Raw genomic sequence first — 57671 nt, forward strand, 5'->3', positions numbered from 1 at the left:
CGAGGCCTTGGCCGCGACCTTGGCGCGGATCGAAGAGGTCAATCCAAAGATCAACGCGATCTATCACACCGACCGCGAAGGGGCGCTAGTGCAGGCTAAGGCATCTGAACTCCGTTGGCGTGACGGCGCACCCTTGGGTTGGCTCGATGGGGTGCCAACCACGATCAAGGATGCGCTGGAAGCCAACGGAATGCCGACTTATCGTGGGTCGGCCGCCGGTAGCGGTGTGGTCCACTCCTCCGATCATCCCACTGTCGCCAGAATGCGCGACACCGGTGCAGTGATCGTGGGTAAGAACACAATGTGCGACTACGGCATCCTGGCATCCGGCGTCAGCTCGTACCACGGTGTCACCCGCAACCCGTGGAACCTGAGCAAATCTCCCGGTGCGTCGTCTTCGGGCGCGGCGGCCAGTGTCTGTGCGGGAATCGAACCGGTGTCGGTCGGCACCGACATCGTGGGCTCTATCCGCTTGCCAGCGTCCTACTGTGGACTGGCGGGGCACAAGCCGTCTTATGGCCGTGTGCCGTACTACTTTCAGGGCAGTCCAGTGCTTGTTGCCGGTCCTCTGGCCCGTTCGGTTACAGACGTTGCTTTGCACATGAATGTGCTGACCGGGACTGATATGCGTGACTTTTCTGCTTTGCCGCGTGATGGCGTCGACTACGTGGCGGAACTCGACCGGTATGATCCCGCATGCAAGCGCGCCCTCGTCATTACCGAGCTGGGTATCGGTGAGCCTGTGGCCGTGGATGTTGCCAATGCAACCGTCCGCGCGAGCGAGGCGATGCGCGGGCAGGGCGTTCAGGTCGATCGCCTGGACACGCCACCGTTTGAGCGCGGCGAATGGGAACCGGCTGAACTGTTTTACATGGTCCGCACCCTCAGCGAGCTGAGCCGACACCCAGGCGCCGAACAGCGCAAGACGCCAGTGATCTACGATTGGACCCGCCGGGCGCTGGATTTGACAGCGCTGGACCATCACGCGAATTTTGTCGCCACTCAGTTCTTGCGCGAGCGGACGCTGAAACTGATCGAAGGGTATGATTTTCTGATCCTGCCTTCGGCCCCCGACACGGCCTTTGATGCCGAGCTACCCGGCTCAGACCCGACCCGTATTTTTGAGAGCTGGGCCAACACCTTCCTGTTCAATCTGACTGAACAACCGGGATCGAACGTGCCCATGGGGCTGGATCGCTATGGTCTGCCCATCGGCGTGCAGATCATCGGTCAACGTTATGACGATGTGGGTGTCCTGGGCCTGAGCCACGTCCTGGAACAGGCCGTCGGACGCCTGAAACCACCAGAACTCTGAAGCCTATCGAAACCTGAACATCCCCCTGCCGGGTGTGATGAGCATCTTTCGACACGCTATGCGCGCCCGTCAGCGCGAACGCCCGCAAGGGCGCGCAGATGGCAGACTTGCAAACCGCGTTGCGGGATGCCGCGACAGGGTTGGGTCGGTGCGCCAACTGGCTGCGGTTGACCGTACGGGCGACGTCTTGTTAGGGGCCAGTGATTGCCTTGAGGTGGTCGCGCTGTCTTTCTCGGCTTGGATGGCCACGCGCAACGCAAGGGCCGCTCAAGAAAGGGCAGGGGCGCAGTCTTTTCCTGGTTGGGTGCGTTAAATGCCGTAAGAAACTTTCCGCGAGTTGGTGAATGGCGATCCGGTGCTGGAAACCTCTACGGAACCCATGCTTTGGGCCAGAGGTCGCTCTGCGACAGGAACTTGCAACCTTTGAGAAGCAGGTGCACCAGCTCGTACAATGCCGTGGCCGGATGTTGCAATGGTTGCGTTGGCGCGCCGTATTGCTGTCATCTTCCATTGAAATTGGGTTGATGGAGCCATATTCCAGCAGGATCAGCACTGAAAATAACTTGATCCTGCCTCCACTCTACGCTTCGTCTGCCTGGTCGCAGGTTTTGGGCCCCGCAGGGACGTGGTTCTGATGATGCCCCTCACATGATTTGCTTTGCGAACCACTGCCGGGCGGCGGAGGTCAGTTCAGTTGCTGACTTCTGTCAAGCACGCCTATGCGAAGGGCACAACGGACTTACATCGAACCAGCATCATGTTGGCAACCGCAGCGCTGACCATGAACCGAAGCATGGACGCGAAAGACTTCAGCCCAAGGCGGAGACGGTAAGCAGGGTGGCAAGAAAAAAGGTCAAAGTCACCGCCTCGGTGGATCAGTCATTCTGCACAAAACCGCTTGACCGGAGCGGCCCCTTTCGAAGTCCAGAGCCTGAAGCGCAGGCCTGTGGCAAGCCCAGGTCGCAGTCGCGGGTTGTGTCATTCAAAATGAAGATTAGGTACCACCTGCGAGCGAAGAAGGAAGCGCTATGGCCGAATGGGTCGACCTAAGTTTTGATCTCAACCCCGAGATGTGGATTTATTCAGCTGTCAATTATTCCGATCCGCCGTTTGGCGCGATGAAATGGACCGACTCTGAAACCAGCCGCTACGAGGTTTGGGCGCTGTCGATGGGCACGCAAATGGGCACCCATATGGATGCCCCGTGCCATTTCGTACCGGGTGCGGCCACCATGGATGCTTTTGACCCACAACTTTGCGTTGGCCGGTTTCGCAGAGTGGATGTAGCACGGCCCAAGACGGATATGACGCCTGAAGATTGGGTGGGGGTCACCCATTTGCTATTGGACGCACGGACAGATCACCTGACAACGGTCGAGGTGATCGAGGCGCTGCTGGCGCTGCCGGTGCCGATCTGGGTGATGGCAGGTGGTGTTCGGGTCGATCACCCGGATGACTTGTGGTTCCATCAGCGCATCGCTGAGGCGGGCAAGTTTCTGGTCGAAGATCTAAATTCAGATGATGCAGGTGTATTGCCGGATGAAGGCGAGATCGTTGCGACGCCCCTGAAACTCACGGGACTGAGCGGTTCGCCTACTCGGGTTCTGATCCGCGGAAACTCGTAACCGAGGCCAGGCAAATGCACGACACCAGCCGAAGGGTCATCTGGTGTTACTCGGAAGAAAATGTCGAGTTTGCCGCCTGCTCAAGTATTGCGCTTCTGCGCTTCGGGTTTCGACGAGTGCAAGCCAAATTTGCAACGCGCGGCGTCGCCGGGGATCAGCATGTTGTCGCCATCGCGTTGATTGCCCTCTCACCGTGAGCGGCCACCAACTGTTTGCGAAAACTCCGTCAGATTTCCCAGTTGGGTTTGCCAAACATTCGGCTGAACTTGGGCTGGTTTTTTTGGGGGGATAGTTGAACTGACCTGAAAACCAGGCTTCGACACCCTGGTTGCTGACGATTTTCAGGAATTTCTGATCGACCCTAAGCGTGGCTTGCATCTGAAATCGGTTGGCGTCTTCCAATGAGATATTCATGTTGATGGCCGCCACTGTCAAACACACTGCTCCAACAACAAAGACCCCGCCTAAGCGGGGCTCTTGCGTGGTTCTTTGCCTACGCCAGTTACTTAGGGGCGTAGTTCATTCTCATCGAGGGGGCATTGTCGCCGGAGTATTCGAACGCAGCCTCTTCATACGTCGGAACACCGGTTGCGCCCGCGTTGTTGGAATAGCCCCAGCCTTCTTCGGGAACGGGGCCTTTCATTTCCATCTGCCCATTGTCGTTGGCATCGTGGTGCAGCATGATCGCATAGGTGCCAGCTTCGAGGCCGGGAAGAGTGCCGGTCACTGTGCCTTCGGCGGCCGGGATTTTCACATAGCTCACCATCTTGGCGAACATGTTATTTTCGAACGCGCGTTGGTCGTTGAACGCCAAAACGTGGATCGCACCACCGGATGCATTGACGCCGTCGATGGTCACCTCCATGTCGGCCAGGGCGGCTGTTGTCGGCAAGGCCAATGCGAACAGCGCGCCGCTCAGGATAGGTGTCAGTTTCATAGTCTTTTCCTCACTTGCTATGTTGAACGGGTCTGGGATCAGAACCCGTATGGGTTCACACCAACCAACTGAGAGATGTCGAAGTAGATGCCGAACAACCTCCACGCGAGGTCCTGAACCACGTAGTAGGCTCCTAGAAAGAACCACATCACGGTGACGGTCCAGAACAGGGGCGGGTTCTCGCGAACAGTCACGATTTCCCCGATAAAGGCCTCACCCGCGATGAACGAAGTGTAGGCCCACCACAGGAACAGCGATCCCCAGACCCAGAAATGGCCAAAAAGCGTCGCCAGAATGAGCGCGACAACGGTCAGCCAAGTGACCGGGTGGTTGGTTAGGTATTTCATTGAATTCCCTTACTTCTTCAGCATCGGCGCGATGGCCTTCTTGAATTTTTCGCCAAAGGGCGCGCGCAGCGGCTTGAACGGGCCGTCCATATTGATCTGCTTGTAGACGGCCTTTTCATGACTGAAGAGTTTGAAGCCGTGATGCCCGTGGTAGGCGCCCATGCCCGAGGGGCCGACGCCGCCAAAGGGCAGGCTCTGCTGCGTGGAATGCATGATTGTGTCGTTGATGCAGGCACCGCCCGAGGTGGTGTTGCCCAGAACCTTGTCCTGCTCGCCCGCGTCTTTTGAAAAGACATACAAGGCCAGCGGACGGGGGCGGGCGTTCACAAAGGTTATGGCTTGTTCGACCGTGTCATAGGGGATGACCGGCAGGATCGGGCCAAATATCTCGTCGGTCATCACGTCCAGTTCGGGCGACGGATCAACGATGATCGTGGGCGGCATGACCTTTTCATTCGACCCATCAAAGCTCTCGTTTGCCGGGTTCACCTCGATCACTTCGGCACCTTTGTCGCGCGCCTGTTGCACCAGCGCCTTGAGGCGGGCGTGCTGGCTGTCAGACACGATATGCGTGTAGTCCGTGTTACCCTGCAGGGTCGGGTAAGCGGCGGCCATCTTGTTTTTGACTTGATCCACAAAGTCACCGACCTTGGCGCGGGGTACCAGGGCGTAGTCGGGCGCCAGGCAGACCTGGCCTGCGTTGAACAGTTTGCCAGCCGTGATGCGCGAGGTGGCGACATCCATGTCGGCATTGTCGGTCACGATGGCGGGCGACTTGCCGCCCAGTTCCAATGTCACCGGCACCAAGTTGTCTGCCGCTGCATGCAGGATGTGCTTACCGATCGAGGTCGCGCCAGTGAATAGCATATGATCAAACGGCAACTTGGTGAAATTGACACCGGTCTCCACGCCACCAGTGACGACCACTGCTTCAGTAGGTGGGAACTTTTCTTCGATCAATTGTTTCATCAAGGTTGACGTGGCTGGGGTGAACTCGGACGGTTTCAGCATGACCGAGTTGCCTGCGGCGAACGCCTCGCCCATTGGGCCGATCGCTAGATAAATGGGGAAGTTCCACGGGGAAACGATCCCAATGACACCCAACGGTTGGTACTGGATCCGGGCCTTGCCACCGAACAATCTCAGCGGGAAATCAACCTTTGCCTTGGTCGGTTTCATCCACTGCGCCAGGTGCGACTTGGCGTGTTTGAGCTCGCTCAGCGTGCCACCGATATCGGCAATTAGCGTTTCGGCTTTGCTACGGTTGCCAAAGTCGGCAGACACGGCGTTACACAGGGCGTTCTGATTGTCGGCAATCAGATCGATCAGACGGGTGATACGATCGATCCGTTCGTCCAGCGAGGGGGCTCCGGTATTCAGGAAATTTGAACGCTGCGCTTCGAGCAGACTCAGCATGTCTGCATCCAGAATTGGGTCATGCTTGGACATTTAGGTCTCCCTTTGGGATCTTTTGACGATGTTCAGACAGAGTCGGCACCGCAAATGGAACTCGTTAGTTGTTCGCGCTGGCTTTTGTGTTCAACATCTCCTCAAATTGTTTTTTGTCAATATTGTAAAACAAAAGAAAGGCGATGGACGCTGCGTAGATTACAACGGTGAGCAGCGCATAGTTCAGGCCAAGGCTGCTGATGATCGCTGGTGTGAGGTTGCTCTGATCGGGTGCAGACGGAAAGCCCACGAAGGCCAGGAACATCCCCGAAACGGCCAGACCACCGGCAGTGCCTGCTTTGAGGATGAAGGTGATCGATGCTGTAATGATCCCCTCGTTCTGGAAACCAGATTTATTCAGACCAACTTCGACCACATCTGCTGTCATCGACGAGAGCACCGACGAAGCCCAAACAATCAGTCCCACCTGAAGGATGCCGTGCACAAACAAGACATAGATCAGGGCATCCGTGCCGTTGGCCGGAAACACATCCAACCAACGCAGCAGATAGGGGCCAGCGCCAACGATGGTCGACAGGATTGACAGGTTGATCGCAGTCGCCTTTTTGTTATCGCGTTTCGACACAAGTTTGATCGAGAAACCTGCGAGCAGCGCGCCAACTAGGTTGGCCACCAAAATCAGCGAGATCTGATCGTTGCTGAGTTCCCAGTAAAAACTCATCAAATACGTCCACAAGGCCGCCCCGACGCCCGCCCCGATGGCATAGGTTGCTGAAGACAGGAATACGGCCCGCAACGCAGGCAACCCGGCGGCCGAAGCGAACTGACGGAAAAAACCGCCCGCGCTTTTGGTGGGCTCATGGGCAATTTCAGTCATCTGCCCTTTGTAGGAAAGCAGGCCTAAGGCGGAAATCAGGATGGCACCTGCGATGAGAAATGCGCTGACAAGTCCGGCCTCTTGATAACCTGCCTGATTGAGGATGCCATACGGCATAAAATCAGTCGGCACGAGCCAGATGGTATACATGGCAATCACGATGATCTGCCCGGCAATCCACGTTACCGATACCTTGTGCCCAGACAGCAACGTGCGCGCGTTATAGTCACTGGTCAGTTCGGGAAGCATGGCGTTGTGGGGAACGTCATACAGCGTCATCGACAAGCGAAGGCCAATGGTAGTCAGCAGCAGGAACCAGAACAGTTGATCATCGGTGGTTAGGGATGCAGGCGGGTTCCAGATCAGCCAGAACAGAAATGCGGTCGGCACAATTGACAGAAAAATAAACGGATGCCGCTTGCCCAGTCGTGATTTCCAGTTGTCGGACAGGTAGCCCACCACCGGATCCGAAATGGCGTCAAACACCAATGCAATAGAAAGAGCAAAACCCACAACTTCGGCCGGAAGACCGATCACAAGGTTATAGTAAATGAGCAGAAAGAAGCTGAGCCCGTTTGAAAATACGCCGTTGGCGACACCGCCCAACCCGTAGAACAGTTGCATCTTGCCGGACACATTGGCGGTTTGGGTTATCATTTTCTTTCCTCTTTGGTCCTGCTCGCAGGAATTTTCTCACAGTTGATCTTATTTATTTAGTGATCGTTCAGTAATTTCAGTTTACACATAGGTTGAATTGTTTGTCAAAGATGATTATTTGTCATTAATGATGATTAATTACTGAAGACCCGCGCCAGATGAAAAGAGAGGAGATTCTCGTGACTTTAGATTGCTCTATGCCAGAACGCGCCACCCAGATTCTGCCGCCTGAGGCCTATACCTCGCAGGAGTGGTTCGACCGCGAGATGAAGGAATTGTTCGCCAAAACCTGGGGATTCGCTGGTTTGGTCAAGGATGTCGCCAACCCCGGCGACTATATGACCGCGCAGGTAGGGACTTTTACTCTCTTCGTAATTCGGGGCTCGGACGGCGAACTGCGCGCGTTCCACAACATTTGCCGCCACCGCGGGACCGAGCTGGTTGATCGCGGCTGTGGCAACAAAGGCAAGACCATCGTTTGCCCCTATCACCGCTGGACCTTTGGTCTGGAGGGTGCGTTGCGCGGGGTACCGGATCAAAAGGCGCTTTTCCCGGACTTCAACAAAGAGAAGAACGGCCTGCACCGCGCGTCAGTGGGTGAATTCAAAGGCCTGGTTTTTGTCAGCCCTGAACCTGATCTGAGCTTTGACGGTTATCTGAGCACCATCCCCGAAGTGGCCTGGCCGCATGACCTGAACAGCCCCGAATTGGTTCAGGCCCAAGAGAAGATCATCTATGAGATGGAGTGCAACTGGAAGGTTTTCTTCGAGAACGCCATCGACGGCTATCACCTGCTGTATCTGCACGAACACACGTTGGGTGGCCCTCACCCGGAAAAGAACGTCTGGGAGCCGCACGGCGACCATCAGGTTTGGTATTCGACCGAGAATGAGAACATCAAAAGCCGCATCCCGCAGTTTGTTGCCGAACAGTTGCAAAAGATGCGGCTCAAACCGCTCGTACATGCGGGAGAGCATGGTTATGGCGGTGTCTATGCGATGTTCCCGACGACGCTGGTGGTGACGTCGCCGTATTCGTTCTCGATCTCGATCATGCATCCAACCGGCCCGAATACGACACGCTTGGAAGTCTTGAGCTGGATGCCCAAAGGCCGCTTGAAGGCGATGGGTGGGCTTAAGCACATCCCCGGTTATGACAAGACGTCCGGCACTATAAAATCTTCGCATTGGAAGGTTCATCCGCTGGAAACCGGTGATTTCCAGACCGAGGACGTCTATGTCGCCGAGAAGATGCAACGGTCTCTGAAATCACCCAGATATGCCGTGGCACAACTGGCCAGTGGGCCGGGGGCGGAATCGCCGTTGACCTATTTCCAGCAGTGTGTGCGCACCTACGTTCCTGAAGAATAAGGCGCGCTTGTCGCGACGAGCAAAGACAGGCTGGATCATGGTTGGTCCGGCCTGTTTCCATTCGGGTCAATATAATCACGCCCCGTGTTGCGCTCTAGTATCGGGGTTCAAGTGATGCGATGCTCGGAAATAACCACCGCGCCATCGCGAGATTTCACTGAGTGGCGTGTTCGGTTTTGCGGTGTGTACAGATCTCGATGATCTCACGCTTTTGAATCTTTCCGGTCGGTCCTTTTGGCAAGCTATCCCAGATCTCGATGTTTTTGGGTATCTTGAAGTTGGCGATCTTGCCACGGCAGAATTCACGCAGCTCTTCGCTGCTTGCAGTGTGGCCGTCGATCAGGGTCACTGTCGCGTGGATACGGTCGCCCCATTTGGGGTCGGGCAGACCAAAGACGCTGACCTCGTTCACGGCCTCATGTTCGGCCAGGCAGTTTTCGATCTCGACCGGGAAGATGTTGTACCCGCCCGACTTGATGCGGAATTTGGCCCGATCCATCAGATAGACATAGCCTAGGGTATCCTGCGAAGCGATGTCGCCGGTATAGAGCCACCCGTCGCGCACAGTCTCGGTGTATTTCACGTCCTGGTTCCAGTAGCCGGGGATCACATAAGGCGTGCGGATCAACAGCTCTCCGGCCTCGCCCTGCGGCAGGTCGTTGCCCTCGTCATCGATGATCCGGGTTTCAACAAAATAGAGTGGGCGGCCTGCGCTGGCGAGGCAATCGTGATCTGCGTTTAAAGCCAGATCATGGTCGGTCGCCGTCAGCATCATCGACATGCCCATCAGTTCCGTTGTGCCGTACATTTGCAGGAACGAACAGCCAAAGGCCTGCACCGCCTCGCGCACGGTGGCAGGCGGGATCGGGGCCGATCCATAGCCAAGCTGGCGCATTGACGAGACATCATACCTCTCAATCAGACCTGAGCTTAGCAGACTGTTGAGCATGGTTGGCACAAGTACGCAGATCGAGCATTTCTCGCGTTCGATCAGGTGTAAGGCGCGTTCAGCATCCCATTCGCCGATAATGGCGCAGGTGTTGCCATGAAAGACATTACGCAGCAGGTGCAGGATCGGCACGCCCGAAGCGGGCATCGCGTGCAGCCAGACATCATCGGGTGTGGCCCCTTCGGACAGGGCAATGGCGGCCATGGATTCGATCATCTGGCGATGCGGATAAATCGCGCCTTTGGGCAGGCCGGTCGATCCGGTGGTGTAGCAGATCATCAAGCGCTCGTGCTGGGACAGGCTAAATGGTTCCTCAGCCGCGCCTTCGGTGATCAACGTCTCATAGTCGTCGGGCAGATCGTGGCCGTCACCGATCCCGATCAGACACGGCTGTCGGGCCGAATGGGCCAGGGCTTCTTTGGCGCCCTGTACGAGGTCCGCCTGGACAAAGATTTGATCCACACCTGCGTCGTCGATCAGCGCACCCAGTTCAGGCGGGGCAAGGCGATAGTTCAACCCGACCCGAACCGCCCCTGCCTTGGCGCAGGCCACGATTGTTTCGACGACTTCGATGCTGTCCTTCAAGATCACGCCGATCCGGTCACCGGGGCGAACACCCCAACGACGCAAAACGCGACCAAGCGCATCTGAGCGCCGATCCAATTCTCGCCAAGTGCAACGGCGGTCGACCTCAACATAAGCCTCGCGGTTGCCAAAGTTGCGGGCGTTCCGGTTTATCAATTCGCCTAGCGTTAGCATGTTTGTCCGTGCAATTCCGATATCTCGCATTTAGAATTTAGTGAACGTTCGATACATAAATTGAGCGACGCACTGTATTTGTCAATTTCTTTTTTTGAGACTGCCCGCGCCTTTGCTTAGCGTCATGCAATGCAACGCTTTTCGCCGACCGGAATGTCGCTATGATCTGATAAAAGGGGCAAATCCGCCCCGGAGACTACGCTCGTGATCGAACTTCGAGACCTGGAATTGCTGAGCGCTCTGGCGCGGCATCGACATTTTGCTAAGGCGGCGGAGGACTGTGGGATTTCGCAGCCCGCATTTTCCATGCGCATTCGCAATCTGGAAGACCGATTGGGCGTCTCCATCGTCAAGCGTGCCAACCGGTTTCAGGGCCTGACCGAAGAGGGCGAGATGATTGTTCGTCGCGCCCGCCGCATTCTGTTGGACACCAAGGCGCTGGAACAAGAGGTGCTGGCAGTCAAGGGCGAGATCACTGGCACGCTTGTGCTTGGTGTAATCCCTACGGCCTTGGCGTTCACCGGGCGGCTGATTAGGCGACTGCATCAGGCACATCCAAAGATCGTGCCACGTATCGATTCCATGTCGTCAGCCACGATTCAGACGCGGTTGGACGAGGGCACGATTGATGCCGGCGTCACCTATGGCGATAGCATCGGCACTGACCTGCGTTCCGTGCAGCCATTGTACGAGGAAACTTATGTCCTGCTCATACCCGAGCACATGACCAGCGAAACAGGACCCATCCCCTGGGCGCGCGTGGCCGAGTTTCCCTTGTCGATGCTTGAGCCACAGATGCAGAACCGGCGCATTCTGGATCGCATCTTTGCCGAACTTGGCCTGCATCCTCAAGTGGTTGCGGAAAGTAGCGGGTTTACCGCTTCGATGGTGATGGCGCGCGAAGGGCTGGCGGCCACGGTGGTGCCGCGTGTTCTGGTGCGGGCGCTGGGCACTCTCAAAGGCACGCGGGTCTTGCCGTTGATTGAGCCAGACGTCAGCAAACCCATCTGCTTGGCGACGCTGACGCGCGACCCTGAATTGCCAACGGTTGCCGCACTAAGGCGGGTTGTGACGTCTTTGCGGTGATAAGGTGTCGTTATCGTGCGATTGCCTTTTGCGATTTGACGATATGCTTTTCTGATGAGAGACGGAGCGTCTATCGGAGGGCATCATGGCACCATTAGATACCAAGCCATCAAACGCAACCAAGGGCGTTTGGAAGTCAGGTAAGGGCAAAGGGCGGCACACGCCCAAAGGCCGTCAGTTCACGGACGAGGCGCAGGCCGAGATTGCGCGCCTGTTGGGCGATCGACCGCGCCGCCGGGATTTGTTGATTGAATTTCTGCATCTAATTCAGGATGCCCATGGCCACATCAGCGCCGACCACATCGCCGCCTTGGCGGTTGAGATGCGTCTGGGGCAGGCCGAGATCTATGAGACTGCGACCTTCTACGCCCACTTCGATGTTGTGAAGGAAGAGGACACACCGCCGCCTGCGCTGACCATCCGCGTCTGCGACTCGCTGTCATGTGAAATGGCCGGTGCTGCACAGCTGCAAAAGGCGCTCGAAGATGGCCTTGATCCTAATCAGGTACGTGTCCTCCGCGCGCCCTGCATGGGTCGTTGTGACACTGCTCCGGTGCTGGAAATCGGTCACAACCACATCGACCATGCCACACCTGAAAAGGTGCAGGCGGCGATTGCGGCAGATGACACCCATGCCCATGTTCCCGATTACGAAACCTACGACGCTTATGCGGCTGAAGGCGGCTATGCCAAGTTGAAAGAGCTGCGCGAAAGCGGTGACTGGGAGCAAGTGCAGGAAACCGTACTGACCTCGGGCCTGCGTGGTCTGGGTGGTGCAGGCTTCCCGTCGGGCAAGAAATGGGGCTTCGTTCGCATGAACGAGGGGACGCGTTATCTGGCCGTGAACGGTGATGAGGGCGAGCCAGGCACGTTCAAGGACCGTTACTATCTGGAACGCACGCCGCATATCTTCCTTGAGGGGATGCTGATCGCCGCATGGGCGGTCGAAGCGGAAACCTGCTTTATCTACATGCGCGATGAGTACCCAGCAGTGCTGAACATCCTCGCGACTGAAATCGCCGCGCTGGAAGCGGCTGGGATCGTTGAACCGGGTTACATCGACCTGCGGCGCGGTGCCGGTGCGTATATCTGCGGCGAAGAATCCGCGATGATCGAATCCATCGAGGGTAAAAAGGGCCTGCCGCGCCACCGTCCGCCGTTTGTGGCACAGGTCGGCGTGTTCAACCGTCCCACGCTGGTTCATAACGTCGAGACGCTTTATTGGGTTTCCAAGATCTGCCGCGAGGGGCCGCAGATCCTGAATTCTGTTGAAAAGAATGGCCGCAAGGGTCTGCGCAGCTACTCAGTCTCGGGCCGCGTTGCGAACCCGGGTGTGTTCCTGCTGCCCGCAGGGTCGACCATTCTTGACGTGATTGATGCGGCGGGGGGTATGGCCGATGGCCATGCATTCAAGGCGTATCAACCGGGCGGGCCGTCGTCGGGCCTTCTCCCCTCTAGCTTCGATGATGTCCCGCTCGACTTTGACACGCTGCAACCGCTTGGCACCTTTATCGGCTCGGCCGCGGTTGTGGTTCTGTCCGATCAGGACACTGCCCGCGATGCGGCCCTAAACATGCTTCGGTTCTTCGAGGATGAAAGCTGTGGTCAGTGCACGCCCTGTCGGGCGGGCTGCGAAAAGGCGGTGAAGTTGATGCAGGCCGACAAGTGGGATCAGGACCTGCTCGAGGAACTGTGCCAGGTCATGGGCGATGCCTCGATCTGTGGTCTGGGGCAGGCGGCGCCGAACCCGATCCGTCTGGTCATGAAACACTTTGCTGAAGAAATCTGAGGGAGACTAGAGCCATGCTTGATGCAAGCCCAACCCAGACTGTCACCTTCAACCTGAACGGCGAAGATGTCACCGTGCCCGAGGGCTGGACCATCTGGGAAGCCGCCAAGGGGCAGGGGTTCACCATTCCGCACCTGTGCCACAAACCGCAGCCGGGCTATCGCCCCGACGGCAACTGCCGCGCCTGTATGGTCGAGGTCGAAGGCGAGCGCACGCTTGTCGCCTCGTGCATCCGCCCCGTGTCTGAGGGGATGGTGGTCAAGAGCGACAGTGATCGTGCCGAGAAATCGCGAGCCCTGGTCATGGAGCTGCTAGTTGCCGACCAGCCCGAAGAAGCACACGACACATCCAGCCACTTCTGGGACATGGCCAAGCTGAACGATGTCAGCGATAGCCGCTTCCCCGCCAAAGAGCCGGAGAAAATCCCGTTGCTGGATGACAGCCACGTCGCGATGCGCGTCAATCTGGATGCCTGCATCAACTGCAACCTCTGCGTCCGTGCTTGCCGCGAAGTGCAGGTGAACGATGTGATCGGCATGGCCGGTCGTGGTCACACCGCCGAGATCGTGTTTGATCAGAACGATCCCATGGGCGCATCAAGCTGTGTGGCCTGTGGCGAATGCGTTCAGGCCTGCCCAACCGGCGCACTGATGCCTGCAACTGTACTGGATGACAAACAGCAGGGTGACAGCAAGGATTTTGATAGCGAAACCGAAAGCGTCTGCCCGTTCTGCGGCGTGGGCTGCAAGGTCTCGCTCAAGGTCAAGGACGGCAAGATCAAATATGTCGAGGGTATCAACGGCCCTGCAAACGAAGGACGTCTGTGCGTCAAAGGCCGCTTTGGGTTTGACTACATCCACCACCCCCACCGCCTGACCAAGCCGCTGATCCGGCGCGACGATGCACCGGCCAAGGGGCTGAACGTCGATCCGGGCGATCTGTCGACCCATTTCCGCGAAGCCTCGTGGGAAGAGGCGATGGACCTGGCCGCGACCAAGCTCAAAGCGCTGCGCGAAGAAGATCCGCGTTCGGTTGCGGGCTTTGGTTCGGCCAAATGCACCAATGAAGAGGCTTACCTTTTCCAGAAGTTCATCCGTCAGGGCTTCCGCCACAACAACGTCGACCACTGCACCCGTCTGTGCCATGCGTCCTCCGTTGCGGCGCTGATCGAAAACGTGGGTTCGGGCGCTGTGACCGCGACCTTCAACGAGATCGAAAATGCGGATGTGGCGATCATCATTGGGTCGAACCCGATCGAAAACCATCCCGTCGCGGCGACCTATTTCAAGCAGTTCGCCAAACGCGGCGGCAAGCTGATCGTGATGGATCCGCGCGGAGTCGGCATGCGCAAGTTTGCGGATGAGATGCTGCAATTCCGCCCCGGCGCGGATGTCTCGATGCTCAACGCGATCATGAACGTGATTGTCGAAGAAGAGTTGTATGACAGCCAGTACATCCATCGCTGGACCGAAAACTGGGAAGCCGAAAAAGAGCATCTGCGCGCCTTTGCACCCGAGGCGATGGCGCCGATCTGCGGCATCGAACCAGATCAGCTGCGCCGCGTCGCCCGCATCTTTGCAGGGGCCGAGGCTGGGCTGATCTTCTGGGGTATGGGCATCAGTCAGCACATCCACGGCACCGACAATTCGCGTTGCCTGATTTCGCTGGCCCTGATGACCGGCAACGTTGGTAAACCGGGCGCTGGTCTGCACCCGCTGCGCGGTCAGAACAACGTGCAGGGGGCATCAGACGCAGGTCTGATCCCGATGTTCTTGCCGGATTATCAGTCGGTGATGGACGATAGCATTCGTGCCAAGTTCAACAGTGTCTGGAATGATGATCGTGATTTTTCAAACGAGAAAGGTCTGACAGTCACCGAGATCATCGACCAGGCCTATGCGGGTAACATCAAGGGTATGTACATCCAGGGCGAAAACCCGGCGATGTCCGACCCCGACGCGGGCCACGCGCGCGAAGCACTGGCGAAGCTGGAGCTGATGATCGTTCAGGATATTTTCCTGACCGAGACGGCGAACTATGCCGACATCATCCTTCCCGCCTCGGCGCTGTATGAAAAGAACGGCACAGTGTCGAACACCAACCGTCAGGTGCAGCGTGTGCGTCCTGCCGTGACCCCACCGGGTGAGGCGCGAGAGGATTGGGCGATCACCGTCGAGCTCGGCCAGCGTATCGGGTTGAACTGGGATTACACGGATGTGTCGCAGGTGTTCAACGAGATGAAGCAGACGATGGGTTCGCTCGACAACATTACCTGGGAGCGTCTGGAGACCGAGACGATCACGTATCCCTCGCTTAGCGAGACCGACCCGGGTCAGGCGATTGTGTTTGGTGACGGTTTCCCGCGTCCCGAAGGCCGGGCCAAATTCACGCCCGCCAGCGTCATCCCGCCGGATGAAGCGCCGGACGAAGAATACCCGATGATCGCCACAACGGGGCGTCAGCTGGAGCATTGGCACACCGGGTCAATGACGCGCCGGTCGCTGGTTCTGGATGCGGTGGAGCCCGAGGCCAACTGTTCGATGAACCCACGCACCCTGAAGCTGATGGGCGTTGAGCCGGGTGAGATGGTGCGCCTGACCACCCGTCGCGGCTCCATCGACATCATGGTGCGGGCCGACCGGGCGATCGCCGAGGACATGGTGTTCATCCCGTTCGCCTATGTCGAGGCGGCAGCGAACATCCTGACCAACCCGGCCATCGACCCCTATGGCAAGATCCCCGAGTTCAAGTTCTCGGCGATCCGTGTCGAAAAGATCGAAGACGCCATCGCGGCGGAATAAGTGACGGTGCAGGCGGTCCAACAGGGCCGCCTGCACCCCTAGACATATGCGGTTTCGTTGATTTGACAGCCTGATCGTGTCTATAGTCCTCTGGTATCGTTAGGAAACTGGAGGCTTCTCATGAACAGTTCCATTTCTGATGAGGCCCTGGCTCGGCTGCCCTTTTGGGTGACGCCACCAGGTGAGACAGACGGTTTCCTGATCGTCGTCGGTTGTGTGCTTGTGGCAGTCCTGCTGGGCTTTGGCGCGCTTTACTTCACGATACAGGCGATCCCGGACCGGATGGCGACCGGCACACACAAGGTGCAGATGCAGTTGGTTGGCGTGCTCGGGTTGATCTCGCTCTTCACGCTGAACAATGCTTTCTGGATCGCAGCCATTCTGATCGCGGCGGTGCCTTTGCACGAGATATTCCCGTCCCACCTCTCTGGAACAACGGCGGGGAACGACGATGCTTGAGCTTGTCTTCTCGGCCTTGATCACGATTGTGCCCGACTACCTCTATCGCCACTACAAACAGGGCAAGCGATGGGGACGTGAGATCACGTTGTTTAACGTTTGGTATGAACTGCGATGGGGTTTGACAGCTTGCGCTCTTCTGGCTGTAACTCTGATCACGGTGATATTCTATTTTCACCCGTCAACCCGCAATGTCTCGGCCGCATTCCGTACGGTGACCGTTCTGTCCGACCGCGCAGGCCGCGTGGCCGAAGTGTATGTGCAAAACAACGATGAATTGAAAGCAGGTGACCCGATCTTTCGCCTTGATACCACGCGGCAAGAGGCGGCAGTCGAAACTGCGCGACGCCGGATTGCCGAGATTGACGCGGCCCTTGATGTGATGGCGACCGATATCGCCGCGACCGAGGCTCGTTTGGCTGTTGCAAATGCCGATTTGAACCAAGCTAGCGATGATCTAAACCGCAGACAATCCCTGGCCGAGCGGAACAATGCAACGGTCAGCGAGCAAGAGTTGGAGCGCTTGCAAATTGCTGTGTCACGCGCCGAAAGCCAAAAGGCAGCCGCATTGGCTGCCTTGGATGGCGCAAAGCTCCGCCAGACCATCCTGTTACCGGCGCAACGCGAAAGTGCGCGGGCCGTGCTGCAAGAGGCCGAGAACGAGATCGCCAAATCAACGGTCTTTGCCGAGGTGGACGGAACGGTAAAGCAATTCCTGCTCAAACCGGGCGACATCGTGAACCCGATCCTGCGCCCGGCTGGCATCCTGGTTCCCAATGTCACGGGGCAAGGACGGTTTGTGGCGGCCTTTGGTCAGATTTCAGCGAGCGTGGTGAAACCGGGAATGCTGGTGGAAATGACCTGTGCCTCAAAACCTCTGACCATTATTCCGATGGTTGTTGATGGCGTGCAAAATGCCATTGCTGCTGGGCAATTCCGACCCGGGGACGCGTTGCTGGATCAACAGGACAGGGCAAGACCCGGCACGGTTACGGTTTTTCTGGCGCCGATCTTTCCCCAACACCTTGAAGACATCCCGCTAGGCAGCGCCTGCGTTGGCGTCGCCTATACCAGCCGCGCAAAAGAGATCGAAGTCGGAGAAATCACGGGTTTCCCGGCCTTCGTCGCCCGGATTGTTGATGGTATGGGTATCGCCAACGCAATTGTACTGCGTGCTCAGGCGATCCTGCTGCCAGTGAAAGCCTTGGTGTTTTCTTGACGCTGACTGCGATGATCTGGTTGACTGATTGCCAAGTGAAGTGGCCTAGCGATAGCGTAGCTCGTCAATAATTCGCCGCATGACACCCATGAATATTTCGCGTTCTTGTAGGGTGATGTCCTGCAACGCCCTTGAATTAACGTCAAATGCAACATCGAAAGCTTGATCTTTGATTGCGGTTGCCTTGTCCGTTAGCCAGATCAGTTGAACGCGGGCGTCCGCTTGACTTTTGGTGCGCTTGATCAGCCCGTCCCGTTCCATCCGATTAAGCGTGTTTGCAAGGGTTGCCTGCTCGACATCTATGTTTTCCAGCAGTTTCTTTTGCGAAACGCCATCCTTCTGCCAGAGCTCCAGCAGGATCGGGAATTGTCCCACAACAATCCCAAGTGGAGCGATCCCGAGCTGTAGTTCCCGGGCAAACAGGCGGGCCATGTGATTGATCAGATAACCTGCCGAGTCTTCTTTTATGAAATCCATGTTGAAAATTATCACTTGAATAGCAAGCTATTCAATATTAAATAGCTTGCTATGTAAATTTGAAAGGAATATGCCATGCCCCGTTTTGAAGAGTTGAATACAGTTGTGACCCTCACAAAGCAGATGGACACTGATGAAGGTCCGATTGTCTTGATCAATCTGTTTACCGTCGACGCATTAGATGAAGACGCTTTGCTCAAGGCATGGGCGCACGATGCGGATTTCATGAAGGCTCAACCAGGATACATCTCAACCCAGTTGCATCGCGGGATTGCAGGCAGTTCGACGTTTATGAACTACGCCGTGTGGCAGGACGTTAAGAGCTTCCGGGACACCTTTTGTCATCCCGAATTCCAACGGCGCATTGCCGACTACCCGTCAAGTGCTGTGGCGCGACCGCATCTGATGCGCAAGCTTGCCGTTGAAAATCAATGCGTTGCCTAAAGTTCAGCTGGGAGTAGTCGCATGTTGAAAGCAATCCACCCAATCGCGGGCGTCATAGCGTTCCTGACAATCCTGACATTCTGGACCTCTACCGTGTACAGCGAGGTGTTCGGTGCACCAGAGACAATTGTCGCCGTCAAATCGATGGTTCTGCGGGGTCTCATTGTTCTTATTCCAGCGATGGTCGTAGTAGGGGTCAGCGGTATGGCAATGGGGCGCCGCCGAAAGGATGCCCCGGCACTGGCCAAGAAAAGACGAATGCCGATCATTGCAGCCAATGGGTTGCTGGTTCTGGTTCCAGCGGCTGTGTATCTCAGCAACAAGGCCAGTGCAGGTGCTTTTGATACAGGGTTCTACACCGTGCAAATCATCGAGCTGATCGCAGGTGCGACCAATCTGCTCCTGATGGGGTTGAGCATCCGAGACGGTCGCTCCATGACTGCCCGCAAGCTGTTGATGGCAAAGTCCTAAAACTGAGCCGTTTCTATGATGCCCAACTTTGGATTTGCGCCGCTTTCTCTTTGAGCCACAGAACATCAAATCCCGCAAGGACCCGGTAGCCGCGTGTCTTTAGCCCTTTTGCCTGCTCTTCGTTCAGGGCGGCATTGCCAAGCGGGATGCCTGCGGTGTTGGCGGCAGTTTCGACACGAGCCAGGGCCGCGACGACCTCGGGGTGATCGAACTGGCCCATGCGACCCAGATCGGTGGACAGATCAAAGAGGGCGGGGACCAGCAGGTCGATGCCCGGCACAGCGCATATCGCTTCGATGTTTTCGACTGCGTCGCGGGTTTCGACCAGCAGACAGCAAACCAGTTGGTCCTCTATCTTTGACGGATATTCAGGCAGGGCAGTTTGCCAGCGGGAGTGGGCGATAAAAGGACCAAAACCACGGTTACCATTGGGCGGATAGCGCATGGCGGCGACGGCGTGTTCGGCGTCCTGTGCCGTGCGGACCAAGGGAAAGACCAATCCTTCTGCCCCCAAATCCAGTGCGCGTTTGGCTAAGGCCGTGTCGATCCGCGGCAGGCGGACCAGTGGCGCACACTCCGTGCCTTGGGTTGCCGCGATCATTGCGTGCGCTGTGCCGTGGTCGACGGCCCCATGCTCCATGTCGATGATCACCCCATCCGATCCGGCAGCCGCCATCGCCTGTGTGACCACCGCAGATGGGATCGTGGCGATATTCATCGTCATGCAATCTGTCGTGTTTTTCAGCCTGTCCTTGAAACGCGCCATTCAAATTGCTCCAATCAATTTCGGGCACCCTAACACGGATAAGGACAAACGGGGCGATCATGTTACGGTGCCACTAACCTTGTTCAGGAGCGCCCGTATGCCACGTCGATTTGTCGATCTGTCCGTCCCGCTGGAAATGGGCATCGTCTCGGACCCGCCCATCATGCAGCCCGAGATCGAGTATCTGAACCACCAACAGACTGCAGGGCAAGTCATGTCATTCTTCCCCGGCTTGACACGCGGCGATCTGCCAGGCGGCGAGGGCTGGGCCATTGAGCGATTACAGATTGCAACACATAACGGCACCCATCTGGACGCGCCCTATCACCACCATTCGACCATGAACAAAGGTGAGCGGGCGATCACAATTGATGAGGTGCCGCTGGAATGGTGCATGAACCCCGGCGTGAAACTGGACTTTCGCCATTTCGACGACGGCTATTTGGTGACGGCAGAGGATGTTGAGGCGGAGTTGATACGGATCGGGCATGAGTTGCGTCCGCTGGACATCGTCGTGGTCAACACATCTGCGGGCGGACATTACGGCCAGCCCGATTATCTGGTGAAAGGTTGCGGTATGGGGCGTGAGGCGACGCTTTATCTGACTGAACGGGGCGTACGGGTGACGGGTACCGACGCCTGGAGCTGGGACGCGCCGTTTCCGCTGACGGCGCAAGCCTACTCCAAATCAGGCGATGCCTCGATCATCTGGGAAGGGCATCGGGCGTCGATGGACATCGGCTATTGTCATATGGAAAAACTGTCGAACCTGGAGAACTTGCCGCCCAATGGTTTCGAAATCTCGTGCTTTCCGTTCAAGATCAAAGGGGCTTCGGCCGGTTTCATTCGGGCCGTGGCGATTTTCACAGAGTAAGTCTAAATCACGCCGATCTCGGCCAAAGCCCGGTTCAACTCGTCCGGAATTGGATCATCCTGAGTGCGCCCCTTGGGCAGATCGGGTGGTGTGTCTTCAGGTTTTAGGTAACGCCAGCCCTGAAAGGGGCGTTTAAGCGTGGTCTGCGTGCGGTGCAGTTCCGGGTCCAGTACGATGGCACAGCGGCGAATACCGTCTGATCCAATGACCTCGTCCATACGCAAGATTCTCTGACGGCATTGGATGACACCTTTGATGACCCAATAGATCGAACCGCCATTCAGGATTTCGACCTCGCGCTTGGGCCACATGCGTGTTACATGGCGGGGCAGCCCGTCGTCAGTCTGGGCAGCGCGGCTTTGATGCCAAACCTCGAGTGTTTCGGGCGACTCTGTCCCGACCGAGAGTTTGATGAGGTTTACGAATTTATCCACAGAACATCCCCAGAGTCGTCCTCAGACCACGGATGGATGAGTCTAGCGTCAAACTTGGTGAAGACAAGGTGTTGTGGTATGTTGGTGAAAAAACAATCCTCGCTACTAATTGTTGTGTTGTGATCTGTGCAAAAATTATTGTACCTCTCTTGCCGCTGCTGCCACCAAGGAATCAAAAAATGAGTCGCTTTGCCGCCCCCATCGCCGAGCAGATCTGGGATATGAAATACCGCTTTAAACAGGCGGATGGAACGCCCATCGATGTAACCGTGGAAGACAGCTGGCGGCGAATTGCACGCGATTTGGCCCGGGTCGAGACGGATCCGACGTATTGGGAAGAGCGGTTCTTTGAGGCTCTGGAGGATTTCAAATACCTGCCCGCTGGCCGGATTACGGCAGGCGCAGGTACCGCGCGTCAGGTGACCCTGTTCAACTGCTTTGTCATGGGCACGGTACCTGACAGCATGGGCGGCATCTTCGATATGCTGAAAGAGGCGGCTCTGACCATGCAACAGGGGGGGGGGATCGGGTACGATTTCTCGACCATCCGTCCGCGTGGGGCGGATGTGCACGGTGTCGCAGCTGATGCATCGGGCCCACTGTCGTTCATGGACGTTTGGGACGCCATGTGTCGGACGATCATGTCTGCCGGTTCGCGCCGAGGCGCAATGATGGCGACCATGCGTTGCGATCACCCTGACATTGAACATTTCATCACCGCCAAATCTGATCCCGCCCGCCTGCGCATGTTCAACATGTCGGTGCTGGTGACCGATCCTTTCATGGAAGCGGTCAAGGCAGACGGCCCATGGGAGCTGGTGTTCGGCGACAAGGTCTATCACACCGTGCAAGCGCGCGACCTGTGGAACAAGGTCATGCAGGCGACCTATGATTTTGCCGAACCGGGTGTGATCTTCATTGACCGGATCAACACCGCCAACAACCTCAGCTATGTGGAAACCATTGCCGCAACCAACCCCTGCGGCGAGCAGCCGTTGCCGCCTTATGGCGCCTGTTTGCTGGGATCGATCAACATGGCGCGTTTGGTCAAGAACCCGTTCGAAAAGGACGCGGAACTGGACCCCGAAGCGATGCAGGACCTGGTCGCCACAGCCGTGCGGATGATGGACAACGTGGTCGATGCCTCCAAGTTCCCGCTACCTGAACAAGCGGCCGAGGCCCAAGCCAAGCGCCGGATCGGTCTGGGCGTCACAGGTCTTGCTGATGCGCTGTTGATGTTGGGCCTGCGCTATGGCTCGAACGAGGCGGCGCGTCAGACCGAACGCTGGCTGCACGCGATCGCCCGCGCCGCGTATCTGGCGTCGGTGGATTTGGCGAAGGAAAAGGGGGCGTTCCCGCTGTTCGACGCCGAGAAATACCTGGCCAGTGGCACCATGCAAGCGATGGACGATGACGTGCGCGAGGCCATCCGCGAGCATGGCATCCGCAACGCCTTGCTGACCTCAATCGCGCCGACCGGCACCATCTCTCTTTATGCTGGCAACGTCAGCTCGGGCATCGAGCCGGTGTTCGCCTATGCCTATACCCGTAAGGTTTTGCAAAAAGATGGCTCGCGCACCGAAGAAGAGGTTGTGGATTACGCGGTACAGATGTGGCGCGACAAGTTTGGTGACACGGAGCTGCCCGACTATTTCGTTAACGCGCAGACCCTGGCTCCGACAGAACACGTCAAGATGCAGGCGGCGGCGCAGAAATGGATCGACAGTTCGATTTCAAAGACGATCAATTGCCCCGAGGATATTTCGTTCGACGACTTTAAAGGTGTCTACATGCAGGCCTGGGACCAGGGCTGTAAGGGCTGTACCACCTATCGCCCGAATGACGTAACCGGCTCTGTCCTGACTGTGTCCGAAAGTTCAGAGAAAGCGCCGGGCGAAAGTGCTGATGCCCCGCATGAGGTCGAAGGCGGCGATGTGATCTACATGTCCGAACCGCTGGATAGACCGCAGTCGCTGGAAGGGTCCACATACAAGCTGAAATGGCCCGATAGCGAGCACGCGATCTATCTGACCATCAACGACATCATTATCGGAGGCCGTCGCCGTCCGTTCGAGGTTTTCATCAATTCCAAGAACATGGAGCACTATGCCTGGACGCTGGCGCTGACCCGGATGATCTCGGCTGTGTTCCGTCGTGGCGGTGATGTGTCTTTTGTCGTTGAGGAGTTGAAAGCTGTGTTTGATCCTCGTGGCGGGGCGTGGGTGCAGGGTAAATACATCCCCTCGATTCTGGCGGCCATTGGCGGTGTAATCGAACAGCACATGGTTGCGATCGGATTCTTGGAAGGCGAAGGTATGGGATTAAAATCTGATCCCCAGGCGCAGGTGGTCAACACCGACACCAACCGCGGAAAAGCTTGCCCCAGCTGCGGACAATACGACCTAGTGATGATCGAAGGCTGTATGACGTGCCGCAGCTGCGGCCACTCCAAGTGTGGTTGAAATATTGATAACCTGGTTGTCTCTGTTTCAGGGTGCATAAAGAACCCATATGGGCGATTTCGTCGCCCATATGCCAAATGATTGTCGCCCACGGTTGCGTAACCTATTGAAATAAATCATTATAGTTAAATCTCGAAACCTGGCGCTTCGACGATAGAATGCAGCTGCCGGTTTTCTGGCGGCTATTGACCCACTGCATGAAACCTGGATCATGATGAGCATGGAATTGAACAAGCTCATACATGCCAACTACACCTGCTGACCAAGCAGCGACCTTCTCCCGAGCGGGCGATTGCTCGGAACGTTTCCCATCAAATGGAATACTGTCATGACGAGAATGACGGATCCACCTCTCGGGAATCTCTTCAGTTGATGGCCTCCACACGCATCCATTTCAAAGGTCGAATACGGCGCTGACTTGAAGACGTCACGTTGGAGAGTGCGGGGCAACAGAGCCGTTGCTGAGACTGCTCAGACTTTGGTCATGGTCACTCTGTATCCAACCCAAAAGAATTTTTTTGGAAAAAATGGTTTTGAGGTGCGAGATGCCTCACGAACTGGATGACAAGTTAAAGAAATTAGCCGCGTCTGCAAACTACTCACCCGCTGGCCTGAAAGACCTTTTTGAAGGCTGGGACATTGTGGATTTCATGATGGTCGAGGCAGCCAAGCTACGCCGTGAAGCACATAGAGCTCTCGCCTCGAATATGCCTGTGGCTCGCAAGGAAATGCGGCTCAAAGATGTTGAGAGAAAGCACAAGGAGATCATTGGCGCATTTTCTGAATGGCCGGGTGGTGCAGACTTTCATCACAAAAAGATGGAGGCGATGCGACGCCACCTTGCAGAATGATGATCTGGCCGTCGGCGTCAGTTGCTGCGGCTCTTTATCGTCCGCTTGTTGCGTCCGGATATCCAACTTGCCAAATGATTTAAAGGAAAAACGATGGGTGGTCTTGGTTCAGGCAGAAACGCGGCGATACTCACTACGACATTGGATGATCTGCCAAAATTCAATGTCGATCACTTCGCGCAGGTGCATGGCTTGGGAGTGATGCTTTGGCAAGACTATGAACTCTCATTTGGCGGCTCCATATCGGTCAGCGTCTTGACTGACGCTATTCGCTTCAGTTTCTTTGCGCCTACGTGGCGATATCCTTTTAATTCTGTTTTCTCAGCGCATCGCTTGGAGATGGTTCCCTGTACAAAAGGTGGTGTTAGAGGGCATCTCCAATGTGGAAACCTATCGCGTTCTAAAAGATGTGAGAGGATGTGCCGCGTTTTGTATTTCCTGGATGGGCAGCCAATGTGCAGACATTGCTGCGGCTTGCACTACCGATCTCAACAGAACGACCCTCTCGGTCCTGCCTTCGCCCGCCTACACCGCCTGAGGAGGCGTCTAGGTGCTTCTCCGGGCGCGGGAGCACTCGTGCCACCCAAGCCCAAGTTCATGCATCAGACGACCTATCTGCGCCTCTCAGCGCAAATTCTAGAGGCGTTTCGCTTTGTGGAAGCGCAAGAGCGCTCTCGTCAGAGGTCACTTATGAAATGGGCCAAGGCAATTGCCTCCAAAGCATCGCCGAAAAGCGCGGTCGGCCATGAAGACTAGCAGAGGTTGGCGGCAAGCGCACCGGGTGCGCCTGAAGTCAGTTTTTTTGCTATCCCATGTGGAACTGAAGGTCAGAAGGGCGGATTCCGGCCATTCTCTGCATCTGCGAACTGATCAAACCGCAACGTTGAATGCCGACATCCACATTCGCTCGAAACCGAGGTGTTCTCTGCACCGCCGCATGTCGGCAACGAGCCCTTACCAGCCGTTGGCCTGCGGCATGGGCGCTGCGGGCGCATTCGGCAGGTCGCAGCCCAAAGCAGACATGACCGATCTGCACGTCGGGCGCGGAGCAGACCTTCGCTGCGTTCCGCGCAAATGACTGACTTGTGAAATTCGAGAACTGTTGTTGATGAATTGGGTATAGGCTTACAAATAGTTCATCATCTTGCTCACCCAAAACAGAATCTCGGCAAGCGCGGCAATTGCGCCGGCATCCTCGGTTATGATTAAAGCCGATCCCGATGCGCCCAGTTGAACTGCCTCTAAAGGCACGTCACTTGGAATTTCCATGGTGATAATGAAACGCGTTCCGCCCCCGATTTCTCGCAAGGAAGGCAAGCCATTTCGTGGCGCAAAAACACCTTCCGCGCTGCCGAAGGGAATTGGCTTGATCGCGGCTTTGAATTCGGAACCGGGCAAAGTTCGCAGAGCGATGCGTATTTCGTCGCCGGCCGAGATGTTGGTTCGGCTTGATTGCGGTAATGACGCGACCAAGGCGCGGTCACCTTCTGTTGCAAAATTCACAGCGCCTCGCGTTGGCGCAACGCGATCCCCCACTCTCAAGTCCAGTGCCGTCACTTCGCCGTCCGCCGGGGCCCGGACGATGGTTTGATCAAGCGCCCATTGCGCTTTGGCAAGCTGCCCCCTGGCCTCAATGACACCGAAGTCGAGGTCATCGATTTTAGCTGCGATCCTTCTCTCCAAGCTGGCTTTTCGTGCTTGAGCGGCGCGGATGGCGGCCGTCAACTGATCGATGGTGGATACGGCCTCTTGCATTTGAAAGCCGGTGGATGCGCCGCGTTCCTCAAGGCGCACGATGTCGTCCCGGCGTTGAATGCCGAACTCCAATTGAGCCTTTAAGCGATCGATCTCAGCTATCGCGGCATCGAGATCTAGGGTGAGCTGATCTGCGGCTGACTTGGCAGATTCCAAAGTTGCTTCGGCTATGGCCAAGTCGGCTTCTTGGGGGGTGGCGTCGATTGTGAAGAGGACGGCGCCCTTTTGCACAGCAGTATTGGGTTTGACCTCGACACTTGTGATTGTACCACCAATATTGGGCCTGATTTCTACGACAGCGCCTTGAACCGAAATTGGGCCCGTTGGCGTGGTATGATTAAGCAGGCCTATAACAACCAAAGCAATGACCAGAGCAATCGCATAAACAACGCCTTTTGACAGCGCATTCCATGGCAGCAACCGCAGCTTTGAGAAGACCAGCCAAACCAGACCAAAATAGGCTCCGAGTACAATTAGCATTACCACCGTCCTCGATATTTTTGTTCGTCACCAGTGAAGCGGAGGCAGAACCACGTCTCGGCTCTGCCTCAGTTGGATTTCTAGAACTTGCCCAACTCTTTCAGGACTTCACGGTTCTTTTCGCGATGGCGCCATGCTGCGCCCATGCTGTCCCTGAGGTTCTCCGGCAACATATCCATCGGAACCACCAGATCCCCATCCACCGGCCAGTGCTCAAGCAGTTCCGGTTTGTAGCCATCTGGGTAGTAGAGGTCCGGATCCAGTTCGCTTTCGCGGATAAAGGGCTCTTGAATGTCCTCCCGTGCGTGCGGCGGCGCGGGAACTACGAGTTGCTCGTTGGTAAAGTCGAACTGTGGTGCCCGTACGTTGGGGAACTCAGGCAGGATACCTTCACGTACCCAAATCTGGTCTTTGGTGACATTTACAACGATGCCGTCCGGTGCGCCAAAGTGGAACGGACCTTTCCAATGTTCGCGGATCTCAGCGACTGACTCCTCTAGGAGGTATTTGTCATAGCTCATATGGGTAGTCATGAAGAGACGCGGCTGGACCAAGTTGGCGATGTAACCCGCTGCGTAGGTCGGGGTGTGGTGCGTATCGATTGTGTAGCGGGCCAGGAATGGAGGCACACCTTGTACGCCTGAGTTAATTTCCACAACTTCCTGTTGTTGCTCGGTCACGTAGACGTCACAACCTTTGGCAAATTCAACGTCGAGCAAATTTGGTCGCCCATCGCCGGTCCAGACAAAACACAGGTCGTTCCAGTCCAAACGATAGGCCGATGCACCGTCTTTGGCGTGACTACGTTGCCAGTGGCGTACGGTCGCACCGTTTTTCTCGTAGATGATACCGCCGTTGTCTCTGAAATCGAACTCGTTTACTTCAATGTCCCAACCGGTTCCGGCCGGGAACACGCTGAATGCATCTCGGTGCCACGCGGTCATCATCTTCATACCTTCGACCATTGCCGCGGTGCCATATTCAGGCGTGCGGCCAGACGGCCCGTGAACACGGAGAGGTTCATGCCATCCTCCGCTCCAGGTACGGAACATCCACAGGTACGGCAGCGCGCCAAAGTGATCGACGTGCAAGTGCGTAATGAAGACGTTGGTCAATTCGTTCAGAGCAACTCGGGCCGCCTGATAGTTCGCAACAGACCCTTCGCCGATGTCAAAAATGAAATTGTCGCCGTTGCCCAACTCTACGAACACAGAGGTGTTCATCTGACCCGGACGAAGGATCGGCGCCGTGCCCATAAACGTAATTCTCATTTCTTCGGGCTGCACTTCTTCAGTGCCGGGGAACCAGTTGGCTGCACTCTGAAGCCAAGGCTGTGGGGAAATTCCCTCAAACATCAGCCCTTCTTTCCAACGGCCGTTTGGCACACCGCCGGTGAGTGCATTCTGAATATCTTCCGCAGACGATGGCTCACCCAACTCGGGCACCTGTTGCGCTTCAGCCCAACCAGTTAAAGACAGGGAGGCGATAGCCACCATTCCCAAAGTTCTGATTGTTTTCATTTTACCCTCCTAAACGGACTTGCGGAAATAATTCCAATGGATGTGGACCCTGCGCCTACTTATATTGCTCGACTTCAACAGCGGTCATGACGTAGCTGGATTGCACGTTGAGCTGGCCGTCCGAGTACGTGACCAGTTCAACTTGTGTTTCGGCCTTCAACTCTCCAACGATCCAGACCGGGTCATACAGACCACGCAGAGGGTAGCCTGGCGGGTAGCGGACAAGGATCATCTGATTGGCAGGAGGTGGCGGTGTATGAATGCAGGCACCAGCCGTAGGCACTAATAGGAACTCGACCGCCGTGGCGCCATCCAGTTCCAATGGAACGATGTAGCCGGGCACGCGTACAGTTTGGGATAAAACTTCTGGGTTCGGCGCGCTGAGTTGCTGCTCATGCTCTGCCATCATGCGTTTGCGCTGTTCAAAATACCAGTCAGGATCCAACCCGTCCGCAGACAGGTTTTCGCGAATATCTTTGGCTTGAGATCTCTCAAAGTCGCTGGCGGTCGCAGCTTCTTTTACTTCTATCCGATAGAGCTTGGTGAGATCATTCCTTTGGCGAAAATCCAGAGTTTCAAAGGGATTTTCGCCTATGGTGACGGTTGGCAACAGGTCTTGCCAACCAAGGTTGCGCGGTTCTGCTGCAAGGCCTACCGAGCTTATCGACACAGTAACGCAAACGAGCCCGGTCAATTTAAAAACCACGGCGCTTGCTTTCTGAACTATGGTTTCGCGCAGATACGTCATTGTGCGGGACCTTCTCTTGATTGGCGCTGCATCAGCCTGTTCATCTCGGTAGCAACCTCGCGCCGTATCCGAGACCATTCCGCACGCTCATTGTCGCTAGCATCACACACAGCCTCCTTGCGGCACGCGGTTTCGTAATCCGCCAGTGCCTCTCGCAGGGCCTCGTTTTGATGCACAGCCCGCCGGATTTGGACGGCGATATGTGGCAGATCTTCCTCCAGGCGAGACATTGACATTGCACTGTTGCCCACTAGTGTTTGGATACTCAGAACATGCGTAAATTCGATTTAATTCATAAGTGAGTCACAGTGAGCTGGGGGTGAGTTAACCGTGAGTACCCGCCGAAAAACCGATCACTATCAATCTGTTGATGAGAGCTCTCACGGAAAAATAGAGGCAGCTCTGAAGCGCCTGAACGAAAGCGCCGGGCTTTCAGGTTCGGCACGCTTACAGGAGTTCTTGTCCTACGTTGTTGGTGAAACACTCGCCGGGCGCGGCTCTCAGATTCGTGGCAAATCCGTGGCTGTTGATGTCTACGGGCGAAGCCTGGAAGAAGATGCCGGGCTGAACCTTGTCCGTGTCGAAGCACGACGTCTACGTCGTCTTTTGACAGAGTACTACGACGCAGATGGTAAACATGAGCCGGTTCATATCTTGATAGATGCCGGAGGGTATCGCCCGCGGTTCGAATTCACCGATGTTGGCGAAATGGAGGACAAATCTGAGAATGAAGCTCGTTCACCCTCGCGTGGTTTCTGGCCTTGGTCGTTGGCCGCAGTAGCTGCGATTGCCGCAATCGGAATGGGCGCGGTGATGATTTTGCGGACACCCGGCACAGGCCCCCACCTTGCCGGGGTGAATGATCCACAACGTGCGGCTCTCCGGCAACATTCTGTGCTGTCCCTTCAGGCCAAGAACATAGCTGGGCAGGCACAAGGCATGTTGTTCCCAGTGTTTGATCTCAAACGTCAAGAACTGGCGCTCGGCATGTTTCGGCATGCAATTGAACTCGACCCGTCGTTGTCCGACGGCCATGCTGGAGCGGGTCAGACAATGACGGTGTTAGGCATGTTCAGCCCAGATCAGAATGCGGCGGCGGCCTACCGTCAGGATGCGATTGACAGCACCCGTCATGCGCTCAAGTTAGCACCGATCAATGCTTGGGCAAATGGCGCCAACGGCTTTGCTTTGGCAGCTTCGGGCGACTATGAAGCAGCGATACGGTACGCAAAAATCGCCGAGCAGCTTGCTCCGAATGATGGTCACGTAAGGGATTTGATCGGTATGACAGCGATAATAGCTGATGAGGCAAAGCTGGCGGCCTTGGCCAGCGATCCCAAGGTTAGGCGCGAAGGGATCGGGCGATTTGGATCTCGTAACATTTGGGCTGTATCGCAGCTTATGTTGGGCAACTACCCTGAAACCATCGAAGCCTTCGAAGGCGCGGCTGCATCAGGGGCGCCTGTAAGCCCGCCTTCATTGCTGTTTCAAGCAGTTGCCTATGATCAAATGGGAGACGATCACAAAGCTAAGGCATTGATGTCAGAAATGTATAGGACGTGGCCCGAATTTCCTGCCTTATCTATCGTTGACGCCATGTTTCGCGAAGGCTCGCATGTGAAACGGGTCGTATTGAAGACGCTTGAGAAGTCTCTTGATTGAGTACGGTGTCGGTGAGTGAAAGGCGCTTTATGACAACCTAATAGAGCAGTCGTCAATCTTTCACAAAAGCGGACCTAGAACCTTAGGCGCTTGAATGGCGGGTTTGGGCTGTTCGCGAGACTTTGCAAAGTCCGCTATCTGCGCGAAGCCGACGTTGGTCACGTACCAGGCTGCGGTTGCGGCGAATGGCAACAAAGTCCCGCGTTGCAGTCCTTGAGCCTTGGCCAAGATTTTGCAGTGGCAGCGAATGGCCGCAAAGCGGGCTGCGGTTGCAAAAATCGGTGACCATGACGAATGTCGGCTCTGGGCCGTCTTTGCCACGTTCGGTCTCCCCAGATTACGCTGATGCTGCACCGCCTCTGAGGTCAGCAGTGAGCCCATACTTCCCGAATTGCTGCAATGAGGCGAATGTCCGGTCTTTGGTATGTCCGGGTGGCGAAATGCCGCCCTCGTGAAAACCGACCGCGCTGCTAGTGACAATGGAAACCTTTCACGGAGAACACGATGCCACCCGTAGAACTGCTTGTCCCATTCCTAGCTGCAACGGCGATATTCGCGTTCACCCCCGGCCCTGGAATGCTCTACATGGCCGTTCAAGCAATGGCACATGGAGCGAGGGCGGGATGGCTCAGCTCCGTCGCATTTCACCTCGCGTCCTATTTGCACATCTCTGCGGCTGCCTTCGGTGTAACTTTTCTTTTGAAAACCGCGCCAGTTTTGTTGATCGTTCTCAAGGTCATTGGGGGTGGCTACCTGATTTGGATGGGAATTCGACTGTGGAAACGCCCAAGGAACGATGTTCCAACAGTCCAATCGTCCAACGCGCAACCTTCTCGACAGGCTTTTCGCGATAGTCTCACCATCGAAATGCTGAACCCGAAATCCGCACTCTTCTATTTCGCCTTCCTCCCCCAATTCACGACACTGGATGCGACCTCTCCGGTTTGGTTGCAAATCCTAGTACTCGGCATCATCGCCAATGTAGCCTTCAGCCTTTCGGACATCGTTTGTATCGTCTTTGCGCGACTTGTTGCTGCAAAAGCAGCAGCGTCGGCTCGCCTTGTCGCGTGGGGGCGATGCCTTGGTGGCACCGTTCTTATCGCCTTGGGTGCAAGGATCGTCGCGGATGCGCGTTAGTTCAGCGGACACTCGCCACCGGCAATGGAACGGCAGCTCCGTCCGCACCCCGGTCATTGCCCTGATGAAAGTGCTGCGCGATGAACGAAGGTCCGGTCTGGTGAAGCTGCGCTGCAGCACCGGTCACCTTGGCGAGCGGCAGCTCTGGGCCGAGAGTTGACAAAGCAAATCCAGAGAGAGTGGTGGCCCGCCATATTTTTGTATTCTTGTAGCGCTGGCTTTTCGTTTAGTTCGGCGCACCCGGTGCGCTGGACGAGTTTAAAAAATAGTGAGCAAAGGTGGTTTGAGGGGTGGATAGAAAACAAGCAATCAATGCTAAGCAATTGACTTTATATGATTTCATCATTAAAAGTGGTGCCCGGGGGCGGAATCGAACCACCGACACGAGGATTTTCAATTAGCCTTGTTGTCCGCGCACGCTGTTGCAGGTTTGCTCAACTCGTATCGTAGCTGATTAAAAACCTTGCCGTTTGCGCATGGCAGATTGTCTCGACCTGTCTCATGCCGGCGCATTCAAGCCCACCGCTACTGCTACCCCAGCGATACCCAAGCACAGTGATTAATACGTGCTAAGCGGCTCTCGCTCAGGTCCTTGTTGTAGCAGCTTTGCTGCCCGTATTGGAGCGCCTAGGTACGGGACCTCGTCGCTCATTAATCTCGCGAACGGGCCAAGGCCAATGCCGCTAGACATCGCCAAAGAGCCCAAAACCAACGTGTCAAAGTCCAACAATGCAGAGGGACGCGGCATACGCTGCCAATGATAGCTGTCCTTCATTGCGGATTGGATTGCCTCAAAACGACTGCTTGCGATTGTTTCAACACTGCGAAGGACGAAGGGGTGGTCAAGATCGAACTTGCTTTCCGTTGGCTCAATAAGCTTCTGCGCCATTCGCATATAGCTATCAATGGATAGACCTGTCACACCCACTTGGAAGCCTGCACGACGATCCAAAGCCCGCCTGTACGGAAACTCTATGCTCGATTCAATGAACAGCGCATCGCCCAAACACTCAGCTTGATAAAGCGCAAACAATTGACTTGTCGTCGTCCGCGCAGAGTTTTCCAAGGGGCGCGCAAGGCGTTCTTCTCCATCGCCCAAACGCTTTTGGCTTCTGACGCCATCGATGAGGTCACTATGATCTGCTAGTGACGAAACGGCTTTTGGTCCTCCTGACAATGCGAGGAGTACAGCGCCATGAATAAGCCCAAGTTCAAGAAAACCGTTCCCAGCTTTTTGGAGAAGATGACGGGCATTGTCGGCGTCTTCGAGAAGCAGCGCAATCGATGCGGCATCACGGTACGCAGTCGCTGCAATCGCTTGATGTTCATAACCCTTTTGCCTGAACTCGTTATGGACCTCAGCGCGACCTACAAGAAATTTTAGCCGGTTGCGTAGCCTTTCGGGTTCGACCCCAAAATCCTCGTCATGCATCAGAAAAGCTCCCTAATGTTGCTGAGGACATCCGGCTCAACATACTTGGGATTCGACCACGTGTGCTGCGGCCCCCAATGGCCATGACTAGGGTCCCACCATTCAACCCGCTCAATTTGATTAGACGGTATGTGAACCTTGGCCGTTAACTCGCCTTCTAGCTGGTAGGGTGACCATCTTTGATAGATATTCAGGTCTCTTACAGCCTCAGCAACATTGCTGACCTCAACTGCGGGATAGTTGCTCGTCGCCACCCAGCAAAAAAATAGTGCCCCCGGCCTCGTCCAATCGTCTGTGGCAAACTGCAAGGCTGTGTCGATGGCAGAGTAAGCAAAATTCCGTTGAAGGATGGTATTTCGTTCAACGGAACCACTAGCCAAAGAGATAAACGGGGTTTCATCACCAAAATTCTCGTAATCGTGCAAATGGCGATCCAGATTTTGCCGTGTCAGTACATCCGCGATCATGGGAGGAGTTATTTGATGCTCCTTTCTCCACCAATTGGACATGATGCCATGATCCTGATCAATGATTTCCTGCGCTTTTGACTGTGTAAGACCGCTTGAGCCAGAAGTGTCGCCGACTATCCCTTTTACGCATTTTTGGATATACATCAGCCCCTACGTCTTTCTGTCGCATCGAGTATCAAATTGAACAGTTCATCTGGGCGTGTAGTTAGCCCGAACGCGCCCCGAGGGGTATCGCGCTGCGCACCTACATAGAAAATGACAAAAGGATTTGAGATGGAGGACAGGATCTCTGGAAGCAGCTTAGTCCCAGCTTCGCCATCGTTTACGCGTCCCATGTCAGAGATCACAATATCATAGACTGCGCCCGCCATTTGCCTTCGCGCTTCTTCATCAGATTTAGCAAGATCAATCAGAACGCCAAGTTTTCGCAGAACGCCGATTTCGGGAATGTTGTTAGTGGGGTTATCATCGATCCACAAAATTCGTGAAGACCTGAGCAGGGGCCCAATAGTTTTCATTCGTCGGACCAATTGATCCTGAAGACCTGCGGGTAGAGTGATATTCCTCGCTTCTGCGACCTCCTGTATCTCCCCCGATAGCTCTAACTCAACTCCTGCAAACCCTAGCTTTGTCGCCCGGGAAAAAGCGGTCCTAATGGTTCGTGGCCCGACGATAAAGAAAATGAAAGCAAAGAAAAGCGCCCACAAAAGGTGTGGTGTGTACGGCAGCAAGTCAGACCAGTGAAACCCACTCTCAGGGCTTGAAAACGAAATCCGAATATCCAAAAACTTCATACCTCGCCAGTGAGTTGGTTGTCGCCGCTAACTCCCTAAGTGGGTGCGCCAATACAATAAATTTACACCGACGTTTGTAGCAGGAACCGTGGAAATACCCAAGTCGTTTTGATTTGGGAGAACTTAAACTTCGGAAGACCACGACCAATTGAAACTTCCATCCTGCATCAGATCAGCAATAGTCATCGGTACAGTCATCATAGCTGTCCCCAGTCAGTTCACAAAATGTCTTCAGTGCCCCCTGGAGCGAGAAATATTGATGTTCGCTGCGGTGGCTACAGAACGTCCGCGATGTTAGGAAAGCATATAGGGCACCAGCGCTGTATATGAGATGTCTGTAGCGTGCGAGGGAGATACAGAGACCGATGTATGAACTAATTGTACAGGAACTGGTTGAACCGGGCAGCATGCAGCGCTTTCTCGGCGAACGAACCAGCTGCCGATATTGCGGCGCGACAGGTTCAGCTGTTTTTGGAAAGCGACGGAACGCCCATGCGCTTCCGGCCGCGCTTGGAAATCGGACACTTTTCTCACTTGATGAATGCAGGGCTTGCAACGATAAATTTTCTATCTACGAGGACGCTTTGTGTAAGGCGGTCGGCCCATTCCTGACCCTTGGCGGTGTGCGGGGCCGCTCTGGTGTTCGTAAAACCGGAAAGACCGGATCAAAGTCGACGGTGCGCCACACCATGCTTGAAGGGAAGCGGCAACTCAGCATCGCGTCTGAAGGCGATGCTGAACTAATGGGTGGCGACCAGACGAAGGGCCTGCTCAGCCTGACAATGCCGGTCGATGGCGACAAGTTCGTTCCTCGTTATGCATATAAGGCCTTGACGAAGGTCGGTTTGTCGATGTTGCCTGCCGAGGAGTTGCCCAACTTCCAAAGAGCGATTGCTAGCTTGGATGATCTGGATACCGAGCCGCATCCCGGGCCTTTGCAGATTGGATTCTCCTATGCCTTTGTGGGCAACGCGCCACCTGCACTGGCCGTAACCCTGCTGCGGCGAAAGGATTTTAGTGCGCAGCTGCCATATATGATTTTTTTGCTGATGGCGGGATCCGTATGTTTCCAAATTTGGCTCCGATCTGACAACCGAGATGCAGATGTGCCGGAGGTGGGCAGGCTTGGCATTCGGTTCAATGCGCAGCTTCCAAAGCCCGAAGGGGGCTATTTTCCGATCAATTATTGTGATCCGCTCCAATTCGACTGGTCGGACTTAACGCCAAGATTACAGCCATTCCAGGCCTTCGAGTTGGCATTCAATGCGCAAACGACCGAGGGCAGTATCACGCCGATTCCTAGGGTGTGACCTGCTAGACGTACCCCGCCGATGCAGGCATTGAGCCTTATGCAGCGAAAAGCTGCTCGCAGAGCAGCTATCTTTGGCATCGGCGGTTCTCAATGGCAATGCTTCAATCAGACTCAAATCGTTTTACCCCGTCTAGGATTGTCCCTGACGAGGCAATGCTCAGTCTCTTATCATGGACCTATGATACAGAAACTCACCACTAAGTTCATCGAGACCAGAAAGCCAAACCCAGCCAAGCGGGAAGATTACCGTGACACGGTGGTTCCCGGTTTGGTCCTTCGTGTGAACAAGTCCGGCACCAAGACATTCAGCTTTCACAAGCGCATAAACGGGAAAATGAAGCGACTGACCATCGGCCAGTTTGGGCCGTTTTCCCTTAACGATGCCCGGGAACGAGCGCGGCAAGTCCTTTATGAAGTGGAAACAGGTAAGTTCGAACAGAACACCGGCATAGAGGTCGAAACGAAACCGACGCTGGGCGACGTGATCCCAGACTACATTGAGAAGCATGCCAAAGTTCACAACCGCGACCACGAGCGCAAAGAAGCTCAGTTGGCTAAGTTTACCACCCTGCACGAAAAACGGATCGACGAGATCAAACGCGCAGATGTGGTGAAAGCATGCGACATAATTCAGAAATCTGCGCCAATCGGCGTGAACCGTGCATTGGCCCATCTCAAGCATCTGATGAGCTGGAGTGTCGAGCGCGGCATTATCGACGCTTCCCCCATTGCTGGAATGAAACCTCCGTCGAAAGAAAAGCCTCGTGAGCGCGTGCTATCGGACGATGAGCTAGGCGTGCTGTGGGAGGCCTGTGATGACGAAGGCTACCCATTCGGGGATTGCATGAAGCTGTTGATCCTAAGTGGCCAGAGGCGCGCCGAAGTCGCCGAGATGCGCTGGTCTGAACTCGACCTCGAAAAGCGGCTGTGGACACTCCCGTCCCAGCGCGCCAAGAATGGCAGGCAGCACACCATACCTCTCACCGACGCAATGCTGGACGTGCTGCGCAGGGTGCCGAAGTTTCTCGGTTCGGATCTCGTGTTTACTACGAAAGGGACCACGCCGATTTCTGGATTTGGCCGGTTAAAAAGGCGTCTCGATAAATCGCTTCCCAAGGATGCCGAACCTTGGACACCCCATGACCTGCGCCGCACGATGTCCACCAACATGGCCCAACTCGGCGTGCCACAACCCGTGACCGAAGCGTTGCTAAACCACAAGACGGGTGTGGTCTCAGGCGTGGCAGCAATCTACAATGTCTATTCATATGCGGAAGAGAAACGCGAGGCATTGGACAAGTGGAATGAGCGTATCGAAGAAGTCACAAAGACCAAGAATGATCCGCAATCTGCTGGATATAGTGTCGCCAGATCGCTGGGTTGATTGCGCCGAATACAAGTATCCTTCGGGTGGCAATCCGTGGACAGAGCTATACACCGAACAAGTTTGCCAAGACATCGCCGCCAAAGTCGGAATTTCCGACCAAGACACCATTCAACGCCTTCGGTTTCAGTTGGCTGCCACGGCAGAGTATTTAACAGTTACGTTGGGCTTCGTGGGCGGAGCCGCAACCCCGGCCCAAAAATACATCTGGGCTGACAAATTGGACATCTCTCTACGACGAGTCGTCGGCCATCTTGATGAGGCGACTGATCACGTGGCCACGGTTTCAATCAAGGACGATGAGGGCAACACGAGGGTTTATCCTGCATTTGAGATGCACAGGCGTGCGGAACTTACGCGCAACGCGATATCAGATTTACGCCAACTCTTGGGAGCCGTCGAAAAATCAACAGAGAAGATCGAGGGAGGCACAAACCACGCCCAAACGTTGCAGCTTGTTGTTGATGCCATGACCGAGGTCTTTATCGACATTGTCGGAATTGAGCACGTCAAGAGAACTGCCTTCAGAGAAGACATCGACGGTTTATTCCCTGATTTTATACGTGAAGCATCAAAGCCGTTTCTGGCCGTCCAATATCCCAAGTCAACCGCCTCGCAGCGAAGCGTTGAGAAGCTCAACACGCAAATACAAGAGGCTGTCGCACGCTACTCGCATCGTGATTGAACCAAACGCAAAAAAACGCCCCCGTTTCGTTCATTGAATTGAAATGAAACGCTTTTCTACCTGTGTCACAGTCATCTCAGGAACCGGTTCCCTTAGTCATGAAGGGGATAGAAGATGACAGATGAAATACTTTCGAAAACATTAGCGACGCGCGACGACCTGAAGCGCATGGGTATAAAGGTCTCCAACGTTACCTTGCTTCGCTGGGAAGCGCGCGGTCGATTTCCGCGAAGATGCCGCCCCGGCGGCACCACAGTTGCATGGTTCATGTCGGAGATTCAGGCGTGGTTGGCCGAGCGTGACACGGAACGTGCCCGAACACATTACGCTGAATACTAACCTGCGCTCAGCCGACAATCATCACAAAATCTTAAAGGAGTCGTCTCATGGACGAAATGCGATCAACGCAGCCTGCAGTGCTGCTTTCCGAAACTGAATTCAAAGTCAAAACTGACGGATACGGGTGGAAGAAATCAATCCACAAGGGATGGATTCAACACTACTACCATCAGCATCCTGAACTATATGGGTGGCCAGTCGAGGCCGAAATCTTCCTACAAAAGGTAGGTGATTGTTCGCCCAGTAACCGCGTACGAGTTTGTGCCGTATCACCTCATGGCGACATCGAGGCCGAGCACTTACTAAGCCCTACTGAAGATATGACAATGGCAGATGTGTTGCTTGATTTGGCAACCCATACTGACCACAACGTGATGTTTGACCCGGTGCCTTGGAAACGAGGTGTGCGTTCAAATCGAACCAGATTGGGCTTCAAAACAATCGTAGGCGAGCATCCGTTCGACTACTTTCCATGTCCAACGATGTTTTGGGGGATTGGGGCCTCGGCGTATCAGTTTCTCGCCCCATTGCCCCGCGCAATGGAACTCCAGGAAATGGTTGAGATGCTGGATTGCGCGGGCCTGTCTCGCGCTCACCGGCTCGCAAACCCCAATGATGAGCTGCTCTATGTACCGGGCTCTCTGATACATCGCCCCGGTCTTCCCCCTTTCACAGCTGAAGTGTTGTTCGATGCCTTTTCCGAGGTGGAAGTCGAAAGCGATGATTGGCTTTGGACCAAATATTGAAATGTCGAGAGGGGTTCGAGCCCCTCTCACTCCCCCCAGAATGTCTTGAGGTGACTCCATGCGACGACAATATCGCGTGTCTAAATTGATGCGCTCCCAAACGATGCTATCCGCTGCTAAGGCGCAAATTGCGGCAGGTCGGAAAGTGATTTTAACATATGGCGTTCGTGAAGACGGGCGCTGTTCATGCAAGCGCGAGGGCTGCGCGTCTCCGGGCAAACACCCTTTGCCCAAGTTTTTCCCAAACGGCGTTCATAGCGCGACCGATGATATCGAAGCGGTTCAAAAAGCTCTGCGGCGGCACCCGGATGCAAATCTCGCAATAGCCCTTGAGGGATTAACGGTCGTCGATGTCGATGGAGATGAAGGGCGAAAAGCAGTTAAGCGCCTCGACCTCCCCGATACCGTCAAAGTCTTCACCGGACGCGGCTATCATCTCTACTACGAAGGTGAGATTTCTGATGGTACGTTCAAGGGTGAAAAACTCGACGTTTTGACCGGTGGCAGCCGGATGGTGATGGTGCCGCCCAGCATGCATCCCATCGGCAAACGTTACAATCACTCGGCGCGGGCACCAAATCGCGCGGCCAGAGTGCCAAAGAACCTGAGCAGACTAAAATCCGAGAAGACCGGGCGACGACATGAAAAGACGCAATCGAGTTCATCTGATCTCGTCATCAAGAGTGGAGCCCGCAACGATTTCTTCTTCCGTACTTCCTGCTTCCTGCGTCGCCGGTTTGAGGACGAAGATGCGGTTGAGGCCATGCTGGAAGCGCTGAATGACGAATTCACCGAAACCCCCTTGTCAACGGGTGAACTGCATTCTGTGATCCAAAGCAGTGGAAACTACGTTGAGGACACCACAGCCCTGTTCGGCCCACCAAAGACAACCGAACCCTTGCCGATGGAGTTCCTGTATTATCCTTATATTCCGTATTTCGGCGTGACTCTCCTTGCGGGTAATCCCGGTATGGGTAAGTCGCTTTTGGTGACCAAACTGATCGCTGCGGTGACTACAGGGACGCCTTGGCCGTTCACGGACGAGTGTGCGCCGAAAGGCAAGGTCCTCATGCTGTCTGCTGAAGACAACTGGCAGAGGGTGACATTGCCGCGATTGCTAGAGAACAACGCGGACATCAACCAAATCCGGGTGATGAACCGCTTCAAAATTTTGTCGCCAGAGAACCTTGAGGCGATGGCGCGTTACATCGAGCAAGAGCGGCCCAAGCTGGTCGTGATCGACACGCTGACCGCCTACATGGGCAGTGGGCGAGATATGAACCGACAAAACGAAGTAGGCGAGTTTCTCGGGCGGTTGACCGAGATCGCGGAAGATGCCGGATGTGCAGTGTTGGCCATTGGCCACCTGAACAAGCAGTCGGCAGAACACCCGTTGTACCGGATCGTCGGCTCCATCGGCTTTGCTGCAAGTATCCGGTCTGCGCTTTTCTATGGGACGGACCCAACCGATCGGTCGCGCTTCGCGTTGGCGCACGGCAAGGCCAATGCGAGCGAACTCGGAAAGACCATAATTTTCGAGCGTTTCGGTGGAGGCCGCGACGGAACACCGGTCCTGCACCCGGTGGAATTCTCAGACGCGAATGAAGCTGAGGTTTGCAGGGTCGAGACAAATACGGTCGGTAGACCCGCGTCGGCGACTGATGCAGCGAGGGTTTTTATTCTCGAATTTCTTTCCGAAAAACCGGTCAGGTGGGAGAAGGTCGAAAGCGCTGTGACAGCCCGGAGCCTTGCATCTGCCGGTACTTTGAACGCCCTACGGGCTGAAATGGCAAAGTCCGGCGAGATCGAGCAAGTGGGCAAGGGAAAAAGTACGCGCTGGAAGCTCGGGCAGCCCAGCGCCGAGGACTGATCGTTATAATAATTCGTGTACAATAATTTTTATAACGAACGAGAGGCGGGCTCAGGTCCGTCTTTCGCTTTTCTGGGGGCTAGCGCGAAAAAGGGCTGCGGAGCGGCTAGGAGCTGAAAATCTCGGCAGTATGCATGACACCTTGTCCGTCCATAGGGCGCGCGCTGTTAAAAAAAACGCCTCCCCCCATCCTCCATTTGGTCGCCTTGCGATAGCGGTGCAGTTAGCGATGGGCTAGACGCCTCAGGGTGACACGAGGATCATGTATCAGTCTGTCGGGTTCGAGCCGGGGACAAATAACTGAGTCTTTTCATGCAGTCCGCATTGGCGATGTATTCCGGCATCGCTCGCTGGGTTCCACTCGGGTAACAAACGGGTTGGTTGGGCGCACTCATGTTCATTCTTGCACCCAGCCTTTGCGGTGAAAGTGGCGCAACACGATGGCGCGATTGTACAGCGGGAAGCCGATCCACAGGCCGTTGGCCGTGAGCAGCGAAAGGATTGCCCACAACCACATCCCCTTGAACAGGTAGTAGAGCGGGCCGAACAGTAGGCACCACAGGCGGTGCCAATTCCCCAAAATGGTTTTCGTTTGGTCGTTAAAGGTCCATGTCGCGCGTATGGTCATTGCCGATGTCCTCGCTGGCTGGTTGCAATGCCAGCGCAATAAGATCGGGGACCGTCGCCCGTCAGGGTAATTCCCGCGCGGAGGGGTGAGAACACAGGGTAAGACATGCTGGGGACAACCGAGGGGCGATACACTCAAAGCCGACGCTCTGCGCGGCGCACAGGGGCCAGCACTGGCCTTAGCGGCGCTCGTGTCGCAACATAACGATCAACTCGGTCATGAGGCCCTCTGGCTCAATGTAACGCCGCCGCGCGCGCCTTAGGCTCTCTGCCTTCGGGGTTATTTGCAGGTCACTCTGAGTTGCATACTGGCAGCCGTCCATGCACGCGAACGTATTCCCAGATCAGCCGCCGCTCGGCATAGGCGATGTAGGGGCGCAAGATTTCCGGCTTTGTGTCGATACCTTCCGGCAGGTGAACCGACACGAACAGATCGGATGCGTCGCCGTTGAACACACCGTGGAAGGTAACACCACCAGCATGTCCTTTCAGTCCGGTCATAGCTGACCTATTGAACGTGCGGATACGGTTGCGGATACCTTTCGCACCCCAAGTTCGCCCAATGTAGACAGTGTTGTCAGGCTTGCCGCGGGCAATGACGTAAACACCTGCGCGATCTGGCAGGGTTTTGCGCTCATCCCATGCGATAGGATTGGACAGTGAAAGTTCCAACAGACCCCGATCCGCGAGCGCCCTCGCAATTGACTGGTGATCGGGGTGTTAGAAAACCGCACGTACACGGTCCCTGCGCCTTTAGCCGGGGCCTGTTGTATAACACAGGCACCCCGACCATAGGGTCAAAGGTGTTCAGTCGATTTCTCGACCTAGTACGTGCGGGGTTTCTAAGCCCCAACATGGCCGCGTCTGCCATGTCGAGATCAGTGGTAGCAGCAATCTAAGAGAAGCTAAAGATGTTGTGGGGTTGTCCCTGACACGCTTGCTGATCTCGTCTTATCGATCTGCATCAGAAATCTAGGAGATCGAAATGTCCGACATCATCACGCTTAAAGCCCTTTGCGAAGAACTCAAGATCGACCCACGCGAAGCTCGCGAACGTCTGCGCGCCGCCGCCAGTGACGCCAAGGCGAACCCCGAACTGGCGAAAGCCCGCAAGCCGCGTTCGCCTTGGCAATGGGTGAAGGGGTCTAAAGCTCTGCAAGACGCTCAGAAGGTGCTCAGGTCTAACCCATAGCCACAAATCTGTTGAAAAGGCATGTGAACTTGCAGTTGATGCCTTCGCAGCCCATCAATGCGCACGACATAAGTAAGCGCGGCATGTTGTGCAAGAGACGAGAATACGACATAATGATAGTGCTGCAAGCAACGACGCGCTTGTCAATTTTTCGTTGCGCAATCAAAATCAAAAAGGCCGCGACGGGGAACTCACATGCTGTCAGAAAATGATGTAGAACCACTATTTGATATCAGTGCCCTGTATCGTCACTACGCCGCACTTGAGCAGAGCATTCAGGTAAATGAGCAATCCACTAAAACCACCTATCGGTCGCCCGTAAACTTCATTGAGTCGATGCAAAAACCGAGGCATCGGTGGTTTCCATACAAAGAAGGCTTTTCACCCTCTTTTGTAGAGGATTTTCTAACTGCAGGCGTATCGATCAAAGATGGATTGATATTGGACCCATTTTCAGGTTCAGGCACTACGGCACTGGTAGCCGGAGAAAAGGGGCTTCGTGGATTGGGTTACGATGTAAGTCCATTAACTGATTTCGTCGCGAGGACAAAGGCCGTAACAATGAGTGCGGCAGAGCTGAATGACTTCAAGAGCCACCTTGAGGGGTTTGCCAAATCAGCACTCGATAAGCGTGCGCCCACACCGGATAACGAAACGGTCAACCGCTATTTTGAACCTGTCGTTTTGGATGCGCTAATGAGGGTGAAAGGCTATTATTTGCAAATTGACTGCCCTAAGGCAAAGTCACTATTCAAGCTGGCTTTTCTAACCGCAATCGAGCCGTTTTCGACGCATAGAAAAGCCGGTAATGGCGTGAAGAAGAAGACCAATTATTCTTTTCTCGAGTCGAGCCAAGATAGCATCCGTGTCTTAAAAAATTTCATACTTGAAAAGTTGGAGATGTTTGCTCTTGATATCGAGCAAACGTCAAGGTTTTCTCCACCTAAATTTCTTCAACAGTCGTGCTTAGGTTCCGCTCTGCCGAGTGAAGTTGAGGACGTAAGCGCCGTACTGACTTCTCCGCCTTATGCAAATTGTTTCGACTATAGCAAAATTTACATGTCGGAACTTTGGATGGGGGACTTTTTCTCATCTAAAATGGATCAAAAGAATTTCCGAGAGGCCTCTGTTCGCTCTCACGTCCACGCGACTTGGTCCGATAGATATACCGAATTTGGGGTTCCTGTTGTCGATGACATTATCAGGCCCTACATCGAAACACAAAAATTATGGTCTCCGAGGATAGGAAGTATGCTGTCTGGGTATTTTGCCGATCTGGGAAACCTTCTCACAAACCTGAAGCCTAGGCTTCGGAGCAACGCCAAGTTGGGTTTTGTTGTGGGAAATTCGTTCTATGGCGGCGTTGCGATTGCAACCGATCTTCTATTGGCAGAACTAGGTAGAAGCAAAGGCTATGTCGTGGAGGAAGTCCGAGTGTACCGGGGGATCATCCCCTCTTCCCAACAGTACCAAAAATTGGGGAACAACCGTAAGTACATGCGCGAAAGCATGGTCGTTCTCCGGAGACTGTAGATGGAAATCACAACTACGTTTAGAGAACTGCAGTGGGGAGCTGAAATCCAGTTTCCCAACAGTCGCGGCCTATCAAAATCACCTCATTTCGTCGGAGGCAGGTATCCTTGTCGAAGCGTAGCGTTCGTACCCAGGATAATCATAGATGACTTTTCTGGGACCGCAGAAAATTTCAGTATTCTTGACCCGTTCATGGGGTCGGGAACTACTGCGATCGAAGCTGTTCGCCGCGCAAATTCAGTGCATGGAGTGGAAGTTGACCCGTACGCGCGATTGATAGCAACGGTGGCCGCCCGGAAGTATTCCCAAGACGAAATTCAAGAACTAGAATCACTGGTGTTAGAAATAGGTTCAAAAGTTGATAGCCAGAAGCCCGATAAGGCTCTGCTTCCAGAGCTGAAGAACATCAATTACTGGTTTGGAGAAACAAACTTCTCTGAACTTTTGAAATTAAAGTCTGCAATATTTGATGCTACCAACGAGGGAATGGCGCGTGATTTTCTGCTGGCCGCTTTCGGCGACATTATTCGCGCCTGCTCGAAAGCCGAAAGGCAATCCCTCAAGCCTTACATTTCAAAAAAGTACGTGAAACAACCCAAGCCCGTACTGGCAGAATTCTTGAGAATTGCGCCAAAGTATGTACAAGCAGTCGCGCAGAGCAGCGACCACAAATGTGATGGAATTATCTGGGAAGGGCAGGATGCAACGGAATTCGGCACTTCTAAGTCAATTGACCTCGCAATAACATCGCCCCCCTACATCAACGCGATGGACTACACACGCTGCATCAAGCTGGAAAGCGCATGGATTGGCACAGCCGACGACGCCGCAATTCGCGCAGTTCGCAACGCACAACTCGGTGAAAGCGTTCGACGCCACCAAGTAACCGATGATGAATTCATTTCTTCAATTGCGATCAAACACTTTGGCGATCTTGAGGCAATCGATGAGGTGAAATTCAAGACAGCTTTAGCTTTTTTTGATGATATGAAAGGGAATCTGAGATCGGTATTCAATTCTTTGAAAGCCGGAGGCATCTACTACATCATCATAGGGAACAGCAAAATTCGCGGCATCGATGTTCCCACTCATCTGGCAATCGCAGACATCGCAACTGAACTTGGCTACAAGTGGGAAAAATACTTCCAGTATCGGATCAAAGATCATCGCACATCCATCCCTCGCGGAGATCGAGGCGGAAAGATTGAATTTGAGCATGTACTTGGTTTGGTAAAACCCTAAAACTCATTCCCTTACTGCCTACGGCATGGCATCTTTCTTGAAGAGATAGATTCTATGCTGGCAAGGTGCGATGGCGGTAAATTCACAGTTCCTGTTCTTCTATATTGATGAGCTGATCAAACATCATTGGGTAGACTGGCTTGAGGGGCCACTCGCCTCGATACCAGCAGATGAGCATAAGGGCTTGCGTGGGTTCCAAGGAGCGGTAGGCGATACAGGGGCTGGGCCGAGAACGCGAGCCGGGGAAGCTTACCAGCTAGGCATTCTCTCCGGTCGTATCGTTAAACCTCAAGTCGCAGGCGCTGCGTTTCCATCCGGATGGCAAAGTGTAATTGAGGGGCGCGTTCCGGCAACAAGACTCGGATTCTATTCATATGTTATTGGCAAGGCGCTGCGCGAAAACCCTAGCGACCCGAACCTTGAGCGTGCGCTCGACTGCTTAGCTAGTATTTTCATTCTGCACATCGGCTTTAAGGTAGATGAACGATGGTTCAACACTGTGCTTATCTTCCAGTTTGCACTCAATCAATTGGAGAGTTCCTTAAAGCGTGAGTTGAGCAACAGGGAGATTAGGTATCTCTCCGCAGCAGTAATCCACACCCTTAACAGCGATGAACGTAAGCTGTTGCTTGAGCCTTACATCTCTGACCAACAGATCACAGGTCTTCGACTCGATCTTAAGGACTCACCCATTCAATATTTTAAGCTAGCTGATTTAGTTACAATCGTTGAGGAAAATAAGATAAAAACTGGCGCATTCAAAAAAGACAAAGCATCTTTGTTTTGGGCCGACCCAACTCGGGGTATTTTCTCTCGCGCGGCACGCTCGCAAGGCACCCAAGTGATCCAAGAGTTGATGAAGGTCGATCAAGGGCTTGCAGGTTTGGGCAAGGAAAACCTTTTGAATGAAACCCTTGATGCAATTCAAGCTAATGTCGACAATATTGGGATTTTCTCTGTTGCCGATGAGAAGTTTACAGATTTCCCACAGCTTTTGAACGAATGGCAAGACTTAGAGGCTGAACTGTTCGATGCAACCAATAAGGCGGCGGAGTCTGTCGAACTAGATACAGCACCGCCGCTGTGGTCGTTGTCACAGAAAGAAATTCGTGGAACGGTACAGGCGAAAGTGGCCCGGCTTCCGGCCGCTGGTCAAAACAAGCCAGCCGCAGCGATGAATGCAAGCGATACTGAACTCGAACAGGCCGGCCAGACATCAGAAAATAGTAAGTCCCCAAATAAGACTACCTCTCCGAAACTTGTGCTGCCAGACGACGAAGCTATTCAAGATATTCTTGATCGGGAATTCGATCAAATTATGGAACAACCGCCAGTCGCCGACACCAAACCCAAAAAGGCAAGCGAACCGGGTAAGGCACGTGCAAAAAAGACGGACTATGCAGAGAAGGACGCCCGAAATCGGAAGTTGGGGGAATCGGGAGAGCTGTTCATACTCAGATATGAGATTCAAAAGCTCATTCGCGCTGGTCAGAGTGAATTGGCTAAGCGTGTAAGTTGGGTATCCAAAGAACTTGGGGATGGTCTTGGCTATGACATCAGGTCGTTTGAAATTGATGGAAGTGAAATTTTCTTAGAGGTGAAGACAACCACAAGCGGTAGAGCCGCCCCATTTTTTGTGTCGGCCAACGAAGTCTCTGTGTCTGAAGTGAAAGGTGCTTCTTATCGTTTGGTAAGAGTATACGGCTTTCCCAATCAGCCCCGATTTTTCACGCTAAACGGCAGCCTGTCAGTCTCGCTTCAGCTTGAAGCCACGTCTTATCGCGCTCGAGTTTGATTGAGTTGTTTTTCTAGTTAGCCACTCTTCTACGGCGATCTGATGATAGCTATTTGCTACCCCAATGATACCCAAGACGAAGCTGGGCTCATCTTCAAAATTCGAGGCCAAGCCTAATACATTGCTTTTACTTGGTAAAAATGGTTCCCGGGGGCGGAATCGAACCACCGACACGAGGATTTTCAATTTTCCTAGGTTTCCATTCAGACTCTCGCAACTTGCTGCGAGCCGACGCAAAAAGTCTTTAGCTTCAATACTGTGTGGTCTCCAATCAATCGCAGGGAAAACCAGTCCGTTTCATTCAAGCTCACCACTCTCGGCACCCATCAGGCACCCAGCGGCCACACTTACTGGCCATAACGCTCCAAAAAAGCTTGTTTTTTTGGCTTCCCCATTTCGGGTTTCAGGCGAGTGGAATGGTCGATATCCTAGACCCTAGTTCACCTGTCCTATCGTTTTGAAAGTTCCCGCATATTGAGCCGTTTACAACAAAAACCGCTGGTAGGGTTTTTCCTCAACCCCTTTGGAAAACATGCCAAGTACATGGAGTACGATGGGAGCGAGATTGTCGTGCAGGCCAAGCCTTTGGTCTCCGGCACGCTGAGAGAACTAGCGTCCGCTCCAACAGTTGAGAATGGGTTTTGGGGTGCGTCTCTAACGCTCCGATTGGATGACCAACCAGTACACGTGCTCAAGGGCGCTCGACCCAAAGACGCGGTCAATTTCTCGAACGCCATTCGTGCGGACTGGGAAGCGACCATTCAGGCCGATCTTGAACAAAGTCGTGCACTCATTGATGCATTGGTGCTGGAAATTGGAGAGCTTTCTAACCCAGCGACCTACCCGGCAGCGTGCGTGGTGTCTCCAATACTGGAGCGCGCTAATGGTCTCGATCAGCGTCTTCTTTCCAAGCTACCACAAGAGGCTCTAGAGGATACACATCGGGATCAAATCGATAAAATACAGGGATTTGTACGAAACGCGCGGCACATACGACAGCAAGCGATTTCAGCTTTTGAGGAACGTCAGCTGGTCGAGTGGACAGATTTCTTCGAAACGTTTGAAAGCAACCCACTGACACCTGAACAACGGCAATCAATCGTTTCTGATGAAGATGCGACTCTGGTCTTGGCAGGCGCCGGTTCAGGGAAAACCAGCGTCATTACTGCCAAAGCAGGCTACTTACTGAAGTCTGGTTCTCGGAAACCAGAAGAAGTGCTGCTTCTGGCGTTTGCCAGAGACGCTGCCAGAGAGATGAGTGAACGGATCGAGGCCAGGTGTGGGGAGCCTTTGGAAGCCCGTACTTTCCATTCGCTGGCCTATGACATCATAGGGGCCGTCGAAGGAAGCAAGCCAGCATTGGCTGCCCATGCCACTGACGACAAGGCCTACCTTGCCTTGATCCGAGACATCCTGAGGGCTTTGGTCCGAACGGCATCAGAAGTGTCAAAGTCCATTGTGGGCTGGTTCTCCCACACCCGTTTGGAAGAAAAAAGTGAGTGGGATTTCAAGAAAAAGCACAGTTACTACACTTACATTGAAAAGCTCGATCTTCGCACCCTTCAAGGGGAGCAGGTTAAAAGCTTTGAAGAGTTGATGATTGCCAACTGGCTGTATGAGAACGGCATCGAATACGAGTACGAACCCGACTACGAGCATAAGGTTTCCGAAGGTGGCTTCCGTGACTACTGTCCAGATTTCCGATTAACAAAAAGCGGCATCTACATTGAGCACTTTGGGGTTCGCCGTACAAAACTGGCGGACGGCACCTATCGCCTTAAAACAGCGCCATTCGTAGACCGCGAAGAATACCTCGCTGGCATGGACTGGAAGCGCGGTGTCCACGCCGAGCACGAAACGACTTTGATCGAAACGTTCAGCTATGAGCGAGAAACCGGTTCGCTGCTGGAAGCGCTCGCTGAGAAAATTTCTCCCTACGAAACGGTCAACCCAAGATCACCAGAAACGCTCTTCGACAAGGTGGTGGAGCTAAACCAAGCCGACAGTTTTGTGCAGCTGCTTGGAACCTTCTTGAAGCACTACAAAGGTGGTGGATACCACATCAACGAATGCGCCGAGAAAGGGCGGGTCTTGAAACTTGGCAAACGTGCCAAGGCGTTCCTGTCAATCTTTGAGCCTGTCTATTTGGAGTACCAAAAACAGTTAAACGGACGGATCGACTTTGAAGATATGATCCTTCGTGCCACCAAGTATGCCGAGACAGGAGAGTATGTCAGCCCGTTCAAACACATCTTGGTAGATGAGTTTCAGGATATATCCCGTAGCCGAGGGCGCTTGGTCAAAGCACTAAAAGCCCAACACAGTGATGCACGCATTTTCGCAGTTGGCGATGACTGGCAGTCGATCTACCGATTTGCCGGGTCCGACATCAACCTCATGCGAAATTTCGGCGACGAGTTTGGGGGCGTATTTGATGGGCAATCTGGTGTTCATCGCACCGTTGATCTTGGAAGGACTTTCCGTTCAGTCGATCAGATTGCACATGCTGCAAAGAGGTTTGTGCTTCAAAACCCAGCTCAATTGAACAAAACAGTGATACCCGCTGGCACGTCCGATGTGCCTGCGTTGAAAGTTGTCTCTACAATCAAAGCCGATGAGAAAAGCAAGCTGGAGCAAGTGCTTCACTCGTTGCAAGGGACAGCTCAACGAAAGCAGCCAGTATCGGTTTTGTTGCTTGGCCGTTATCGACACTTAGCCCCATCCAATCTCGCGCAACTGCGTCGCAAGTTCCCTGATCTGGATATTTCGTTTCGCACGATCCACGCATCAAAGGGGCTAGAGGCAGATCACGTGGTGATCCTGAACATGTTTCGCGGCCGTACAGGCTTTCCGTCAGAAATTGTTGACGACCCACTCCTAAGCCTTGTTTCGCCGGCGGCAGAGCCATTTGAGAATGCCGAAGAACGCCGAGTTATGTATGTGGCGCTGACACGCGCCCGAAAATCCGTGACTCTCATGGGGTCAGCTTCAAAACAATCGGCTTTCGTTTCCGAGTTGTTGGATGACCCTGAGTACGGGACAACCGGCGCTGACGACCAAGTAGAATTCAACCATACCTGCGGCGAATGTGGTGGGCATCTGGTTCCGGTCCCAACGAAAGATGGACGAACTTGGTACAGGTGTGAACATGCCACTCTCTGCGGGCATTCTCTGAACGCTTGTGCTTCCTGTGGCGTTGGTCTGCCAGTACGGAACAAAAGCACAGGCTCGAGCAAGTGTTCCTGCGGTGCCGAATACCAGAGTTGCCCCAGTTGTGAAGATGGCTGGCTGGTCGAAAGGAAAGGCCGACATGGCGCGTTTCTTGGATGTGTCAGCTACCCACGCTGCAAGGGCAAGGCGAAGGTCTCCAAGTCGCAGATTTGAATTCATCAGCATGCCCAAAGCCAGAAAGGCCTTTATGGAAGCACAGTTTACAAACCAAATTGCACTTCGAAGGAACAGCTGGTCTAGAAGCTGGTACTCAACTCAAAAATGTGTTCCGCTGCATTTGACCGACGTCTGTATTCAAGTCTCTCGTAAAAGTAGCTCTTTGACAAAAACATGAAACGCATATCCTTCTTTGTCGGCCCCAACGGGTGTGGAAAAACCAGAAGGCTGGTGAAAGCGGCGCGTTCGAGTGGGAAATGGCCCAAACGCACTGCAGCGGTAGCAAATACGCCGTTTGTACGGTTTGAGCGAAGCAGCAAAAATCGAAAGGTTTTTCGAGTTTCCCCCGCTGGAATCACCAAGGTGGTCTCTGAAAACCTCAGAAACTTCTTTGATTCTGACGGCCGAGATACCTTTGACGTTTCAGACCTGCTCGAAGCTATAGGCTTTCACCCTGTAGTTGAACTCGAGGTTAAGCTGAGCAGGGCTAGGGATTTCGATCTTAGACAAATTACTTCCGATCCATTTGAGGTCGAGGCCATCAACTCGGCGTTAGACGTCCTACGCTCTGAAGGAGGTGGTCGGTTCGAATTATCCAGGTACTCAGATTCCTTCACGCGCAGCCTGCGTGGGAGGAACAGAATTCTGTTCAAATACATCCAAGAATTGAAACGTGCAAAACTTGTTTCTTCCTATTCTCTTATCTTCCACCATCGTGAGCGAGTTCCCCAGATTTTTGCTGAGTTAAGCTCTGGCGAGCAAACGCTCATATCGACTTTTCTTTTCATACGCTCAGCGCTTCCAGACTTAGGAGCGCTCTTTGTCGATGAGCCCGAGAACAGCCTGCATCCCGAATGGCAACGTCAATACTTGGAAATGTTGCACATGGCATTAGGATACCATGAAGCGAAGATTTATTTGGCTACACACTCACCTGTTTTGGTTTCTGGAGCATTGTCCAGCTACGGCAATGATGTTGAGGTGATCAGGGTGGATGGGGACAAAGAGCATCTAGTTGATATCAGACAAAAGTTTGGGCCTGAAAGTGTCGAAGAAATTCTTTGGGAAGCATTCGAAACGATCACTCCCGTGAGCCATTTTCTTAGTATTGAATTGTCACGAATTCTGCAAAACTTGACGGATGGTCGAATCAATCAGCAGGAAGCGGAAGAAGAAATCGCACACTTCAAAAGCCGCTCTTATGACCGAACGCAACGAGAATTGCTCGACCGCGTCACGCAAAACCTAGAAAAGTTCCTACCCAATGCCTGAGATGACTGAGCAAGAAGCACAAGACTTTGTTGAGCAGGTTTTGGATCAAGATGAACGCAGCGCCATAGAAGTTGCGCTGGCGTCAGAAAATCCATGGAAACATGACAACTTTGACGATCCTATTAAGACCAACTTGGTAACAGCCAAGGTCAAAATCAAAGACTTTCACTTTGGACGTGTCTCAAGGAAATGCTGCTACTGTCGCCGCTCTCTCGAAGACGCGTCGATTGAAACCGATAGAGAGCACATCATTCCCAAGGGTAAGAAGAAGTCCTTATCGTATGACATCTTTAATTTGTCGCTCGCCTGCAAACGTTGCAATATGACGTACAAAGGCGAGAAGGTCGATCATATTGTAGAAGTTGATACTATCGAAGCTGACTGTCGGAACCCAGACCGATACCTCATTCCTCATCCGAACATTCATTCATATGAAGATCATTTAATCAGGGTTTCGGTTCAATATGGCGCTCAACAATTCACTTCATACAGGCGCATAACTCCACAAGGTCAGTTTTTGTATGATTTCGTAAGGCTAGATCAGCTTTGCGTCGATGAACTCGACATCGCCCAAGGCGGCAAGAAGGTTGACGAGGTCGTTGCCCAAATTCTCGAAATACCATTAGATGGCGCCTGACACTGGGCACTTCTTCGCGTTGGCGCCAAGCCACAGCCTCGCTTCTCAGGTCAAGCTAAATCTGCTTTCTTCATTCCCTTTCAAACCATACCCTGACACGCGGATCCTGGGTGTCTTACGATGTCTGTATGAAACAGATGCTGACAACCAAATCACTCGATGCGATGCCTCCGGCGACCACCAAACGGTACGAGGTGCGCGACCAGAAAGTAAACGGCCTACATGTGCGTGTGTCGACCACAGGTGCTAAGGTTTTCTATACGATGGCGCGTCCGAACGGCTCGCGTAAGCGCATCAAAATCGGCCCTTACCCTGTGGTCTCCCTAGCCGACGCCAGACGCAAAGCGATGGAAGTCGCCCGTGATGTCGAGTTGGGCGAGTTCGAAAAGGCCCCTGAGGTTTCAGAGGCATCGGCCCTGACGCTGGGCGAGATGATCCCCAAGTTCATCGAGCTTCACGCGAAGCCCAACACCAAGGATTGGAAGCGCACCGAAAGCGTTCTGCACAAGTTCGACGGGTTGAAGGATCGGTCCATCGATCAGATCAAGCGGCAGGATGTCAGCAAGGTGCTGGACGGCATCATCGCCAACGGCACGCCGACACGCGCAAATCGGGCGCTCTCAGCAATCAAGAAGCTCATGAACTGGTGCGTCATGCGTGGTGACATTGAAACGTCGCCTGTGGCTCTCCTCAGGCCGCCCACGCGCGAAATTCCTCGTGATCGCGTACTCAATGATGATGAAATTCGAACGATCTGGCAACAGAGCGACGTCGAGGGCTACCCGTTCGGTCCTTTCCTCAAATTGCTGATGTTGACAGGGCAGCGACGGGCAGAAGTGTCTGACATGCGCTGGTCTGAACTCAATCTTGATGAGGGTATTTGGGAACTTCCAGCGAGCCGTGTGAAAAACGCCCGCTTGCACATCGTCCCCCTGCCTCCACAGGCCGTTGACATACTGCGATCCCTTCACAGGTTTCTCGATAGTGACTTCGTTTTCACGACGACTGGGCGTTCAGCGATATCTGGGTTCGGGCGCCTCAAGGAGCGTATCGAGGCGACGCTGCCCGAAAACACACCTGATTGGCGTTTCCATGATTTCAGGCGCACGGCCTCCACAGGTATGGCGAAGATCGGAGTGGCACCTCATGTGATCGATGCCGTGACCAATCACAAATCAGGGGTCGTCTCAGGCGTTGGCGCAACCTACAATCGCTATACGTATTTCAACGAGAAACGTGAGACGTTGGCTCTTTGGGCAGCGCATATAGACGAAGTTTTGAGAGGGTGACGTTTTGGCAGTAAACGATTTAGACAAGAGTCCTTTCGTCACCGTTCGCGAAGCTTTTGAGATTGTGGGCAAGGCTACGCTAGGTGACGATTGGCACGAAAGCGCGTTTGAGAAAGATGCATCAAGGCACAAGCTGGTGCTCACACGCTTGCGCAACATTCTCAGGTCAGGTGATGTCGCCGCGCATTGGCGCACGGAGGACCATGAAGCATCTGGCGAGCTTGAGCCTGTCGAGGTGGATCACGAGTTTTTTTCGATCCGTCTGCACGACGACACAGTGTTCCATGCTGGTGTCAACGAGCCTGTGCAGTGCAGAATCCACGCCAAACAGCTTGAACGCTGCTTACTTGATTTAGACGAGACCCAGCCGAGCTTCACTTCAGCCGAAGAGAGAAAATGCACAGAGTGGTTCGTCGATTTGATTTCCAACACTCTACAAGAACGACTCAAGGTCGCTGAAACTGAAAAACTGGCCAAAGACAAATTTGATAAGGTTTCAGGCGCTGGCATCAAACGCGCGCGCCTTTCTGCCGTCGAAAAGACAGGGAAGCATGATATTTTTCGTTCAGGCCGCCCCAAAATAAACCAATGAGCTAATTGGTTTTCGCCGTCTATTTAGCTCAGTTTGCCAGTGTTATGTCATTTTCAGACGTCCAATAGAGAATGCGCATTCTCCTTACTCAAACTGATAAGGAGTTACCAATGGCAGAGTTAGCCAAAAACACCAACAAGATCCTCTTTTCCCGAGATGATCTGAAAAAGCTTGGCATCTGGCAGTCAAATTCGACCCTGATCCGGCTCGAACAAGCTGGCCGTTTTCCTGTCCGCATTCGCCTTTCGGGTGCCTGTGTGTGCTGGGACCGCGAGGAGGTTTTGTCTTGGATTGAAGCTCGCAAGGCTGAACGCGCCTCGTGGCGCTATGCAGATGCGAGGTAAGCCATGATGGAAAATGAAACTCAAACTTTGGTCACGTTCGAACTCTTCAAACACCTCGGCCTCTACTACGCCCTTGGTGAAGTGCAAGAGCTTGAAAATCGGGGAGAATTCCCGAAGCAAGTTTTCCCCGGGTTTTGGGACGCTGAACAACTTGTAGCTTGGATTCAGGTCAACACTGACCGACTACCCCCAAAGCCAGACTAACACCAAAAATCGGGACAGGGCGAATTTGCGCCCCATCCCACACGTCCAAACTCAGCAGCAAAAAACTGACGCGCAAAAAGCGCGAACAGCGAAGCTGTGTCCAATCAAAGGAAATGACATGACACCGGAAATTGATGACTTCTTGACCCCCTCACTTTTTCAAGATGGCTGGCCAGATCGGACCACTGTCAAAGAACAGGACGAGTTTTTGTTCGCGATCTGGGGACCACAGGTATGGGACAGTGTGACGACCTACGCTTCTCTTTGTTTTCGCAAAAAGGGCTCGTCGCGAATGGTACAGGAGTTCGTGCAGGTCGATGATGACATGTGCCTGGCCGACATCCTGCGCTCCTACAGCCGACACGAGTGGGACCAGTATTTCAGCCCCAATACCTACACCAAGAAAAATCGAAAACTCTGCAGCGTCTTCTATGATTGCTGGTTTGGCTGGTGCGACGTGGACGAAGCCGATCCATTTGCATTCAATCCCGAACCATCAATTGTTTGGCAGACGTCGCCGGGTCGTACTCAGGCTCTCTGGTGCTGGGGCTGCCCTCACACGCCTGAGACAGCGTCTGCTTACTCAAAGGCGCTTGCGTATCGGTTCGGGGGCGACAAAGGGGGTAGCGCAGCGAACAAACTCCTGAGGATTCCGGGGTCATACAATCACAAGTCGGAATATGGGAAACCGTTCATCCCACTCTTGAAGTTTGATCCCACCTGTATGGATGAACGGCCCAAGCTGTTGGCCAGTCAGAGAGGCTCATACACGGTCAGTATTCGAGGTCAGGATTTGGACCCACATGCACACTCTAAATGGGAGGTGTGGAAAAAGTATCGGCGCAATCTGGACGCTTCGACTAGCTCGCTTATCAGGCACAACACGGTTCGCGCCCACGACCGGTCAAATCGGATTTTTGCGATGGTGGCCGGGCTTCACGAAGCCGGTGCATCTCTGAACGAAATCGCGAGTGTGATTTGGGCCAGCCCATATTTTCGAGACAAGCACGGCGACAACCTGAGCCGTCTTCAGCGCGAAATCCTCTTGATAATCGCGAAATTGGAGGATGCTAGATGACCTCCGAGAAGAAGGAGCAGTTTGTCGATCTGGACACCATCGACCCCAAGGAAGTCGAGTGGCTCTGGGAACCATTCATCCCGTTCAGCATGATCACGATCATGGAGGGTGACCCCGGTGTCGGTAAGTCATTCCTTGCGATGCAACTAGCCGTTCAGATCAGTATCGGTGGGGAATTGCCCGATGGGCAAAAGTTGGGGCGCGGTCGCGTCCTTTACCTCAGCGCCGAGGATGACGCAGCATATACGATCAGGCCGCGCATCGATGCGATGGGGGGCGATCCGTCACGCATTCGGGTTCAGGGTGACTTCCTGTCCTTGGACGAAAAAGGGCTGCAAGCGCTCATGCGAGAGGTGAAGCGTAAACCACCAGACCTGCTGATCCTCGACCCATTGTTTGCCTATATCCCAGCTGGTCAGGATATCTACAAGCCCAACGTGATCCGACAGCTTTTGTCTTTCCTGAAAGACATCGCAGAGGCTGGCGAAACGGCTGTGGTGATCATCCGGCACCTGACCAAGGCCAAGCACGACAAAGCCATCTACAGGGGTGGTGGGTCTATGGATGTGATCGGCGCGGCTAGATCGGCGTTTTTGGTCTGTGAGCACCCCAATGACAGTTCAACCAAGCTCGTCGTCCACATCAAACACAACATCGCAACGAGGGGACAAACGCAGAGCTATGAGATTGCTGGCGAAGAAGGAGGTATGGCAACCCTGAATTGGCTTGGGCCTTCGGATATCACAATCGATGACCTGATTTCGTCCGAAGGGGCACCCCGTATGTCGGCGCTGGATGAGGCGACCCAGTTCCTGCGTGTATTTCTCAAGCACGGCCCTGAGGCGTCCACCAAGGTTGAGAAAGAGGCTGCTGCACGCGATATCGCCGCCAAGACCTTGGAACGCGCAAGGCGTGCGCTGGGTGTCAGGTCGAAGAAGAAGGGGAAAGGTTGGTTCCTGTCGCTGCCAGACGAAGAATGACCACAGGTAGGATATGAAGTGCGCCAAGAACGCCAACATCGCCATTGTGATCATTGGCGCACTTCACCCCTCAAGTTCGTCACGATCATGCATGACGCCCTTGGCGATCTTGACGTTCTTGAAAATCGGCTGGGGGTCGAAAAACTCGGCAGTATGCATGACTGCATGTCTGCCCATAAGGCGCGCGCCGATAAAAAAACACCTCCCCCCATCCCCTTGTGGTCGACTTGCGCCAGCACTTCAGCAGGTCCACCCAAATACGCCCGAGAGCGACACGCGGACTATTGATCAGGCTGTTGGATGGAAGACGGACCCGAATAGCTGAGTCTTTTCAAGCGGCCCGTAAGCAGGACGACCTACAATTGCACATTTGGGTGCTGCATGGGTGGGTTTACTCATCGGCTAGAGCGTCTGGCACATCATTTTGAACCCACCCCTTTTTATGGAAATGACGAAGAACAATCGCACGGTTGTACAGGGGAAAGCCGATCCACAGACCGTTGGCTGTGATGAGCGACAGGATCGACCACAGGAACATACCTTTGAACAGATAATACAGGGGGCCGAACAGCAGGCACCACAGTCTGTGCCAGTTGCCTAATATCACCTTGCGTTGCCCATTGAAGGTCCATGTTGCCTCGATTGTCATGTCAAATTCTCCTGTGGTAAATTGTGGTCCATGCTTAATGCGATAAGAAAATTGGGGGCCTGCGTCAGGCGTAACCCCAGCGCCGCTGGCTGCCCTCGGTGTGATATGCGCAGGGTCTATGCAGAAAATGGCGCTTC

At 54.3% G+C, this 57671-nt stretch carries 53 protein-coding genes (1 of these 53 running past the window's edge); 35 read left to right on the forward strand and 18 right to left on the reverse strand.

The window, feature by feature from the left end; all coding sequences use genetic code 11:
* The 3 genes from G6R15_RS03390 to G6R15_RS03400 all read left to right on the forward strand — a co-directional run.
* Positions 1 to 1315: the 3' portion of an amidase family protein gene (locus G6R15_RS03390; protein WP_164658376.1), read on the forward strand. It extends 62 nt beyond the left edge of the window; only the last 1315 of its 1377 coding nucleotides appear in the window; its start codon lies off the left edge, out of view; it ends in the stop codon at positions 1313 to 1315.
* A 1028-nt stretch (positions 1316 to 2343) separates the two neighbouring features.
* A complete protein-coding gene (locus tag G6R15_RS03395; RefSeq protein WP_164658377.1) occupies positions 2344 to 2940 on the forward strand; it encodes a cyclase family protein in 597 nt (198 codons plus the stop codon).
* Between the two features lie 14 nt (positions 2941 to 2954).
* Positions 2955 to 3137, forward strand: coding sequence for a hypothetical protein (locus G6R15_RS03400; protein WP_164658378.1), 183 nt, complete (start codon positions 2955 to 2957; stop codon positions 3135 to 3137).
* Positions 3138 to 3442: 305 nt separating this feature from the next.
* Here G6R15_RS03400 and G6R15_RS03405 read toward each other — a convergent pair whose 3' ends face one another.
* The 4 genes from G6R15_RS03405 to G6R15_RS03420 all read right to left on the reverse strand — a co-directional run bounded on the left by G6R15_RS03405 (position 3443) and on the right by G6R15_RS03420 (position 7168).
* A complete protein-coding gene (locus tag G6R15_RS03405) occupies positions 3443 to 3877 on the reverse strand; it encodes a DUF2141 domain-containing protein (RefSeq protein WP_164658379.1) in 435 nt (144 codons plus the stop codon).
* A 38-nt stretch (positions 3878 to 3915) separates the two neighbouring features.
* Complete coding sequence (locus G6R15_RS03410; RefSeq protein ID WP_164658380.1) at positions 3916 to 4224, reverse strand: hypothetical protein; 309 nt, start codon at positions 4222 to 4224, stop codon at positions 3916 to 3918.
* A 9-nt stretch (positions 4225 to 4233) separates the two neighbouring features.
* The gene (locus tag G6R15_RS03415; RefSeq protein WP_164658381.1) at positions 4234 to 5673 is read right to left on the reverse strand and encodes a coniferyl aldehyde dehydrogenase; all 1440 of its coding nucleotides are present in this window, start codon (positions 5671 to 5673) and stop codon (positions 4234 to 4236) included.
* A gap of 64 nt (positions 5674 to 5737) precedes the next feature.
* Positions 5738 to 7168, reverse strand: coding sequence for an MFS transporter (locus tag G6R15_RS03420; protein WP_164658382.1), 1431 nt, complete (start codon positions 7166 to 7168; stop codon positions 5738 to 5740).
* 179 nt (positions 7169 to 7347) lie between these two features.
* On the opposite strand from G6R15_RS03420, the gene G6R15_RS03425 reads away from it, so the two are divergent.
* On the forward strand, positions 7348 to 8538 hold the full coding sequence (locus tag G6R15_RS03425) for an aromatic ring-hydroxylating dioxygenase subunit alpha (protein WP_164658383.1): 1191 nt from the start codon (positions 7348 to 7350) through the stop codon (positions 8536 to 8538).
* A gap of 154 nt (positions 8539 to 8692) precedes the next feature.
* Here the strand turns inward: G6R15_RS03425 and G6R15_RS03430 are convergent, their stop codons facing one another.
* Entirely contained in the window at positions 8693 to 10246 is a 1554-nt protein-coding gene (locus G6R15_RS03430) for a class I adenylate-forming enzyme family protein (RefSeq protein ID WP_164658384.1), read from the reverse strand.
* A 204-nt stretch (positions 10247 to 10450) separates the two neighbouring features.
* Between G6R15_RS03430 and G6R15_RS03435 the strand changes: the two genes are divergently transcribed.
* The 5 genes from G6R15_RS03435 (at position 10451) to G6R15_RS03455 (ending at position 17600) form a co-directional block, all read left to right on the forward strand.
* Positions 10451 to 11332 (forward strand): LysR family transcriptional regulator, encoded by an 882-nt coding sequence (locus tag G6R15_RS03435; RefSeq protein ID WP_164658385.1) that lies wholly within the window; start codon positions 10451 to 10453, stop codon positions 11330 to 11332.
* An 85-nt stretch (positions 11333 to 11417) separates the two neighbouring features.
* Positions 11418 to 13121 (forward strand): NAD(P)H-dependent oxidoreductase subunit E, encoded by a 1704-nt coding sequence (locus tag G6R15_RS03440; RefSeq protein WP_164658386.1) that lies wholly within the window; start codon positions 11418 to 11420, stop codon positions 13119 to 13121.
* A gap of 14 nt (positions 13122 to 13135) precedes the next feature.
* On the forward strand, positions 13136 to 15922 hold the full coding sequence (fdhF, locus tag G6R15_RS03445; RefSeq protein WP_164658387.1) for a formate dehydrogenase subunit alpha: 2787 nt from the start codon (positions 13136 to 13138) through the stop codon (positions 15920 to 15922).
* Positions 15923 to 16042: 120 nt separating this feature from the next.
* Positions 16043 to 16381 carry a hypothetical protein gene (locus G6R15_RS03450; protein ID WP_164658388.1) on the forward strand — a complete coding sequence of 113 codons (339 nt, stop codon included), beginning with the start codon at positions 16043 to 16045 and terminating at the stop codon, positions 16379 to 16381.
* Positions 16374 to 17600 carry an HlyD family secretion protein gene (locus tag G6R15_RS03455; protein ID WP_164658389.1) on the forward strand — a complete coding sequence of 409 codons (1227 nt, stop codon included), beginning with the start codon at positions 16374 to 16376 and terminating at the stop codon, positions 17598 to 17600. The genes G6R15_RS03450 and G6R15_RS03455 overlap by 8 nt, the downstream gene beginning before the upstream one ends.
* Before the next feature lie 45 nt (positions 17601 to 17645).
* Here the strand turns inward: G6R15_RS03455 and G6R15_RS03460 are convergent, their stop codons facing one another.
* On the reverse strand, positions 17646 to 18077 hold the full coding sequence (locus G6R15_RS03460) for a MarR family winged helix-turn-helix transcriptional regulator (RefSeq protein WP_164658390.1): 432 nt from the start codon (positions 18075 to 18077) through the stop codon (positions 17646 to 17648).
* 75 nt (positions 18078 to 18152) lie between these two features.
* Here G6R15_RS03460 and G6R15_RS03465 point away from each other — a divergent pair, with 75 nt between their 5' ends.
* Positions 18153 to 18521, forward strand: coding sequence for an antibiotic biosynthesis monooxygenase (locus tag G6R15_RS03465; RefSeq protein WP_164658391.1), 369 nt, complete (start codon positions 18153 to 18155; stop codon positions 18519 to 18521).
* Positions 18522 to 18542: 21 nt separating this feature from the next.
* On the forward strand, positions 18543 to 18992 hold the full coding sequence (locus G6R15_RS03470; protein ID WP_164658392.1) for a hypothetical protein: 450 nt from the start codon (positions 18543 to 18545) through the stop codon (positions 18990 to 18992).
* Positions 18993 to 19005: 13 nt separating this feature from the next.
* Here G6R15_RS03470 and G6R15_RS03475 read toward each other — a convergent pair whose 3' ends face one another.
* A complete protein-coding gene (locus G6R15_RS03475; RefSeq protein ID WP_164658393.1) occupies positions 19006 to 19758 on the reverse strand; it encodes an HpcH/HpaI aldolase/citrate lyase family protein in 753 nt (250 codons plus the stop codon).
* A 97-nt stretch (positions 19759 to 19855) separates the two neighbouring features.
* Between G6R15_RS03475 and G6R15_RS03480 the strand changes: the two genes are divergently transcribed.
* Positions 19856 to 20632 carry a cyclase family protein gene (locus G6R15_RS03480; protein WP_164658394.1) on the forward strand — a complete coding sequence of 259 codons (777 nt, stop codon included), beginning with the start codon at positions 19856 to 19858 and terminating at the stop codon, positions 20630 to 20632.
* 2 nt (positions 20633 to 20634) lie between these two features.
* Here the strand turns inward: G6R15_RS03480 and G6R15_RS03485 are convergent, their stop codons facing one another.
* On the reverse strand, positions 20635 to 21066 hold the full coding sequence (locus G6R15_RS03485) for a DUF1489 family protein (protein ID WP_164658395.1): 432 nt from the start codon (positions 21064 to 21066) through the stop codon (positions 20635 to 20637).
* Between the two features lie 179 nt (positions 21067 to 21245).
* Here G6R15_RS03485 and G6R15_RS03490 point away from each other — a divergent pair, with 179 nt between their 5' ends.
* Together G6R15_RS03490 and G6R15_RS03495 are read left to right on the forward strand one after the other, a co-directional pair.
* A complete protein-coding gene (locus tag G6R15_RS03490) occupies positions 21246 to 23528 on the forward strand; it encodes an adenosylcobalamin-dependent ribonucleoside-diphosphate reductase (RefSeq protein ID WP_164658396.1) in 2283 nt (760 codons plus the stop codon).
* 545 nt (positions 23529 to 24073) lie between these two features.
* On the forward strand, positions 24074 to 24379 hold the full coding sequence (locus G6R15_RS03495) for a hypothetical protein (protein ID WP_164658397.1): 306 nt from the start codon (positions 24074 to 24076) through the stop codon (positions 24377 to 24379).
* Positions 24380 to 25504: 1125 nt separating this feature from the next.
* Here the strand turns inward: G6R15_RS03495 and G6R15_RS03500 are convergent.
* The 4 genes from G6R15_RS03500 to G6R15_RS22665 all read right to left on the reverse strand — a co-directional run bounded on the left by G6R15_RS03500 (position 25505) and on the right by G6R15_RS22665 (position 29118).
* Positions 25505 to 26614: an HlyD family secretion protein gene (locus G6R15_RS03500; protein ID WP_164658398.1), complete on the reverse strand. Its 1110-nt coding sequence runs from the start codon at positions 26612 to 26614 to the stop codon at positions 25505 to 25507.
* Between the two features lie 80 nt (positions 26615 to 26694).
* Positions 26695 to 28134 carry a guanitoxin biosynthesis MBL fold metallo-hydrolase GntH gene (gene gntH, locus G6R15_RS03505; RefSeq protein ID WP_164658399.1) on the reverse strand — a complete coding sequence of 480 codons (1440 nt, stop codon included), beginning with the start codon at positions 28132 to 28134 and terminating at the stop codon, positions 26695 to 26697.
* A 55-nt stretch (positions 28135 to 28189) separates the two neighbouring features.
* On the reverse strand, positions 28190 to 28882 hold the full coding sequence (locus tag G6R15_RS03510; RefSeq protein WP_164658400.1) for a DUF3299 domain-containing protein: 693 nt from the start codon (positions 28880 to 28882) through the stop codon (positions 28190 to 28192).
* The gene (locus G6R15_RS22665; protein WP_205520464.1) at positions 28879 to 29118 is read right to left on the reverse strand and encodes a hypothetical protein; all 240 of its coding nucleotides are present in this window, start codon (positions 29116 to 29118) and stop codon (positions 28879 to 28881) included. Before G6R15_RS22665 ends, G6R15_RS03510 begins: the two co-directional genes overlap by 4 nt.
* 94 nt (positions 29119 to 29212) lie before the next feature.
* Here G6R15_RS22665 and G6R15_RS03515 point away from each other — a divergent pair, with 94 nt between their 5' ends.
* The 3 genes from G6R15_RS03515 (at position 29213) to G6R15_RS03525 (ending at position 31841) form a co-directional block, all read left to right on the forward strand.
* A complete protein-coding gene (locus G6R15_RS03515; protein WP_164658401.1) occupies positions 29213 to 30544 on the forward strand; it encodes a tetratricopeptide repeat protein in 1332 nt (443 codons plus the stop codon).
* Between the two features lie 504 nt (positions 30545 to 31048).
* Positions 31049 to 31681, forward strand: coding sequence for a LysE family translocator (locus G6R15_RS03520; RefSeq protein ID WP_164658402.1), 633 nt, complete (start codon positions 31049 to 31051; stop codon positions 31679 to 31681).
* The gene (locus tag G6R15_RS03525; protein ID WP_164658403.1) at positions 31671 to 31841 is read left to right on the forward strand and encodes a hypothetical protein; all 171 of its coding nucleotides are present in this window, start codon (positions 31671 to 31673) and stop codon (positions 31839 to 31841) included. Before G6R15_RS03520 ends, G6R15_RS03525 begins: the two co-directional genes overlap by 11 nt.
* A 399-nt stretch (positions 31842 to 32240) precedes the next feature.
* Here G6R15_RS03525 and G6R15_RS03530 read toward each other — a convergent pair whose 3' ends face one another.
* From G6R15_RS03530 to G6R15_RS03540, 3 genes are read right to left on the reverse strand one after another with little or no spacing between them, the layout of a single operon-like run.
* Positions 32241 to 33113 (reverse strand): hypothetical protein, encoded by an 873-nt coding sequence (locus G6R15_RS03530; RefSeq protein WP_164658404.1) that lies wholly within the window; start codon positions 33111 to 33113, stop codon positions 32241 to 32243.
* Positions 33113 to 33727: a hypothetical protein gene (locus G6R15_RS03535; RefSeq protein ID WP_164658405.1), complete on the reverse strand. Its 615-nt coding sequence runs from the start codon at positions 33725 to 33727 to the stop codon at positions 33113 to 33115. The genes G6R15_RS03530 and G6R15_RS03535 overlap by 1 nt, the downstream gene beginning before the upstream one ends.
* On the reverse strand, positions 33727 to 34377 hold the full coding sequence (locus G6R15_RS03540) for a hypothetical protein (RefSeq protein ID WP_083101097.1): 651 nt from the start codon (positions 34375 to 34377) through the stop codon (positions 33727 to 33729). The genes G6R15_RS03535 and G6R15_RS03540 overlap by 1 nt, the downstream gene beginning before the upstream one ends.
* A gap of 365 nt (positions 34378 to 34742) precedes the next feature.
* Here G6R15_RS03540 and G6R15_RS03545 point away from each other — a divergent pair, with 365 nt between their 5' ends.
* The 6 genes from G6R15_RS03545 (at position 34743) to G6R15_RS03570 (ending at position 40713) form a co-directional block, all read left to right on the forward strand.
* Positions 34743 to 35687: a hypothetical protein gene (locus G6R15_RS03545; RefSeq protein ID WP_083101098.1), complete on the forward strand. Its 945-nt coding sequence runs from the start codon at positions 34743 to 34745 to the stop codon at positions 35685 to 35687.
* Positions 35688 to 35867: 180 nt separating this feature from the next.
* Positions 35868 to 37073 carry a site-specific integrase gene (locus tag G6R15_RS03550; protein ID WP_083101099.1) on the forward strand — a complete coding sequence of 402 codons (1206 nt, stop codon included), beginning with the start codon at positions 35868 to 35870 and terminating at the stop codon, positions 37071 to 37073.
* Positions 37027 to 37758: a hypothetical protein gene (locus G6R15_RS03555; protein WP_164658406.1), complete on the forward strand. Its 732-nt coding sequence runs from the start codon at positions 37027 to 37029 to the stop codon at positions 37756 to 37758. The genes G6R15_RS03550 and G6R15_RS03555 overlap by 47 nt, the downstream gene beginning before the upstream one ends.
* Before the next feature lie 114 nt (positions 37759 to 37872).
* On the forward strand, positions 37873 to 38097 hold the full coding sequence (locus G6R15_RS03560; RefSeq protein WP_083101101.1) for an AlpA family transcriptional regulator: 225 nt from the start codon (positions 37873 to 37875) through the stop codon (positions 38095 to 38097).
* Between the two features lie 47 nt (positions 38098 to 38144).
* The gene (locus G6R15_RS03565; RefSeq protein ID WP_164658407.1) at positions 38145 to 38843 is read left to right on the forward strand and encodes a hypothetical protein; all 699 of its coding nucleotides are present in this window, start codon (positions 38145 to 38147) and stop codon (positions 38841 to 38843) included.
* Between the two features lie 58 nt (positions 38844 to 38901).
* Positions 38902 to 40713 carry an AAA family ATPase gene (locus tag G6R15_RS03570; RefSeq protein ID WP_164658408.1) on the forward strand — a complete coding sequence of 604 codons (1812 nt, stop codon included), beginning with the start codon at positions 38902 to 38904 and terminating at the stop codon, positions 40711 to 40713.
* A gap of 397 nt (positions 40714 to 41110) precedes the next feature.
* On the opposite strand, the gene G6R15_RS03575 is transcribed toward G6R15_RS03570, so the two are convergent.
* Complete coding sequence (locus G6R15_RS03575) at positions 41111 to 41341, reverse strand: hypothetical protein (protein WP_083101105.1); 231 nt, start codon at positions 41339 to 41341, stop codon at positions 41111 to 41113.
* 290 nt (positions 41342 to 41631) lie between these two features.
* Positions 41632 to 42012 (reverse strand): hypothetical protein, encoded by a 381-nt coding sequence (locus G6R15_RS03580; RefSeq protein WP_083101106.1) that lies wholly within the window; start codon positions 42010 to 42012, stop codon positions 41632 to 41634.
* A gap of 313 nt (positions 42013 to 42325) precedes the next feature.
* Here G6R15_RS03580 and G6R15_RS03585 point away from each other — a divergent pair, with 313 nt between their 5' ends.
* The 12 genes from G6R15_RS03585 (at position 42326) to G6R15_RS03640 (ending at position 56885) form a co-directional block, all read left to right on the forward strand.
* Positions 42326 to 42532, forward strand: coding sequence for a hypothetical protein (locus G6R15_RS03585; RefSeq protein ID WP_164658409.1), 207 nt, complete (start codon positions 42326 to 42328; stop codon positions 42530 to 42532).
* Positions 42533 to 42727: 195 nt separating this feature from the next.
* Positions 42728 to 44065 carry a DNA methyltransferase gene (locus G6R15_RS03590; RefSeq protein ID WP_083101109.1) on the forward strand — a complete coding sequence of 446 codons (1338 nt, stop codon included), beginning with the start codon at positions 42728 to 42730 and terminating at the stop codon, positions 44063 to 44065.
* Positions 44066 to 45307: a site-specific DNA-methyltransferase gene (locus G6R15_RS03595; RefSeq protein ID WP_164658410.1), complete on the forward strand. Its 1242-nt coding sequence runs from the start codon at positions 44066 to 44068 to the stop codon at positions 45305 to 45307. It abuts the gene before it with no gap.
* Between the two features lie 70 nt (positions 45308 to 45377).
* Complete coding sequence (locus tag G6R15_RS03600; RefSeq protein ID WP_083101111.1) at positions 45378 to 47102, forward strand: DUF3883 domain-containing protein; 1725 nt, start codon at positions 45378 to 45380, stop codon at positions 47100 to 47102.
* Between the two features lie 543 nt (positions 47103 to 47645).
* On the forward strand, positions 47646 to 50486 hold the full coding sequence (locus G6R15_RS03605; protein ID WP_164659249.1) for a UvrD-helicase domain-containing protein: 2841 nt from the start codon (positions 47646 to 47648) through the stop codon (positions 50484 to 50486).
* 177 nt (positions 50487 to 50663) lie between these two features.
* On the forward strand, positions 50664 to 51761 hold the full coding sequence (locus tag G6R15_RS03610) for an ATP-binding protein (protein ID WP_164658411.1): 1098 nt from the start codon (positions 50664 to 50666) through the stop codon (positions 51759 to 51761).
* Positions 51754 to 52398 (forward strand): HNH endonuclease, encoded by a 645-nt coding sequence (locus tag G6R15_RS03615; protein ID WP_164658412.1) that lies wholly within the window; start codon positions 51754 to 51756, stop codon positions 52396 to 52398. Before G6R15_RS03610 ends, G6R15_RS03615 begins: the two co-directional genes overlap by 8 nt.
* A 137-nt stretch (positions 52399 to 52535) precedes the next feature.
* Positions 52536 to 53687 carry a site-specific integrase gene (locus G6R15_RS03620; protein WP_255456151.1) on the forward strand — a complete coding sequence of 384 codons (1152 nt, stop codon included), beginning with the start codon at positions 52536 to 52538 and terminating at the stop codon, positions 53685 to 53687.
* Positions 53688 to 53691: 4 nt separating this feature from the next.
* Positions 53692 to 54279 (forward strand): hypothetical protein, encoded by a 588-nt coding sequence (locus G6R15_RS03625; RefSeq protein ID WP_164658414.1) that lies wholly within the window; start codon positions 53692 to 53694, stop codon positions 54277 to 54279.
* Positions 54280 to 54389: 110 nt separating this feature from the next.
* Positions 54390 to 54623 carry an AlpA family transcriptional regulator gene (locus G6R15_RS03630; protein WP_164658415.1) on the forward strand — a complete coding sequence of 78 codons (234 nt, stop codon included), beginning with the start codon at positions 54390 to 54392 and terminating at the stop codon, positions 54621 to 54623.
* 322 nt (positions 54624 to 54945) lie between these two features.
* On the forward strand, positions 54946 to 55905 hold the full coding sequence (locus tag G6R15_RS03635) for a DNA-primase RepB domain-containing protein (protein WP_164658416.1): 960 nt from the start codon (positions 54946 to 54948) through the stop codon (positions 55903 to 55905).
* Positions 55902 to 56885, forward strand: coding sequence for an AAA family ATPase (locus G6R15_RS03640; protein WP_164658417.1), 984 nt, complete (start codon positions 55902 to 55904; stop codon positions 56883 to 56885). The genes G6R15_RS03635 and G6R15_RS03640 overlap by 4 nt, the downstream gene beginning before the upstream one ends.
* 391 nt (positions 56886 to 57276) lie before the next feature.
* Here G6R15_RS03640 and G6R15_RS03645 read toward each other — a convergent pair whose 3' ends face one another.
* Positions 57277 to 57534: a hypothetical protein gene (locus G6R15_RS03645; RefSeq protein WP_164658418.1), complete on the reverse strand. Its 258-nt coding sequence runs from the start codon at positions 57532 to 57534 to the stop codon at positions 57277 to 57279.
* Positions 57535 to 57671: the final 137 nt, after the last annotated feature.

The sequence above is a fragment of the Tropicibacter sp. Alg240-R139 genome, from assembly GCF_900537075.1.
GTDB lineage: Bacteria > Pseudomonadota > Alphaproteobacteria > Rhodobacterales > Rhodobacteraceae > Falsiruegeria.

Coding starts and splice junctions, on each gene's coding strand:
- G6R15_RS03430 (WP_164658384.1), bottom strand. CDS start 10,246: ATGCTAACGCTAGGCGAATTGATAAACCGGAACGCCCGCAACTTTGGC.
- G6R15_RS03530 (WP_164658404.1), bottom strand. CDS start 33,113: ATGCATGACGAGGATTTTGGGGTCGAACCCGAAAGGCTACGCAACCGG.
- G6R15_RS03440 (WP_164658386.1), top strand. CDS start 11,418: ATGGCACCATTAGATACCAAGCCATCAAACGCAACCAAGGGCGTTTGG.
- G6R15_RS03620 (WP_255456151.1), top strand. CDS start 52,536: ATGCTGACAACCAAATCACTCGATGCGATGCCTCCGGCGACCACCAAA.
- G6R15_RS03535 (WP_164658405.1), bottom strand. CDS start 33,727: ATGTATATCCAAAAATGCGTAAAAGGGATAGTCGGCGACACTTCTGGC.
- gntH (WP_164658399.1), bottom strand. CDS start 28,134: ATGAAAACAATCAGAACTTTGGGAATGGTGGCTATCGCCTCCCTGTCT.
- G6R15_RS03420 (WP_164658382.1), bottom strand. CDS start 7,168: ATGATAACCCAAACCGCCAATGTGTCCGGCAAGATGCAACTGTTCTAC.
- G6R15_RS03455 (WP_164658389.1), top strand. CDS start 16,374: ATGCTTGAGCTTGTCTTCTCGGCCTTGATCACGATTGTGCCCGACTAC.
- G6R15_RS03500 (WP_164658398.1), bottom strand. CDS start 26,614: ATGCTAATTGTACTCGGAGCCTATTTTGGTCTGGTTTGGCTGGTCTTC.
- G6R15_RS03590 (WP_083101109.1), top strand. CDS start 42,728: ATGCTGTCAGAAAATGATGTAGAACCACTATTTGATATCAGTGCCCTG.
- G6R15_RS22665 (WP_205520464.1), bottom strand. CDS start 29,118: ATGTCAATGTCTCGCCTGGAGGAAGATCTGCCACATATCGCCGTCCAA.
- G6R15_RS03400 (WP_164658378.1), top strand. CDS start 2,955: ATGCACGACACCAGCCGAAGGGTCATCTGGTGTTACTCGGAAGAAAAT.
- G6R15_RS03645 (WP_164658418.1), bottom strand. CDS start 57,534: ATGACAATCGAGGCAACATGGACCTTCAATGGGCAACGCAAGGTGATA.
- G6R15_RS03475 (WP_164658393.1), bottom strand. CDS start 19,758: ATGGCGCGTTTCAAGGACAGGCTGAAAAACACGACAGATTGCATGACG.
- G6R15_RS03470 (WP_164658392.1), top strand. CDS start 18,543: ATGTTGAAAGCAATCCACCCAATCGCGGGCGTCATAGCGTTCCTGACA.
- G6R15_RS03610 (WP_164658411.1), top strand. CDS start 50,664: ATGAAACGCATATCCTTCTTTGTCGGCCCCAACGGGTGTGGAAAAACC.
- G6R15_RS03565 (WP_164658407.1), top strand. CDS start 38,145: ATGGACGAAATGCGATCAACGCAGCCTGCAGTGCTGCTTTCCGAAACT.
- G6R15_RS03495 (WP_164658397.1), top strand. CDS start 24,074: ATGCCTCACGAACTGGATGACAAGTTAAAGAAATTAGCCGCGTCTGCA.
- G6R15_RS03525 (WP_164658403.1), top strand. CDS start 31,671: ATGCGCGTTAGTTCAGCGGACACTCGCCACCGGCAATGGAACGGCAGC.
- G6R15_RS03405 (WP_164658379.1), bottom strand. CDS start 3,877: ATGAAACTGACACCTATCCTGAGCGGCGCGCTGTTCGCATTGGCCTTG.
- G6R15_RS03615 (WP_164658412.1), top strand. CDS start 51,754: ATGCCTGAGATGACTGAGCAAGAAGCACAAGACTTTGTTGAGCAGGTT.
- G6R15_RS03560 (WP_083101101.1), top strand. CDS start 37,873: ATGACAGATGAAATACTTTCGAAAACATTAGCGACGCGCGACGACCTG.
- G6R15_RS03585 (WP_164658409.1), top strand. CDS start 42,326: ATGTCCGACATCATCACGCTTAAAGCCCTTTGCGAAGAACTCAAGATC.
- G6R15_RS03570 (WP_164658408.1), top strand. CDS start 38,902: ATGCGACGACAATATCGCGTGTCTAAATTGATGCGCTCCCAAACGATG.
- G6R15_RS03410 (WP_164658380.1), bottom strand. CDS start 4,224: ATGAAATACCTAACCAACCACCCGGTCACTTGGCTGACCGTTGTCGCG.
- G6R15_RS03540 (WP_083101097.1), bottom strand. CDS start 34,377: ATGAAGTTTTTGGATATTCGGATTTCGTTTTCAAGCCCTGAGAGTGGG.
- G6R15_RS03415 (WP_164658381.1), bottom strand. CDS start 5,673: ATGTCCAAGCATGACCCAATTCTGGATGCAGACATGCTGAGTCTGCTC.
- G6R15_RS03550 (WP_083101099.1), top strand. CDS start 35,868: ATGATACAGAAACTCACCACTAAGTTCATCGAGACCAGAAAGCCAAAC.
- G6R15_RS03600 (WP_083101111.1), top strand. CDS start 45,378: ATGGCGGTAAATTCACAGTTCCTGTTCTTCTATATTGATGAGCTGATC.
- G6R15_RS03640 (WP_164658417.1), top strand. CDS start 55,902: ATGACCTCCGAGAAGAAGGAGCAGTTTGTCGATCTGGACACCATCGAC.
- G6R15_RS03480 (WP_164658394.1), top strand. CDS start 19,856: ATGCCACGTCGATTTGTCGATCTGTCCGTCCCGCTGGAAATGGGCATC.
- G6R15_RS03630 (WP_164658415.1), top strand. CDS start 54,390: ATGGCAGAGTTAGCCAAAAACACCAACAAGATCCTCTTTTCCCGAGAT.
- G6R15_RS03635 (WP_164658416.1), top strand. CDS start 54,946: ATGACACCGGAAATTGATGACTTCTTGACCCCCTCACTTTTTCAAGAT.
- G6R15_RS03395 (WP_164658377.1), top strand. CDS start 2,344: ATGGCCGAATGGGTCGACCTAAGTTTTGATCTCAACCCCGAGATGTGG.
- G6R15_RS03450 (WP_164658388.1), top strand. CDS start 16,043: ATGAACAGTTCCATTTCTGATGAGGCCCTGGCTCGGCTGCCCTTTTGG.
- G6R15_RS03605 (WP_164659249.1), top strand. CDS start 47,646: ATGGAGTACGATGGGAGCGAGATTGTCGTGCAGGCCAAGCCTTTGGTC.
- G6R15_RS03575 (WP_083101105.1), bottom strand. CDS start 41,341: ATGACCATACGCGCGACATGGACCTTTAACGACCAAACGAAAACCATT.
- G6R15_RS03555 (WP_164658406.1), top strand. CDS start 37,027: ATGATCCGCAATCTGCTGGATATAGTGTCGCCAGATCGCTGGGTTGAT.
- G6R15_RS03520 (WP_164658402.1), top strand. CDS start 31,049: ATGCCACCCGTAGAACTGCTTGTCCCATTCCTAGCTGCAACGGCGATA.
- G6R15_RS03465 (WP_164658391.1), top strand. CDS start 18,153: ATGCCCCGTTTTGAAGAGTTGAATACAGTTGTGACCCTCACAAAGCAG.
- fdhF (WP_164658387.1), top strand. CDS start 13,136: ATGCTTGATGCAAGCCCAACCCAGACTGTCACCTTCAACCTGAACGGC.
- G6R15_RS03545 (WP_083101098.1), top strand. CDS start 34,743: ATGTATGAACTAATTGTACAGGAACTGGTTGAACCGGGCAGCATGCAG.
- G6R15_RS03460 (WP_164658390.1), bottom strand. CDS start 18,077: ATGGATTTCATAAAAGAAGACTCGGCAGGTTATCTGATCAATCACATG.
- G6R15_RS03510 (WP_164658400.1), bottom strand. CDS start 28,882: ATGACGTATCTGCGCGAAACCATAGTTCAGAAAGCAAGCGCCGTGGTT.
- G6R15_RS03490 (WP_164658396.1), top strand. CDS start 21,246: ATGAGTCGCTTTGCCGCCCCCATCGCCGAGCAGATCTGGGATATGAAA.
- G6R15_RS03595 (WP_164658410.1), top strand. CDS start 44,066: ATGGAAATCACAACTACGTTTAGAGAACTGCAGTGGGGAGCTGAAATC.